The organism is Streptomyces sp. NPDC001381 (genome assembly GCF_042895685.1).
Taxonomy (GTDB): domain Bacteria; phylum Actinomycetota; class Actinomycetes; order Streptomycetales; family Streptomycetaceae; genus Streptomyces.
Window position 1 is genome coordinate 783,528 of sequence record NZ_JBIAWO010000002.1, and the last position, 55,773, is coordinate 839,300.

55 protein-coding genes and 1 pseudogene (1 of these 56 cut by a window edge) are annotated in these 55,773 nt (G+C 73.0%); 25 read left to right on the forward strand and 31 right to left on the reverse strand.

The genetic code is table 11. The annotated features are described in order from the left end of the window. Positions 1-135: 135 nt before the first annotated feature. Both ACFY2L_RS10580 and ACFY2L_RS10585 read right to left on the reverse strand, forming a co-directional pair. A complete protein-coding gene (locus tag ACFY2L_RS10580; protein ID WP_390656540.1) occupies positions 136-753 on the reverse strand; it encodes a VanZ family protein in 618 nt (205 codons plus the stop codon). Between the two features lie 104 nt (positions 754-857). Next, positions 858-1,520 (reverse strand): DUF4230 domain-containing protein, encoded by a 663-nt coding sequence (locus tag ACFY2L_RS10585; RefSeq protein ID WP_390656541.1) that lies wholly within the window; start codon positions 1,518-1,520, stop codon positions 858-860. 388 nt (positions 1,521-1,908) lie between these two features. On the opposite strand from ACFY2L_RS10585, the gene ACFY2L_RS10590 reads away from it, so the two are divergent. Together ACFY2L_RS10590 and tuf are read left to right on the forward strand one after the other, a co-directional pair. Continuing rightward, positions 1,909-2,862: a ribose-phosphate diphosphokinase gene (locus ACFY2L_RS10590; protein WP_390656542.1), complete on the forward strand. Its 954-nt coding sequence runs from the start codon at positions 1,909-1,911 to the stop codon at positions 2,860-2,862. A gap of 56 nt (positions 2,863-2,918) precedes the next feature. Beyond that, complete coding sequence (gene tuf, locus ACFY2L_RS10595) at positions 2,919-4,112, forward strand: elongation factor Tu (protein ID WP_390656543.1); 1,194 nt, start codon at positions 2,919-2,921, stop codon at positions 4,110-4,112. 26 nt (positions 4,113-4,138) lie between these two features. On the opposite strand, the gene ACFY2L_RS10600 is transcribed toward tuf, so the two are convergent. Continuing rightward, the gene (locus tag ACFY2L_RS10600) at positions 4,139-4,519 is read right to left on the reverse strand and encodes an anti-sigma factor antagonist (RefSeq protein WP_390656544.1); all 381 of its coding nucleotides are present in this window, start codon (positions 4,517-4,519) and stop codon (positions 4,139-4,141) included. A 192-nt stretch (positions 4,520-4,711) separates the two neighbouring features. Next, entirely contained in the window at positions 4,712-5,179 is a 468-nt protein-coding gene (locus ACFY2L_RS10605) for a MarR family winged helix-turn-helix transcriptional regulator (RefSeq protein WP_390656545.1), read from the reverse strand. Between the two features lie 104 nt (positions 5,180-5,283). Between ACFY2L_RS10605 and ACFY2L_RS10610 the strand changes: the two genes are divergently transcribed. Then, complete coding sequence (locus ACFY2L_RS10610) at positions 5,284-6,738, forward strand: aldehyde dehydrogenase family protein (RefSeq protein WP_390822050.1); 1,455 nt, start codon at positions 5,284-5,286, stop codon at positions 6,736-6,738. 54 nt (positions 6,739-6,792) lie between these two features. Then, positions 6,793-7,899, forward strand: a complete 1,107-nt coding sequence (locus ACFY2L_RS10615) for an NAD(P)-dependent alcohol dehydrogenase (protein WP_390656547.1) — start codon at positions 6,793-6,795, stop codon at positions 7,897-7,899. Between the two features lie 49 nt (positions 7,900-7,948). Here the strand turns inward: ACFY2L_RS10615 and ACFY2L_RS10620 are convergent, their stop codons facing one another. Continuing rightward, a complete protein-coding gene (locus ACFY2L_RS10620; protein WP_390656548.1) occupies positions 7,949-8,899 on the reverse strand; it encodes an NADP-dependent oxidoreductase in 951 nt (316 codons plus the stop codon). A gap of 71 nt (positions 8,900-8,970) precedes the next feature. Here ACFY2L_RS10620 and ACFY2L_RS10625 point away from each other — a divergent pair, with 71 nt between their 5' ends. Both ACFY2L_RS10625 and ACFY2L_RS10630 read left to right on the forward strand, forming a co-directional pair. Then, entirely contained in the window at positions 8,971-9,924 is a 954-nt protein-coding gene (locus tag ACFY2L_RS10625) for a GlxA family transcriptional regulator (RefSeq protein WP_390656549.1), read from the forward strand. A 70-nt stretch (positions 9,925-9,994) separates the two neighbouring features. Continuing rightward, a complete protein-coding gene (locus ACFY2L_RS10630; protein ID WP_390822051.1) occupies positions 9,995-10,846 on the forward strand; it encodes a hypothetical protein in 852 nt (283 codons plus the stop codon). Between the two features lie 10 nt (positions 10,847-10,856). On the opposite strand, the gene ACFY2L_RS10635 is transcribed toward ACFY2L_RS10630, so the two are convergent. Both ACFY2L_RS10635 and ACFY2L_RS10640 read right to left on the reverse strand, forming a co-directional pair. Next, positions 10,857-11,420, reverse strand: coding sequence for a TetR/AcrR family transcriptional regulator (locus tag ACFY2L_RS10635; RefSeq protein ID WP_390656551.1), 564 nt, complete (start codon positions 11,418-11,420; stop codon positions 10,857-10,859). After that, positions 11,417-11,779, reverse strand: coding sequence for a DUF1304 domain-containing protein (locus ACFY2L_RS10640; protein ID WP_390822052.1), 363 nt, complete (start codon positions 11,777-11,779; stop codon positions 11,417-11,419). The genes ACFY2L_RS10635 and ACFY2L_RS10640 overlap by 4 nt, the downstream gene beginning before the upstream one ends. Positions 11,780-11,928: 149 nt before the next feature. On the opposite strand from ACFY2L_RS10640, the gene ACFY2L_RS10645 reads away from it, so the two are divergent. Together ACFY2L_RS10645 and ACFY2L_RS10650 are read left to right on the forward strand one after the other, a co-directional pair. Beyond that, positions 11,929-12,393: a pyridoxamine 5'-phosphate oxidase family protein gene (locus ACFY2L_RS10645; protein WP_390822053.1), complete on the forward strand. Its 465-nt coding sequence runs from the start codon at positions 11,929-11,931 to the stop codon at positions 12,391-12,393. A gap of 64 nt (positions 12,394-12,457) precedes the next feature. Next, complete coding sequence (locus tag ACFY2L_RS10650) at positions 12,458-12,850, forward strand: VOC family protein (RefSeq protein WP_390656554.1); 393 nt, start codon at positions 12,458-12,460, stop codon at positions 12,848-12,850. A gap of 803 nt (positions 12,851-13,653) precedes the next feature. Here ACFY2L_RS10650 and ACFY2L_RS10655 read toward each other — a convergent pair. Then, complete coding sequence (locus ACFY2L_RS10655; RefSeq protein ID WP_390656555.1) at positions 13,654-13,950, reverse strand: DUF4235 domain-containing protein; 297 nt, start codon at positions 13,948-13,950, stop codon at positions 13,654-13,656. 81 nt (positions 13,951-14,031) lie between these two features. Then, the gene (locus ACFY2L_RS10660; RefSeq protein ID WP_390822054.1) at positions 14,032-15,051 is read right to left on the reverse strand and encodes a glutathione S-transferase family protein; all 1,020 of its coding nucleotides are present in this window, start codon (positions 15,049-15,051) and stop codon (positions 14,032-14,034) included. Between the two features lie 139 nt (positions 15,052-15,190). On the opposite strand from ACFY2L_RS10660, the gene ACFY2L_RS10665 reads away from it, so the two are divergent. After that, complete coding sequence (locus ACFY2L_RS10665; RefSeq protein WP_390822055.1) at positions 15,191-16,159, forward strand: cation diffusion facilitator family transporter; 969 nt, start codon at positions 15,191-15,193, stop codon at positions 16,157-16,159. 100 nt (positions 16,160-16,259) lie between these two features. Here the strand turns inward: ACFY2L_RS10665 and ACFY2L_RS10670 are convergent, their stop codons facing one another. Further along, entirely contained in the window at positions 16,260-16,706 is a 447-nt protein-coding gene (locus ACFY2L_RS10670) for a nitroreductase family deazaflavin-dependent oxidoreductase (RefSeq protein ID WP_390656558.1), read from the reverse strand. 168 nt (positions 16,707-16,874) lie between these two features. Here ACFY2L_RS10670 and ACFY2L_RS10675 point away from each other — a divergent pair, with 168 nt between their 5' ends. Further along, positions 16,875-17,339, forward strand: coding sequence for a nuclear transport factor 2 family protein (locus ACFY2L_RS10675; RefSeq protein ID WP_390822056.1), 465 nt, complete (start codon positions 16,875-16,877; stop codon positions 17,337-17,339). Between the two features lie 161 nt (positions 17,340-17,500). On the opposite strand, the gene ACFY2L_RS10680 is transcribed toward ACFY2L_RS10675, so the two are convergent. After that, the gene (locus ACFY2L_RS10680) at positions 17,501-18,124 is read right to left on the reverse strand and encodes a LysE family transporter (RefSeq protein ID WP_390656560.1); all 624 of its coding nucleotides are present in this window, start codon (positions 18,122-18,124) and stop codon (positions 17,501-17,503) included. Between the two features lie 304 nt (positions 18,125-18,428). On the opposite strand from ACFY2L_RS10680, the gene ACFY2L_RS10685 reads away from it, so the two are divergent. Both ACFY2L_RS10685 and ACFY2L_RS10690 read left to right on the forward strand, forming a co-directional pair. Then, on the forward strand, positions 18,429-19,637 hold the full coding sequence (locus ACFY2L_RS10685) for a cytochrome P450 (RefSeq protein WP_390656561.1): 1,209 nt from the start codon (positions 18,429-18,431) through the stop codon (positions 19,635-19,637). 12 nt (positions 19,638-19,649) lie between these two features. Then, positions 19,650-19,886, forward strand: a complete 237-nt coding sequence (locus tag ACFY2L_RS10690) for a ferredoxin (RefSeq protein WP_390822057.1) — start codon at positions 19,650-19,652, stop codon at positions 19,884-19,886. A 242-nt stretch (positions 19,887-20,128) separates the two neighbouring features. On the opposite strand, the gene ACFY2L_RS10695 is transcribed toward ACFY2L_RS10690, so the two are convergent. Continuing rightward, positions 20,129-20,674 (reverse strand): TetR/AcrR family transcriptional regulator, encoded by a 546-nt coding sequence (locus ACFY2L_RS10695; protein ID WP_390657113.1) that lies wholly within the window; start codon positions 20,672-20,674, stop codon positions 20,129-20,131. 138 nt (positions 20,675-20,812) lie between these two features. Here ACFY2L_RS10695 and ACFY2L_RS10700 point away from each other — a divergent pair, with 138 nt between their 5' ends. From ACFY2L_RS10700 to ACFY2L_RS10710, 3 genes are all read left to right on the forward strand, one after another. After that, positions 20,813-21,274, forward strand: a complete 462-nt coding sequence (locus tag ACFY2L_RS10700; RefSeq protein ID WP_390822058.1) for a nuclear transport factor 2 family protein — start codon at positions 20,813-20,815, stop codon at positions 21,272-21,274. Positions 21,275-21,283: 9 nt separating this feature from the next. Next, positions 21,284-21,823 (forward strand): flavoprotein, encoded by a 540-nt coding sequence (locus tag ACFY2L_RS10705; RefSeq protein WP_390656564.1) that lies wholly within the window; start codon positions 21,284-21,286, stop codon positions 21,821-21,823. 77 nt (positions 21,824-21,900) lie between these two features. Beyond that, positions 21,901-22,869: an aldo/keto reductase gene (locus ACFY2L_RS10710; RefSeq protein WP_390656565.1), complete on the forward strand. Its 969-nt coding sequence runs from the start codon at positions 21,901-21,903 to the stop codon at positions 22,867-22,869. A 6-nt stretch (positions 22,870-22,875) separates the two neighbouring features. Here the strand turns inward: ACFY2L_RS10710 and ACFY2L_RS10715 are convergent, their stop codons facing one another. Continuing rightward, the gene (locus tag ACFY2L_RS10715) at positions 22,876-23,649 is read right to left on the reverse strand and encodes a phytanoyl-CoA dioxygenase family protein (protein WP_390822059.1); all 774 of its coding nucleotides are present in this window, start codon (positions 23,647-23,649) and stop codon (positions 22,876-22,878) included. 61 nt (positions 23,650-23,710) lie between these two features. Here ACFY2L_RS10715 and ACFY2L_RS10720 point away from each other — a divergent pair, with 61 nt between their 5' ends. Together ACFY2L_RS10720 and ACFY2L_RS10725 are read left to right on the forward strand one after the other, a co-directional pair. Then, positions 23,711-24,634 carry a helix-turn-helix domain-containing protein gene (locus ACFY2L_RS10720; protein ID WP_390656567.1) on the forward strand — a complete coding sequence of 308 codons (924 nt, stop codon included), beginning with the start codon at positions 23,711-23,713 and terminating at the stop codon, positions 24,632-24,634. Between the two features lie 287 nt (positions 24,635-24,921). Then, entirely contained in the window at positions 24,922-26,934 is a 2,013-nt protein-coding gene (locus tag ACFY2L_RS10725; protein WP_390822060.1) for a ricin-type beta-trefoil lectin domain protein, read from the forward strand. A gap of 12 nt (positions 26,935-26,946) precedes the next feature. On the opposite strand, the gene ACFY2L_RS10730 is transcribed toward ACFY2L_RS10725, so the two are convergent. Then, positions 26,947-28,296, reverse strand: coding sequence for an SLC13 family permease (locus tag ACFY2L_RS10730; protein ID WP_390822061.1), 1,350 nt, complete (start codon positions 28,294-28,296; stop codon positions 26,947-26,949). Between the two features lie 45 nt (positions 28,297-28,341). Then, positions 28,342-30,708 (reverse strand): SpoIIE family protein phosphatase, encoded by a 2,367-nt coding sequence (locus ACFY2L_RS10735; RefSeq protein ID WP_390822062.1) that lies wholly within the window; start codon positions 30,706-30,708, stop codon positions 28,342-28,344. A 504-nt stretch (positions 30,709-31,212) separates the two neighbouring features. Here ACFY2L_RS10735 and ACFY2L_RS10740 point away from each other — a divergent pair. The 4 genes from ACFY2L_RS10740 to ACFY2L_RS10755 all read left to right on the forward strand — a co-directional run bounded on the left by ACFY2L_RS10740 (position 31,213) and on the right by ACFY2L_RS10755 (position 36,197). Then, positions 31,213-33,453, forward strand: coding sequence for a glycoside hydrolase family 9 protein (locus ACFY2L_RS10740; RefSeq protein WP_390822063.1), 2,241 nt, complete (start codon positions 31,213-31,215; stop codon positions 33,451-33,453). A 79-nt stretch (positions 33,454-33,532) separates the two neighbouring features. After that, positions 33,533-33,778, forward strand: a complete 246-nt coding sequence (locus ACFY2L_RS10745) for a hypothetical protein (RefSeq protein WP_390656572.1) — start codon at positions 33,533-33,535, stop codon at positions 33,776-33,778. Between the two features lie 3 nt (positions 33,779-33,781). Continuing rightward, positions 33,782-34,159: a hypothetical protein gene (locus tag ACFY2L_RS10750; protein ID WP_055631619.1), complete on the forward strand. Its 378-nt coding sequence runs from the start codon at positions 33,782-33,784 to the stop codon at positions 34,157-34,159. Between the two features lie 409 nt (positions 34,160-34,568). Continuing rightward, positions 34,569-36,197 carry a ricin-type beta-trefoil lectin domain protein gene (locus ACFY2L_RS10755; protein WP_390822064.1) on the forward strand — a complete coding sequence of 543 codons (1,629 nt, stop codon included), beginning with the start codon at positions 34,569-34,571 and terminating at the stop codon, positions 36,195-36,197. 25 nt (positions 36,198-36,222) lie between these two features. Here the strand turns inward: ACFY2L_RS10755 and ACFY2L_RS10760 are convergent, their stop codons facing one another. The 3 genes from ACFY2L_RS10760 to ACFY2L_RS10770 form a co-directional block, all read right to left on the reverse strand. Beyond that, positions 36,223-37,392: a lactate 2-monooxygenase gene (locus tag ACFY2L_RS10760; RefSeq protein ID WP_390656574.1), complete on the reverse strand. Its 1,170-nt coding sequence runs from the start codon at positions 37,390-37,392 to the stop codon at positions 36,223-36,225. A 66-nt stretch (positions 37,393-37,458) separates the two neighbouring features. Then, entirely contained in the window at positions 37,459-38,097 is a 639-nt protein-coding gene (locus ACFY2L_RS10765) for an alpha/beta fold hydrolase (protein ID WP_390822065.1), read from the reverse strand. A 135-nt stretch (positions 38,098-38,232) separates the two neighbouring features. Next, complete coding sequence (locus tag ACFY2L_RS10770; protein ID WP_390822066.1) at positions 38,233-38,817, reverse strand: hypothetical protein; 585 nt, start codon at positions 38,815-38,817, stop codon at positions 38,233-38,235. Positions 38,818-39,152: 335 nt separating this feature from the next. Here ACFY2L_RS10770 and ACFY2L_RS10775 point away from each other — a divergent pair, with 335 nt between their 5' ends. Then, complete coding sequence (locus tag ACFY2L_RS10775; protein WP_390656577.1) at positions 39,153-39,587, forward strand: protease inhibitor; 435 nt, start codon at positions 39,153-39,155, stop codon at positions 39,585-39,587. A gap of 139 nt (positions 39,588-39,726) precedes the next feature. On the opposite strand, the gene ACFY2L_RS10780 is transcribed toward ACFY2L_RS10775, so the two are convergent. From ACFY2L_RS10780 to ACFY2L_RS10810, 7 genes are all read right to left on the reverse strand, one after another. Then, positions 39,727-40,083 (reverse strand): STAS domain-containing protein, encoded by a 357-nt coding sequence (locus tag ACFY2L_RS10780; protein WP_390656578.1) that lies wholly within the window; start codon positions 40,081-40,083, stop codon positions 39,727-39,729. 112 nt (positions 40,084-40,195) lie between these two features. Then, complete coding sequence (locus ACFY2L_RS10785; RefSeq protein ID WP_390656579.1) at positions 40,196-40,438, reverse strand: CDGSH iron-sulfur domain-containing protein; 243 nt, start codon at positions 40,436-40,438, stop codon at positions 40,196-40,198. Next, entirely contained in the window at positions 40,419-41,093 is a 675-nt protein-coding gene (locus ACFY2L_RS10790) for a HemK2/MTQ2 family protein methyltransferase (RefSeq protein WP_390822067.1), read from the reverse strand. The genes ACFY2L_RS10785 and ACFY2L_RS10790 overlap by 20 nt, the downstream gene beginning before the upstream one ends. Beyond that, complete coding sequence (locus ACFY2L_RS10795; RefSeq protein ID WP_390656581.1) at positions 41,094-42,113, reverse strand: iron-containing redox enzyme family protein; 1,020 nt, start codon at positions 42,111-42,113, stop codon at positions 41,094-41,096. A gap of 39 nt (positions 42,114-42,152) precedes the next feature. Next, positions 42,153-42,326: a hypothetical protein gene (locus tag ACFY2L_RS10800; protein WP_390656582.1), complete on the reverse strand. Its 174-nt coding sequence runs from the start codon at positions 42,324-42,326 to the stop codon at positions 42,153-42,155. A gap of 28 nt (positions 42,327-42,354) precedes the next feature. Beyond that, complete coding sequence (locus ACFY2L_RS10805; RefSeq protein ID WP_390656583.1) at positions 42,355-43,359, reverse strand: Ppx/GppA family phosphatase; 1,005 nt, start codon at positions 43,357-43,359, stop codon at positions 42,355-42,357. A gap of 129 nt (positions 43,360-43,488) precedes the next feature. Then, entirely contained in the window at positions 43,489-44,991 is a 1,503-nt protein-coding gene (locus ACFY2L_RS10810) for an MFS transporter (RefSeq protein WP_390656584.1), read from the reverse strand. A gap of 158 nt (positions 44,992-45,149) precedes the next feature. Between ACFY2L_RS10810 and ACFY2L_RS10815 the strand changes: the two are divergent. After that, a pseudogene (locus ACFY2L_RS10815) lies at positions 45,150-45,506 on the forward strand (VOC family protein); the annotation flags it as partial. Positions 45,507-45,602: 96 nt separating this feature from the next. Further along, complete coding sequence (locus ACFY2L_RS10820; protein ID WP_390822405.1) at positions 45,603-46,103, forward strand: SRPBCC domain-containing protein; 501 nt, start codon at positions 45,603-45,605, stop codon at positions 46,101-46,103. A 17-nt stretch (positions 46,104-46,120) separates the two neighbouring features. Here ACFY2L_RS10820 and ACFY2L_RS10825 read toward each other — a convergent pair whose 3' ends face one another. The 5 genes from ACFY2L_RS10825 to ACFY2L_RS10845 form a co-directional block, all read right to left on the reverse strand. Further along, complete coding sequence (locus ACFY2L_RS10825; RefSeq protein WP_390822068.1) at positions 46,121-48,937, reverse strand: NHLP bacteriocin export ABC transporter permease/ATPase subunit; 2,817 nt, start codon at positions 48,935-48,937, stop codon at positions 46,121-46,123. 1 nt (position 48,938) lies between these two features. Then, positions 48,939-51,161 carry an NHLP family bacteriocin export ABC transporter peptidase/permease/ATPase subunit gene (locus ACFY2L_RS10830; protein ID WP_390656587.1) on the reverse strand — a complete coding sequence of 741 codons (2,223 nt, stop codon included), beginning with the start codon at positions 51,159-51,161 and terminating at the stop codon, positions 48,939-48,941. Further along, complete coding sequence (locus tag ACFY2L_RS10835) at positions 51,158-51,964, reverse strand: HlyD family efflux transporter periplasmic adaptor subunit (RefSeq protein WP_390656588.1); 807 nt, start codon at positions 51,962-51,964, stop codon at positions 51,158-51,160. Before ACFY2L_RS10835 ends, ACFY2L_RS10830 begins: the two co-directional genes overlap by 4 nt. A gap of 84 nt (positions 51,965-52,048) precedes the next feature. Next, complete coding sequence (locus ACFY2L_RS10840; RefSeq protein WP_390656589.1) at positions 52,049-52,264, reverse strand: type A2 lantipeptide; 216 nt, start codon at positions 52,262-52,264, stop codon at positions 52,049-52,051. A gap of 475 nt (positions 52,265-52,739) precedes the next feature. Next, positions 52,740-53,153 carry a PaaI family thioesterase gene (locus ACFY2L_RS10845; protein WP_390822069.1) on the reverse strand — a complete coding sequence of 138 codons (414 nt, stop codon included), beginning with the start codon at positions 53,151-53,153 and terminating at the stop codon, positions 52,740-52,742. 189 nt (positions 53,154-53,342) lie between these two features. On the opposite strand from ACFY2L_RS10845, the gene ACFY2L_RS10850 reads away from it, so the two are divergent. Then, on the forward strand, positions 53,343-54,782 hold the full coding sequence (locus tag ACFY2L_RS10850; RefSeq protein WP_390656591.1) for a S1 family peptidase: 1,440 nt from the start codon (positions 53,343-53,345) through the stop codon (positions 54,780-54,782). 86 nt (positions 54,783-54,868) lie between these two features. Here the strand turns inward: ACFY2L_RS10850 and ACFY2L_RS10855 are convergent, their stop codons facing one another. Further along, positions 54,869-55,773: the 3' portion of a SpoIIE family protein phosphatase gene (locus ACFY2L_RS10855; RefSeq protein ID WP_390657114.1), read on the reverse strand. The gene runs 1,252 nt beyond the window's last position; only the last 905 of its 2,157 coding nucleotides appear in the window; the start codon falls outside the window, past its right edge; the stop codon is at positions 54,869-54,871.

Genomic DNA, 55,773 nt, shown 5'->3' on the forward strand with positions numbered 1-55,773 from the left:
CGCGTTACCCCTGGTCGCGCGGAGGGCCCGTGTCTAAAATTCCCGGGGGGCGGCCCCCCCCCCCCCACGCCGAGAGCACGCACCGGACGCCGCACGGCCGCCCTGCGGGCGACGACGGGAATGTGACGACAGGGCCTAGCGGCGCCGGGGAGCGTGCACCGCGCGGCTCACCCGGCGTCCGAGCAGCAGGTAACCGATCAGCGCCCCTGTCGTGTTGAGGATGACGTCGTCGATGTCGAAGGCGCGTCCGGTCACCAGCGCCCCCTGCGCGAACTCCACCAGCAGCATCACGGACGCGGTCAGCAGCACCACTCGCAGCACCCCGCGCGCCTGCGGCGCGAGCACCGGCACCAGCAGGCCGAACGGCACCCCGAGCAGCAGGTTCCCGCCGATCTGCTTGACCGCGTCACGCAGCTCCGGCTGGTCCAGATAGGCCCGCAGCGAGCGGCCCGGACGCAGGTTCGAGTGCACGAGCGCCGCGGAGGCGGGCGACGGCTCCAGCGTCAGCCGCGCCAGCACCACGGCGAACCCCACCATGAAGGCGAACGCGCACAGCATCGCCAGGAAGCGCAGGACGAAAGGCAGCGGCCCACGGCCGGGCGACGCCGGTTCGTCCTTCCCGCTCCTCTTCCCAGGTGCCCTCCCCGGCTTCTTCGCGGGCTTCTTCTCCGCTGCGGCCGGACCGGGTGGCTCCTCGCCCTTCGTGAAGCGCAGGCGGAACCCGGTGAGCGGACGTGAGGCTGAGCGGGCCACGCGGTCCTCCAGTCTTCAACTTACCTTCGATGTAAGCCGGTTACCCGCGTACGGCGGGAGGATGCGGCCGAGAGCGCACCCTGCCGGGCGCGCTCGGCGGCTGATCAGGCTCCGTAGGTGACGGTGACCTCCTTGAAGCCGAGGGAGTGCAGCAGTCCCTCCAGCATGTCGGTGGTGTTGGTCTCGGCGCGCGCGGTCAGCTCGCTGTCCTTCGCGGCCTCGCCGATGTGCTTCACGGCGAGCTTCTGCACGGCCTGCTCGCCGTTGGGGTTGTCCGAGAAGAGGTCGCCGAGGCGGTCGAGGAGACCGCGCTGCTTGGAGACCGCGTAGGAGCGGTCGGGGTCGAGCGCCGGCGTGCCGAGCCGTGCGTGCGGCAGCCGGAGCGTGGCGGACGTACGGTCCTCGTCGACCGTCACGTCCTTGTCGTCGACCTTGCCGAGGTCGACATAGGCGTCCACGGTGCCGGCGCCCACGTACAGGGTGCGGGTGCCGCGGATCGCGTCCGGGAGGTACCTGGCGTCCTTCTCCAGATCCACGACGACCTGGAAGTTGCCGGAGGCGGCGTCGTAACGGCTCATGTCCTGGATGGACTTGAGCAGGGCGGGACCCGAACGGTCCTTGGTCTCGGTGCCGAAGAAGTCACGCAGTCCCGGCAGCAGACTGAGCCGGATCCCGGCGAACATCACGACGAGCACGACCACGACCGAGATGAGCACCTTGGCCCAGCCCGGTACCCGCTTCGGCAGGCTCTTGACGGGAGTCGTCATGGCGACGGCCCTCCTTCCTACCTGACCGGATTCCCGCCAATGCCCCTGCCAGACCGCGCTGTTGACGTCTTGTGACAGTCCGGCGCGGCATGCGGGCGCCCCCGGACCGGCAGGAGCGGCCCGGCCGGCCGGCCCGGCCACGCCGGACGCGGCCCCGCCGGGGCGCGACGCGGGGGCCGCCGGGCCCGGGCTCACCCATGCGCAGCAATGCCGGACCGGCGAACCGGAGGCCGGTCCCGGGACGGCCTCCGGGGCGCTGCCACCGGCGGGCGGTGACCGGTTTCACGCCGTCCCGGGGCCGCCGAGGCCGGATTGCCGCGGGTGGGCGGGAGAGGCGTGGTCCGTAGCATGAGAACCCCGCCCGGACATGGTCAGCGAGGAGCCGATCGTGCGAGACATCTCCGTGTTCAGCGGCAGTGCCCACCCCGAGCTGGCCGCCGAGGTCTGCGCCCACCTCGGGGTCCCTCTGAGTCCCACCCGAGTCAGCAGGTTCGCCAACGACTGCCTGGAGGTGCAGTTGCAGGCCAACTGCCGGGAACGGGACGTCTTCCTGGTCCAGCCGTTGGTCCGGCCCGTGCAGGAGCACCTGGTCGAGCTGCTGATGATGTGCGACGCGGCCCGCGGGGCGTCCGCCGGCCGCATCACCGTCGTCATGCCGCACTATTCCTACGCCCGCTCCGACAAGAAGGACGCGCCCCGCATCTCCCTGGGCGGGCGCCTGGTCGCCGACCTGATGGCGGCGGCCGGCGTCCACCGCGTCCTCGCCATGACCCTGCACTCACCGCAGGTCCACGGCTTCTTCTCGATGCCCGTCGACCACCTGCACGCCCTGCGTGAGCTGGCCGCCCACTTCCGCCGCTACGACCTCACCTCCACCACCGTCGTCTCGCCCGACCTCGGCAACGCCAAGGAGGCCGCCGCCTTCGCCCGCATGATCGGCGCCCAGGTGGCGGCCGGCGCCAAACAGCGCTTCGCCGACGACCGGGTGAGCATCAGCTCGGTCATCGGCGAGGTCACCGGGCGGGACGTCATCGTCCTCGACGACGAGATCGCCAAGGGCAGTACCGTCCTCGAACTCCTCGACCGGCTGCGGGAGCTGGAGCCGCGCTCGATACGGGTGGCGTGCACGCACGGGCTGTTCGCGGCGGGCGCCCTGAAGAGGCTCAGCGAGCAGCCCGACGTCCTGGAGATCGTCTGCACCAACACCGTGCCGGTGCCCGCCGAGGAGCACACCCACAAGCTGCGGATCCTGTCCATCGCGCCCGCCCTGGCGGAGGCCGTGCGCCGGATTCACAACGGTGAGTCCGTCAGCGCCCTGTTCGACGCGGCCCGCAGCGAATAGACAGGAAGGAGTGGAAACGCGCATGTCGTCACCCATGTGACCAGGGAGGGCCCGCAGTGGCGAAGGCGAAGTTCGAGCGGACGAAACCACACGTCAACATCGGCACCATCGGGCACATCGACCACGGTAAGACGACCCTCACGGCAGCCATCACCAAGGTGCTGCACGACAGGTTCCCCCAGCTGAATCCCTTCACCCCGTTCGACCAGATCGACAAGGCGCCCGAGGAGCGGCAGCGCGGCATCACGATCTCCATCGCCCATGTGGAGTACCAGACGGAGCGCCGGCACTACGCCCACGTGGACTGCCCCGGCCACGCCGACTACATCAAGAACATGATCACCGGCGCGGCCCAGATGGACGGCGCGATCCTGGTCGTCGCCGCCACCGACGGCCCGATGCCGCAGACCAAGGAGCATGTGCTGCTGGCCCGGCAGGTGGGGGTCCCGTACATCGTCGTGGCCCTCAACAAGACGGACATGGTCGACGACGAGGAGATCCTGGAGCTGGTCGAGCTGGAGGTCCGTGAACTGCTCAGCGAGTACGAGTTCCCCGGCGACGAGGTGCCGGTGGTACGGGTCTCCGCGCTCCGGGCGCTGGAGGGCGACCCGCGGTGGACGCGGTCGGTGCTGGACCTGCTGGACGCGGTCGACGAGGCGGTGCCGGAGCCTCAGCGGGACGTGGACCGGCCGTTCCTGATGCCGATCGAGGACGTCTTCACCATCACCGGGCGCGGAACCGTCGTCACCGGCCGGATCGAACGCGGCACGCTCCGGGTCAACAGCGAGGTGGAGATCGTCGGCATCCACCGGCAGAAGACGAAGACGACGGTCACGGGCGTGGAGATGTTCCGCAAGCTCCTCGACGAGGGCCGGGCCGGGGAGAACGTGGGCCTGCTGCTGCGCGGGATCAAGCGGGAGGAGGTGGAGCGCGGCCAGGTGGTGATCAAGCCGGGCTCGGTCACCCCGCACACGCGGTTCGAGGCGAGGGCGTACATCCTGTCCAAGGACGAGGGCGGCCGGCACACGCCGTTCTTCCAGAACTACCGCCCCCAGTTCTACTTCCGCACCACGGACGTGACGGGCGTGGTGACCCTGCCGGAGGGCACCGAGATGGTCATGCCGGGCGACAACACCACCATGCTCGTGGAGCTGATCCAGCCGATCGCGATGGAGGAGGGGCTGAAGTTCGCCATCCGCGAGGGCGGGCGGACGGTCGGTGCCGGGCAGGTCACGAAGATCGTCGAGTAGCGCCGCTGCGGAGGGGAGCGGCGCGGTCATAACGAGCCGGACGTGGCCTCGGGCTGTCCCAGGGCCGCGTCCAGCGTCGTCGAGGGCGGCAGCAGCTTGTGCAGTCCGGTGGCCCGCAGGATGCGCAGGGTCAGCGGGTGCGTGCAGACCAGGTGGAGGTGGCCGCCCTGGCCGAGCACCCGGCCCCGGGCCCGGTACAGCAGGCGCAGACCGGAGCAGTCGAAGAACTCGATCCGCGACAGGTCGAGGACGACCCGTGGTGCGGGTCCGGTGGTCGCCTCGTCGAGCCGTGGGCCGATCTCCGTCGCCGCGACGATGTCGATCTCGCCGCGGAACTCCAGCACCGTGTATCCCCGCTCCTGCCGGACACGCAGATGCGGGGTGTCCGCGGCGGGTTCCTGCTGCACGACGACATCGCCTCCAACCCGCTCCACCGGTCGGGAGCCTCCAACGGCGGGGGAGCGCGCAGCAGTTCCCCGCCCCAGCAAGGTACCCCCGTTGGAGTGAATTTCAGCATGTTCGATTGACATATGTCTTCGAATTGCGGGCGTGTCTCGATCGAGTTTTTTCGCGTCGTGAGCGAAGGGGTGCGAGACAGGTTACGACAGGGCGTGCCACGCCTTGGAGAGGGCGGCGCGGAACTGCTCCGTCTGGTGCGCCGTGAGCTCCCGCACCATCCGCTCCTCCAGCTCCCGCACCGGCCCCGCGCACTGCTCCAGCAGTGTGCGCCCCTCCTCGGTGAGCAGGATCAGCAGTTCGCGCCGGTTGCGCGGATTGCGCTCCCGGCGGATCAGCCCGCGGTTCTCCAGGGAGCGCACCAGATCGGCGATGGACTGGGCGGTCACGAAGGAGTCCCGGGCCAGCTGGGCGGCGGACAGCCCGTCGTGCCGCTCCAGGACGGTGAGCGCCGTGTACTGCAGGGCGGTGATTCCGGACGGCTTGACGAGTTCGTCCAGCCGGGATCGCACGACGAGCTCCACCTGCTTCACCATGTAGAGCAGGGACGGGGGTGCCTTGTGCGGCGGACGCGCGGGTGCCGCTGCCTGGGTCGTCTGGGTGCCGGCCATGAGTCCGAGCGTAGACCATTGACAGGAAACCTGTCCGTAAAGAGACTGCGGACCAACAGGAATCCTGTTGGTTGAAATCTTGGCGACGATGCTGAGGAGTGGCGATGACCACCTTCGAGACCGACCCCGGTCGGCTGTTCATCGGGGGACAGTGGCGCGAGGCCGCGGACGGAGCGCGGACCGAGGTGGTCGACCCCTCCCGGGGCGCGGTCGTCACCACCGTCGCGGAGGCGGGTGCCGCCGACGTGGACGCCGCGGTGCGGGCCGCCCGCGAGGCCTTCGACTCCGGCAGGTGGTCCGGGCTCAGCGGCCGCGAGCGCGGCCGCATCCTGCTGCGCGTGGCGCAGCTGATCCGCGAGGAGGCCGACGAGATCGCCCGACTGGAGAGCCTGGACGTCGGCAAGCCGATCACCCTGGCCCACGCGGTCGACGTCACCAACGCCGCCAACGACTACGAGTACTACGCCACGCTCGCCTTCTCCCTGGAGGGCGGCAACCGCGACACCCCCCTGAACGCCCTCGCCTACACCCGGCGCGGGCCGATCGGTGTCGTCGCCGCCATCACCCCGTTCAACTTCCCGCTGATCCTGGCCGGTTCGAAGATCGCCCCGGCCCTCGCCACCGGCAACACGGTCGTGCACAAGCCGGCCGACGAGACCCCGCTGAGCGCTCTGTACATGGCGGGCCTGCTCCAGCGGGCCGGCGTCCCCGACGGTGTCGTCAACGTCGTCACCGGCAGCGGCCCGGTCGCCGGGGAGGCCCTGCTGCGCCACCCCGGCGTCGACAAGATCGCCTTCACCGGCTCCACCGCGATCGGCCGGCACGCCGCGAGCGTCGCCGGCGAGAACCTCAAGCCGGTCACCATGGAGCTCGGCGGCAACGCGGCCCACATCGTCTTCGAGGACGCCGACCTGGAGAAGGCCGTGGGCGCGGTCATCAAGGGCTTCGTCTTCAACACCGGCCAGTTCTGCATGGGCGGCCCCCGCCTGCTGGTCGCCCGGCCGGTCTACAGCACCCTGCTGAACATCCTCGGCGAGGCGGTCCCCGGCGTCCCCGTCGGCGACCCCCGGGCGGTGGAGACCGTCGTCGGCCCGATGGCGGGGGAGAAGCACCTGCGCAAGGTCGAGGAGTACGTCGACCTCGCCCGCAAGGAGGGCGGCCGCGTCGTCTGCGGCGGTGAGCGGCTCGACCTCGACGGCGGCTACTACTACAAGCCCACCGTCATCGCCGACCTGCCCAACGACTCCCGGGTCGTCCAGGAGGAGATCTTCGGCCCGGTCCTCACCGTGCAGCCCTTCGACTCCGAGGACGAGGCCGTCGCCCTCGCCAACTCCACGCCGTACGGCCTGGCCTCGGGCGTCCAGACCGGCAACCTCGCGCGCGCCCACCGCGTCGCCGACCGCCTCCAGGCCGGCATCGTCTGGGTCAACGACTGGGCGATGCTCGACCCGGCCGTCCCCTTCGGCGGGGTGAAGGACTCCGGATTCGGCCGCGAGTACGGCCCCGAGGCGCTCGCCTCCTACACCAAGGTCAAGTCCGTCGTCGTCTCGCTCGACTGAACGCGCCCGCACCACTCTGCAGAACGCGCCCGCGGAACCCAGGGAGTCCAACCGATGTCCATCACCACACGCGCCGCCGTCGTCGAGTCCGCCGGAGCGCCCTTCACCCTCTCCGAGGTCGTCCTCGACGAGCCCGGCCCGCACGAGGCGGTCGTCCGGCTGGTGGCGGCCGGTCTGTGCCACACCGACCTCGGCGTGGCGAGCGGCGGACTGCCCTTCCCGCTGCCCGGCGTCCTCGGCCACGAGGGCGCGGGCGTCGTGGAGGCGGTCGGCCCGGCCGTCACCGGCGTGGCCCCCGGCGACCATGTCGTGCTGTCCTTCACCTCCTGCGGCGAGTGCCGCAACTGCCACGGCGGCCACCCCGCCTACTGCGCCACCTGGCTGCCGCTGAACCTCCTCGGCGGCCGCCGCGCCGACGGCACCAGCACCCTCAGCCGCGACGGCGAACCCCTCGGCGGCCACTTCTTCGGGCAGTCCTCCTTCGCCGAGCGCGCCCTGGTCGACGAGCGCAGCCTGGTCAAGGTCGACCCCGACGTGCCGCTGGCGTCGATCGCCCCGCTGGGCTGCGGTGTGCAGACGGGTGTCGGCGCCGTCTGGAACGTGCTGAAGCCCACGACCGGCGGCACGGTCGTCGTCCTGGGCGCCGGAGCCGTCGGCCTGTCGGCGGTCATGGCCGCCGCCCTCACCCCGGCCACCACGATCATCGCCGTCGACCGGGTAACCGAACGCCTCGCACTGGCTGCGGAGTTGGGCGCCACCCACACCGTCGACGCCGGACAGTCCGCGCTCGGTGAGGCCATCGCCGAGATCACCGGCGGCCGGGGCGCCGACGGCATCGTGGAGACCACGGGCAGCACGGCCGTCCTGCGTCAGGGCGTGGACGCGCTCGCCGCCCGCGGCACGCTGGTCGTGGTGGGCGCCCCGCCGTTCGGCAGCGAAGTCGCCCTGGACGTCAACGGGTTGCTCGGCGGCAAGCGGGTCGTCGGTCTCACCCTCGGCGACAGCGAGACGCAGACCTTCATCCCGGCCCTGGTCGAGCTGGTCAAGGAAGGGCGGCTCCCGCTGGACCGCCTGATCGGCACCTATGCCTTCGAGGACATCGGCCAGGCGGTCCAGGACATGACCTCGGGCAAGACCATCAAGCCGGTCCTGACCTTCTGACGGCCGGTCAGTATCAGCTGACGGACGGTCGGTACGGTCCGGTGGAAGGTCAGTCCACCGTCAGGACCAGCTTGCCGGTGGTCCGGCCGGTGTCGCCGAGCCTGTGCGCCTCGGCGGCATCGGCCAGCGGGAACGTCCCCGCGATCGTGGCGCGCAGCCTGCCCGCCTCGGCCAGCCCGGCGATCGCCCGCATCCCGGCCCGGTCGGCGTCCACCAGCATCCGCACCGCCCGCACCCCGAGCCGCTCGGCCTCCTCGTGGAACTCCCGTGTCCCCACCGGCAGGATCGACACCACGATCCCGCCCGGCCGCACCACGCTCAGCGAGCGCACCGAGGTCTCCCCGCCCAGGGTGTCCAGGACGACGTCGACGTCCTTCACGGCCTCGGTGAAGTCGGTCTCCCGGTAGTCGATCACCTCGTCGGCGCCCAGTGCGCGCAGGAAGTCGTGCTTGCCCGCGCTGGCCGTCCCGATCACGTACGCGCCGCGCTCCTTGGCGAGCTGCACGGCCACGTGCCCCACGCCCCCGGCGGCCGCGTGGATCAGCACCCGTTGGCCCGCCTCGAGCGCGGCGGTCTCCACCAGCGCCTGCCAGGCGGTCAGTGAGACCAGGGGCAGCGCGCCCGCCTGGACGTGGTCGAGGGCGGCGGGCTTGTGCCACAGGGCACGGACCGGGGCGACGACGTACTCGGCGTGGGAGCCGTGGCCGAACGGGTACGGCAGCATGCCGAAGACCTCGTCGCCGGGCACGAAGGCGGCGACGCCGATCCCGACGGCCTCGACGACGCCGGAGACGTCCCAGCCCAGCACGAAGGGCGGCTCGCCCAGGAACCCGCCGGTCGCGCGGTGCTTCCAGTCGGTCGGGTTGACGCCGGCGGCGCGCACCCGGACCAGCACCTCGTTCGGACGCGGCGCGGGCCGCTCCACCTCCACTTCCTTCAGTACCTCGGGGCCGCCGAGGACGTCCTGGCGGATGACGCGCATCGTGTTCACAGTGCTCATGGTGAACCAGCGTGCCGGGCACGGCCCCGCCGGGAAATGGCATGATTGCCAACCTTCGATAGAATCGTGCCATGCCCCTGGGACACCAGCACCGCGTCGTCGTCCTCGCCCTCGACGGCGTCTACCCCTTCGAACTCGGCATCCCGAGCCGCATCCTCGGTGCCGCCGACGGCCACTACGAGGTGCTCACCTGCACGCTCGACGGCGCCCCGGTGCGGACGAACGCCGACTTCACGATCGGCGTCGAGCACGGCCCCGAGGTGCTGGAGACGGCCGACACGGTCGTGATCGCGCCCGTGGCGCCCGAGCGGGTGACGGACCATCTGCCCGAGGGGGTGGCCGAGGCCCTGGCCCGGATCCGCCCCGACGCCCGGATCGTCTCCATCTGCACGGCGGCCTTCGTCCTCGCCGCCGCCGGACTGCTCGACGGCCGCCGGGCCACCACCCACTGGCACGTCGCGGAGAGGTTCCGCCGGATGTACCCCCGGGTCGAGCTCGACCCGGACGTCCTCTTCGTGGACGACGACCGGGTGCTGACCTCGGCCGGCGCCGCCTCCGGCGTCGACGTCTGCCTGCACCTCGTCCGCAAGGACCACGGCAGCGAACTCGCCAACAAGGTGGCCCGCCGCTGTGTGGTCCCCCCGTTCCGCGACGGCGGCCAGGCGCAGTACATCGAACAGCCGGTGCCCGAGGCCGGCGCGGCCGGCACGGCGGCCACCCGGGCCTGGGCCCTGGAGCGCCTGGGTGAACCCCTCACCCTCGCCGACCTCGCCGCGCACGCCCGGATGAGCCTGCGCACCTTCGCCCGCCGCTTCCACGACGAGGTCGGCCTCAGCCCCGGCCGCTGGCTGATCCAGCAGCGGGTGGTGCACGCCCGGCATCTGCTGGAGGCCAGTGACCTGTCCGTGGACCAGATCGCCGGCCGCGTCGGCTTCGCCACCGGCGCCTCGCTGCGCCAGCATCTGCGCGCGGCGATCGGGGTCTCCCCGCAGACGTACCGCAGGACGTTCCAGGAGACCCGCTGACGGTACGCCGAACGTTTCGGGCCGCCGCGGCGTCGAAGTGGCGCGGGAACGATCGTGAATGGGGGCGGACATGCGCGGAGGGCTCGTCGCGGTGACGGCCGCACTGGCGGCTGTCGTGGGATGCGGCGCCGGCGACGACGGGGACCTGATCATCGACTACGGGCCCGCGGCGACGCCGTACAGCGGTCCGCTCCACCTCGCGACCGAGGAGGTGGACGAGGACACCCCGGAGGCCATGCTGCTCGCCTCGGGCGCCGCGGGCCGGGCGCTGGAGTGCGACGGCGAGATCTCCTGGGGCGGCGGGCCCGACGGCTGGGGGAGGGGCGACGGCGGCGCGACACCGGAAGACGGGCTGAGGCTCTACTTCCACATGTTCGAGCCGGGAGGCCCCCGCTCGGAGTTCCGCGTGGAGCGCGAGGAGACCGACCGCGTCCTGTACTCGTACGACGTCGACGGCCGGACCAAGGTGGCGGTCGTGGTCGCCAAGGACCAGAAGGACAGGCCGGGTTGGGGCCCGGAGACCTACGCCTCCTGCGATCCCGCCGAACTCCCGGCGAGCGTCACCGACTCCGGCGACGAGGAGATCTGGACCGACCGCAACGGACAGCGGGTCCCGACCACGACACTGAGCAGCTACGCCGGCGCGGAGCACTGCGACTGGCAGACGGCGCACTTCCTGGGGATGGGCCGGGGCGAGGGCCACCGGCAGTACGTCCGCGACCCCGACGGCGTGCTCCCGGGCGAGCTCCTCACCGCCCCGTACGACGGCGACGTCCGCATGCCCGACGGTGCGCACGACACCGGATACCGCTACCGGGACTGGCAGTTGTGGCTGACCGGCGAGCGCACGACGGCCTACGTCCGCACGCCCGACGGCGTGGAGGCCTGGCCGCTGGCGAAGGACATGGTGGCCTGCGCGTGAGGGCCGCCGGTCAGCGGCTGGCGTGCAGCGCGACCAGCAACTGCCAGACCTGGTCGGCGATCTCGGAGGGCGTGCCGGCCAGGTCGCCGTGCAGCCAGTCGGCCAGCACGCCCGCGAAGGTCGCGGCGACGGCGGAGGCGACCAGGGGGGCGTCCGCCGCGCCGGCCCGCTCGCGTTCGCGCAGGCTGTACGCCCGCAGGTCCCGGTGCAGCACCCGGCCGAGCGGGCCGCCGCCGCCCGGGGCCAGCAGGGTGCGGTAGAGCCGGGCGTGCGGGGTCAGCGAGGCGAAGAACCCCGCGAGCGCGGCGGGCGCCCGCACCGGGTCCGGCCGCCCCTGCCAGGCGTGCAGCGCCTCCACCGCCTCGCGCACGACGTCGGCGCAGGCGTCGACGGCGAGGGCCTCCAGGTCGGGATAGTGCACGTAGAAGGTGGCCCGCCCGACACCGGCCCGCCGCACCAGCGCCGCCACGCCGACCTCCTCCAGCGGCCGCTCGGCACACTCCGCCAGCAGCGCGGCCCGCAGCCGCGCCCGGGTGCGGGCCGCCCGCGGATCCCCGGGCTCGGCGCGGCTCACTGCGCGATCAGGACGGCGGCCAGGGCGAGCGCGCCCGGGAGGGCCTGCGCCACCAGGATCCGCCGGTTGGCGGTGACGGCGCCGTACACCCCCGCGACGATCACACACGACAGGAAGAACACCTGCGCCCGGAACCCGGTCGGATCATCCGCCACCAGCCCCCACACCAGCCCCGCCGCCAGAAACCCGTTGTAGAGCCCCTGGTTGGCGGCCATCGGGGCGGTCCGCTTCGCCAGTTCCGCGTCGAAGCCGTGGAAGCCCATCCCCGGTTTCTTCTGCCACAGGAACATCTCCATCACCAGGATGTACCCGTGCAACGCGGCCACCAGCCCGACCAGTACGTTCGCCACTATCTCCATGATCTCCCTCAACTTCCTGGACAGGTGTCCACTATAGCGGGACACCTGTCCAGGAAGTCCAGTCCCGCGCCGCGGCGGACTCCGGCGGACGCTCGCCTCCCTCGCCGGCACCGGGGTGCGGGCGGGGCGGTGGTGGCGACACTGGAGGCATGACCCGAGCAGCGGCACGCACCGCCAAGCAGTGCAAGCACGACACGCTTCACCGGCTGGAGCACGACGTCGACGTATGGGTCGCCACGGCCGGCGGGGACGGCGAGGTGCCCCTCCTGGCCCCGCTCTCCTTCGTCTGGGACGGCGCCGTCCTGCTGACCGCCACCGCGACCACCACCCCCACCGGCCGCGGCCTGCGGGACCACGGCGTCGCACGCCTCGCCGTCGGCCCGGCCGACGACGTGGTCATGATCGAGGGCGCCGCCGTGGCCGTCCCGCCGGCCGACCTGCCCGAGGAGGACGCCGAGATCTTCGCGGGCAAGACCGGCTTCGACCCCCGTGAACTCGCCGCGCCCCACCTGTACTTCCGCATCCACCCGCAGCGGATCCAGGCCTGGCGGGCGCGCGATGAGGCCGAGGCGATCGACGTGATGCGGGACGGGGAGTGGCTGCTGGCCGACTGAAACCGGGGTATCCGCAAGGTCCGGGGCGGGAGCGGCCCGCCACGGACCTCGTGGAGGAGAAGACATGGCACTGGTGAAAGCGGGCGTCGTGGTGCTCGACTGCGCCGAGCCCGAGAAGCTCGCCGAGTTCTACAAGGGGCTCCTGGAGGCCGAGGAGACCGACGTGACCGCCAACCGTGTCGAGATCAGGAGCGGCGACGGCACCCGTCTGGCCTTCCGGCGCGACGCCAACGCCACCCCGCCGAGCTGGCCCCGCCCCGAGAACTCCCTCCAGGCCCACCTCGACTTCCTCGTCGACGACCTCGACGAGGCGGAACGCAGGGTCGTGGGCCTGGGCGGCCGGCCCGTGGACACGAAGGGCGCCGCGGGCCCCCACGAGGAACGCGGCTACGCCGACCCCGCGGGCCACTCCTTCACCCTCCGCCGCACCCCGTCCACCGCACCGAAGCAGGGGTGACGAACGGGGGTTCCACGGGGCGTGCCGCCACCGGAGGGCTCACCCAAACGCCTTCCGGGGAGGGTCCCCGTGACGGGGGGCCCAGGTATCGGCGCCGGAGAAGGAGCTTTCCGCCGGGCTTCCGGAGACTTCCTTCCCGGCCCCAGCGGACCTCCCGGAGAGAACGTCGCGTGAACGCGGACCTCAAGACCGGGAGGCCCCCGGAAGCAGACCCCTTCCAAGCGGCCGTTGGGCACCCGCCCGGGGAGGCCCTTCGGCGGGTGCCCGGCAATTGCGCCCGGGCGGCCTCCCCGGGAGGTGCCCTGGGGAGCCCTCAAGGATGCGCCCCGGCGGAGCTCCCGAGAGAGGCACGCGGGCAGCGCCCTGGGGGCCTCGAGGACCTGCCTGAGGGGGCCCCAGGAAGTGTCCCGGGAGGGCCCGGGAGAGGACCCCAGGAAGTGTCCCCGGGAGGACCGTGCCTCGGCGGGCGGCCTGGGCGAGGGCTCCGTGGGAGTGTTCCCGGGAGGCCTCGAGTGCCTGGCTGAGGAGGGCCCAAGAGAGGCCCGTCCCCGAGAGGCGCCGAGGGCGTGCCTCAGTGAGTCGCTCAAGCGGGGCCCCAGGGGGTGTGCCCGGGAGGCGTCGGGGGTGTGCCTCGGCGGGCGGCCTGGGCGAGGGCCCGAGGGAGTGCCCCCGGATGCCTCAAGGACCTTCCAGAGGAGGCCCAAGGGAGGCCCCAGGGGGTGTCCCGGTTGGCGTCGGGGCGAGGTGAATGGCTGCGGGGCCCCGGGAGGCCCCGAGGAAGGGTCTCCCGGGACCCGGGGGGCTCAGTCGCGGCCCCCCTTCTCCTTTGCCGGCCACACCCCCGTGGACCGTTCGATGGCTTTCGCGCCCGTGCGGTCGGCGGCGCTGCGGGCCGCGGCGAAGATCGCGCCCTGGAGCGCCGCGGCCAGTACGACCTCGGTCCAGCCGCGCTCGCGGTCCAGGGCGTCGGGCGCGTTGTCCTCGTGCCGGATCGCCTTCCACGCCTTGCGGAAGGCGAGCCCGGCCAGCGCGCCGCTCGCCCAGCCGAAGATGAAGCCGACGGGCTGGTAGACGAGAGGGAGCTTCCTTTTCTTGGCCACGGGGTTCTCCTTGAGATGTGTCCATCCGGCCGCCGAGGGATGTCCAGGGGGCCGCACCGAATGATCAGGACCGGGGTGGGATCAGGGCCGCCCCTGCGGCGGGACCTCCTCGCCCGCGGGCACCGGTCCCGGCGGCGTGCCGTCCCCGAACGGGCGGCCGCCCAGCCGCTCGCGGTCGTGCGGGGTGAGCCAGCCGGCCAGGTCAGGTCCCACGGGGACGATCCTCGTCGGATTGATGCCGTCGTGCACCTGGTAGTAGTGCCGTTTGATGTGGTCGAAGTCGACGGTGTCACCGAAACCGGGCGTCTGGTAGAGATCGCGGGCGTACGCCCACAGCACCTGGTTCTCCGTCAGCTTCCAGCGGTTGCACTTGAAGTGGCCGTGGTAGACGGCGTCGAAACGGACCAGCGTGGTGAACAGCCGGATGTCGGCCTCGGTGATCGTGTCGCCGACCAGATAGCGCTGCCGCGCGAGCCGCGGCGTCAGCAGTTCCAGCCGCCGGAAGACGGCCGCGCAGGCCTCCTCGTACTCCTCCTGCTCACTGGCGAACCCGGCCCGGTACACCCCGTTGTTCACGTCCGTGTACACCTCGGCCATCACCGTGTCGATCTCGTCGCGCAACTCCTCCGGGTAGAGGTCGGGCGCCCCGGGACGGTGCAGGGCCCGCCACTCGGTGGCCAGGTCGAGGGTGATCCGCTGGTAGTCGTTCGTCACCAGCTCGCCGCTGGGCACGTCCACGATCGCCGGCACGCTGACCCCGCCCGGGTAGCCGGTCTCCCGCCTGTCGTAGGCCTCGCTGAGGTGGCGGATGCCGAGGACCGGGTCGCGGTCGTCCGGGTCGAGGGTGAAACGCCAGCTGCGGTCGTCCTGGATCGGATCGGCGATCGCCATCGACAGCGCGTCCTCGAGGCCGAGCAGCCGCCGGGAGATCACCGCCCGGCTCGCCCAGGGGCAGGCACGGCTGACCACCAGACGGTAACGGCCCGCCTCCACCGGCCAGCCGTCCCGGCCGTCCGCGGTGACGCGGTCCGCGAAGTGGCTCTTGGACCGCTGGAACCGCCGGTGCCCGTAGGCGCTGTTGCCGTCGCCCCCGCCGCTCATGGATCCTCCTGGTTCTCGCGGGTTCCTGCCGGAACGGGGCCCGTGCGCGCCGGCGCTCGCGCCCCGTTCTGCTGAACGCGTTCCCCGTTTTCGGCCGACGGCACGGTGTGATCCCGACCTGCCCGGGCATTCGGCCCGGATGAGCGGGACATCATCGAACACGCATGCCGACCAGAGGACACGCCTCACTGTTCTGGTGGCACTGGCCGCCAATCTCGTCATCGCCGCCGCCAAGGCGGTCGGCGGACTGCTCGCGGGCTCTCCCGCGCTGCTGTCGGAGGCCGCGCACTCCGTGGCCGACAGCCTCAACGAGGTCTTCCTGCTGGCCGCGCTGCGCCGCAGCCGCCGCCCCGCCGACCGCCGCCATCCCTTCGGTTACGGCAAGGAACGCTTCTTCTGGTCGCTGCTCGCCGCCGTCGGGATCTTCGTCATGGGCGGCTGCTTCTCCTTCTTCCAGGGCGTCGAAGCGCTCAGGGCCGGCGCCGAAGAGAAGCTCAGCGGCTATGTGGCGGGCCTGATCGTCCTCGGCGTCGCCTTCCTCGCCGAGGGCGCCTCCCTCCTGCGCGCCCTGCACCAGGTGCGCGGGCAGGGCGGCACCGCGCGGCTGCGCGACCCGGCCCTGCGCACCGTCGTCGCCGAGGACGGCACGGCCGTGCTCGGGGTCACCCTGGCCGCGGCCGGCATGGTGCTGCACATGGTGACGGGGGACGTCGTGTGGGAGGCGTCCGCCTCACTCGCGATCGGCGCGCTGCTCGTCTACGTCGCCTACCGCCTCGGCCGGGAGGCCCGTGACCAGCTCATCGGCGAGGCCGCCGACCCCGAGACCTCGGACCGGATCCGGGAACTGCTGGCGACCCAACCGGAGATCGACAGCGTGGAGGCGGTCTTCACGATGAAGATGGGCCTGGACACGGTGCTGGTCGCGGGCCGCGTGGACCTGGTGCCCGGCATGGACAGCGAGCGGGTCGAAGAGGTCGCCGTCCGGATCAAGCGTGCGGTCGCCCACGCGATCCCGGAGGCGGGCGAGATCTTCATCGATGTCACCGACCGCCTCGCGCGTGAGGCACGGGAAAGCCCCGCCGCGACGGGGGAGCGCGGCGGGGCCTGACGTTCGATTGCCCGGTGCGGGCTCGTTCATGCGCTCCCCCCGCAGATTTTTCTACGGGCCCTGCCGAGAGGGGGCTGCCGGGAAGCCGGTTCCGGGCGGCTCAGCCCGCGGCCGGCTCCGCGACGAACAGCGGAATCTCCCGGTCGGTCTTCTTCTGGTAGTCGGCGTACGGCGCGAACGCGGCGACGGCACGCTCCCACCATTCGGCCTTCTCAGCACCGGTCACCTCACGGACCGTCATGTCCTGCTTGCGTGGGCCGTCCTGGAGCTCCACGTGCGGGTCGGCCTTGAGGTTGTGGTACCAGACGGGGTGCCGAGGCGCGCCGCCCTGGGAGGCGACCAGGGCGTACCGCCCCTGGTGCTCGACCCGCATGAGGGGCGTCTTGCGGAGCTTCCCGCTCTTCGCCCCCCGCGTGGTCAGCAGGATCACCGGCAGCCCCGTCTCCCTCAGCGTGGTGCCCTCGGTGCCGCCGGAGCTCTCGTACAACTCCACCTGCTCGCGCACCCAGTCGGTCGGGCTGGGCTCGTACTCGCCTTCGAGAGGCATGGCATCCGTTCCCTTCGTCACGTCGTCGGTCGTCACGTCGTCGGTCGGCCGGCTGGGTCCTTCAACACCGGTGTCCCGGTGTTTCATCCGTACCGGGCCACCCTCTCGGGTACGCCCTTACCTCGCGCGTAATCGTGCCGCGTGCCTCCCTTCGGCAGACTCGGCCCCATGACGAGGACGACTGAATCCGGCACGCACCCCGCCCCCGGCACCGACACCGGCACCCGCGCCGTCGTCGAGGAGCTGCTGCGCCGTATCGCCGAGGGCGACCCCGAGCGGATCGCCGAGCTGTACGCCGACGGCGCCGACTGGCGGCTGTCCTGGCCCGAGGACGAACACGGCCGCGCCGGGACGCCCTGGATCCGGCACCGCGCCACCCGGGCCGACGCGGCCGACCATTACCGGGCCCTGGCAGCCCACCACACGCTCGCAGAGGGGGACACCCGGGTCGAGCGCGTCCTCGTCGACGGCGCCGACGCCGTGGTGCTGGGCGAGATCCGCCAGACCGCCGCACCCACCGGGCGCCCCTACCGGGCCGCATTCGCCCTGCACCTCACCGTCGCCGGCGGGCTCGTCGTCCGTCACCACGTCTACGAGGACAGCCTGGCCGTGGCCCGCGCCTTCGCGGAGTGACCGGGGCGCCGTGAGGACCGGCGACCGGCGGGTCACGCCCGGCGCGCCAGCTCGCAGGGCCTGACGACCCACCGTCCGGCCCGGCCACCCACCGTCCGGCCCACCCCCACCCCAGCCCCTCGGCCCACCCCCACCCCCGGCCTGCACCCCCTCCCCTCGGCCTACACCACCATCCCCACAGCCAGCACGGTCATCACCCCGCTCGACCCGAGCGCCGTCGCCAGTCGGCCCCGGCGCCCGGTCAGCGCCCGGCCCAGCAGTGCCCCGCCGCCGGCCAGCAGCAGCTGCCAGCTCGCGGACGCGGCGAAGGCCGCCAGCACGAACACGCCCTGGTCCAGGGGGCGTGCGGATGCCGTGGTGTCGTTGCCCAGCACCAGCGCGGCGAAGTAGACGACGGTGGCCGGGTTGAGCAGCGTGATGCCGAGCAGACTCAGCCAGGCCCGGGCGGGGGTCGGCGGCACGGGCGCGGAGCGGGTGGCGAGCCGGTGGGCCCGGTACGCGCGCAGGGCCGTCCGGGCACCGCGGACCGCGAGGACCAGCAGCACCAGCGCCGAGACCCAGCGCAGCGGAACCAGCACCGGCCGCAGGGCGGCGGCGACGGCGGAACCGCCGACGGTGGCCACGAGGGCGTAGAGCCCGTCGGCCGTGGCGACGCCGAGCGCGGCGCACGCGCCGGTGCGCAGGGAGGTGCGGGCGGTGAGCGAGACGAGGTGGGTCGCGACGGCCCCGACGGGCACGGCGATGCCGTAGCCCGCGATCAGGCCCGCGACGAGCGCGCCGGTCACGGGTGCGCGGGACCGGGCCTCCGGGGACGGCCGGGCTGCTGCTGGACCCGCGCCGGAAGGACGGCGTCGGACATCAGCGGCAGGCGGGCTTCGAAGGTGTGCATGGCCGGATCCTGCGGTCCGCGGCTGCCGAGGGCAAGTGAATTCGCCGGGCCGCGTCCCGGGCGTCCGGGACGCGGAGCGGTCGGTTCCGGCCATCTCGCCCCATTCGCCGATCTGGCTGAACTCCGTGTCGCCACATAGGTGCCCGGGGCATCTAATGAAGATCGGCACGAAGACGCACCCTTCGTCTGCGAGGTCTCCCATGACGGAACTCACGGAACGCGCGGAACCCGTCGCCTTCCCCCAGGACCGCACCTGCCCCTACCACCCGCCCCAGGCCTACGACCCCTTGCGCGCCGCCCGCCCCCTGTCCCGCGTCACCCTCTACGACGGCCGTACCGCCTGGCTGGTCACCGGCCACGACACCGCCCGCGCCCTGCTCGCGGACCCCCGTCTGTCCACCGACCGCACCCGCCCCGGCTACCCGGCCACCTCACCGCGCTTCAAGGCGCTGCTCGACCGCCGGGCCGCCCTGCTGAACGTCGACGATCCCGACCATCACGCCCAGCGCCGGATGCTGGTGCCGAGCTTCACCCTGAAACGCGCCACCGCGCTTCGGCCGTCCATCCAGCGGATCGTCGACGAGCGGATCGACGCGATGCTGGCCCAGGGCCCGCCCGCCGAGCTGGTCTCCGCCTTCGCGCTGCCGGTGCCGTCGATGGTGATCTGCGAACTGCTCGGCGTCCCCTACGCCGACCACGAGTTCTTCGAGGAGCAGTCCCGGCGGCTGCTGCGCGGCAGGCTGCCGGAGGAGGTCCGGGACGCCCGCGACCGGCTCGACGACTATCTCGGCGCGCTGATCGACCGCAAGCTGGACGGCCCGCGCGGCGACGGAGTCCTCGACGCCCTGGTCCACGAGCAGCTGCGCGACGGCACCGTGGACCGGGAGGGCGCCATCGCCCTGGCCACGATCCTGCTGGTGGCCGGCCACGAGACCACCGCCAACATGATCTCCCTCGGCACGTACACCCTGCTCCAGCACCCCGAGCGGCTGGCCGAGCTGCGTGCCGATCCCGCGCTGCTGCCGGGCGCCGTGGAGGAGCTGATGCGGATGCTGTCCATCGCCGACGGGCTGCTGCGGCTGGCCACCGAGGACATCGAGGTGGCCGGGACCACCATCCGGGCCGGGGACGGGATCGTCTTCTCGACCTCGGTCATCAACCGCGACGCGAGCGCCTACCCCGAACCCGACACGCTCGACTGGCACCGTCCCGCCCGCCATCACGTGGCGTTCGGCTTCGGCATCCATCAGTGCCTCGGCCAGAACCTGGCCCGCGCCGAGCTGGAGATCGCCCTGCGCACCCTCTTCGAGCGGCTGCCCGGGCTGAGGCTCGCGATCCCGGCCGAGGAGGTCCGCCACAAGCCCGGCGACACCATCCAGGGGATGCTGGACCTCCCCGTGACCTGGTGAGAGGCACCCGCCATGCACCCCGACACCCCCACCCGCGGGCACAGCGGCCCACGCATCGAGATCGACACGGAGATCTGCATCGGCGCCGGCCAGTGCGCTCTGGCCGCGCCCGGCGTCTTCACCCAGGACGACGACGGCTTCAGCGCCCTGCTGCCCGGCCGGCCGGAGGGCGCCGGCAGCCCGATGGTCCGCGAGGCGGCCCGCGCCTGCCCGGTCGGCGCGATCCGGATCTCCGGCCCGCCCGGCTGATCCCTGCCTCAGCGCCCACCGGCACCGGCGCACGACGGGCGCGGGCGCCGGTGGGCACGCCGGATGCCGGCGCACGACGGGCGCGGGCGCCGGTGGGCACGCCGGATGCCGGCGCATGACGTGCGGGCGCGGGCGAGCACGCCCGAACCCGCCCTACGGCGGCCGCGGGCGCCGGCGGGCACTCCGGCGCCCGCACGCGTCGAGCGCCGGACGCGCCGTCCACCCGTGGCACCGGGCGACCCTCACCCCAGCAGCCGGCGGGCCGCCTCCCGTGCCTCCGCGGCCGGGGCGGCGGACCCGCCGATGCCGGCCGTCACCATCGCGCCCTCGGCCAGCAGGAACAGCGGGCCGGTCAGGTCGCCCGGCAGGCCGGCGTCGGCGACCAGCGCGCCGAGGTACTCCCGGAACGCCCGCTTGTGCGCCCGTACCTGACCGGCCACCCGCTCCGAGGTCGCGCCCAGCTCGCCGTACGCGTTGATCCAGGCGCAGCCCCGGAAGTCCGGCTCGCCGAACCACTCCTCCAGCCAGTCGAAGACGGCCAGGATCCGCTCCCGGGGGTCCTCCCGCCGCGCGACGAACTCCGCGAGCCGCCCGCGCCAGCGCACGTCCCGCCGCGCCAGGTACGCCTCCACCAGCAGCTCCTTCGCCGGGAACAGCTGATACAGCCGTTTGAGCGAGACACCCGAGGCGCCCCGGACGTCGTCCATGCCCACGGACTGCACACCGCGTCCGTAGAACAGCCGCTCCGCGGCGTCCAGTGCCTGCTCGCGGGCCGTCGCGCTGTCCATGGGCGTCACCACCGTGTCCTGGTTCTCCTCGGCAGGGTTCACCTTGACGGGAGAACGACCGTTCTCTACGTTGTGAGCGTACCGGAGAACGCTCGTTCTCCACTCATCTGCCCGCCCTCCACCAAGCCGGGAGACCCCATGTCCGACCCCCGCCCGCCCCTGCCGCCCTTCACCCGGGAGACGGCCGCGCAGAAGGTCCAGGCCGCCGAGGACGCCTGGAACACCCGCGATCCGCACCGCGTCGCGACGGCCTACTCCGAGGACTCCGTCTGGCGCAACCGGGACACCTTCCTCACCGGCCGCGCCGCCATCGTCGACTTCCTCACCGCCAAATGGGCCCGCGAGCGCGCGTACGCGCTGCGCAAGGACCTGTGGGCCTTCGACGGCAACCGCATCGCCGTGCGCTTCCAGTACGAGTCGCAGGACGCCGGCGGCCGGTGGTGGCGCTCGTACGGCGTCGAGCTCTGGGAGTTCGACGAGCGCGGGCTGATGACCCGGCGCGAGGCCGGCATCAACGACGTGCCGATCGAGGAGAAGGACCGCCGTATCCAGGGCCCCCGGTCCGCCGCCGAACGCGGACTCACCCTGCCCGTTCAGTAGGGTTCCCGGGTGACCGCACAGGACGAGAAACCGGACGAGAAACCGGACGAGAAGCCGCCCTTCCTCTACGTCGTCGTCTGCGCCGCCGGCATCGCGGCCGGCGTCGGCAAGCTGATCACCGCCGCACAGGAGCGGCAGTGGCAGGTCGGCGTCATCGCCACGCCCCTCGCCATGAACGGCTTCTTCGACACCGCCGCCGTGGAGGCGCAGACGGGCCGGCCGATCCGCTCGGCCTGGCGCCGCCCCGGCGATCCACGCCCCTTCCCGGACCCCGACGCGGTCGTCGTCGCCCCGGCCACCTTCAACACCGTCAACAAGTGGGCGGCCGGGATCGCCGACACCCTGGCCCTGGGCACCCTGTGCGAGGTGTCCGGCCAGGGGGTCCCCGTCGGCGTCCTGCCCTGCGTCTCCGGCGCGCTCGCCGCCCACCCCGCCTACCGGGAGAGCCTGATCCGCCTGCGCGGGATGGGCGTCCGCTTCGGAGCTCCCTACGACGGCGGGGACGGCCGGGAGTTCGGCTGGGAGCGGGCGCTGGACCTGCTGGGGTGAGTCGCCGGGAGGAGCGGCGCGGGGCGACGTACGCTCCCCTGTGACTCCCTCCCGCACCGACGTCAGGAGCAGCGACGATGCAGTACGTGAAGCTCGGTTCGACCGGTCTGGACGTGTCGCGGATCTGTCTGGGCTGTATGACCTACGGCCTCCCCGACCGGGGCGTGCACGAGTGGACCCTCGACGAGGAGGCCTCGCGTCCGCTGATCCGTCAGGCGCTGGACGCCGGCATCAACTTCTTCGACACCGCGAACGTCTACTCCGACGGCACCAGCGAGGAGATCGTCGGCCGGGCGCTGCGCGACTTCGCCCGCCGCGACGAGATCGTCCTCGCCACGAAGGTGCACGGCCGGATGCGCCCCGGCCCCAACGGCGGCGGGCTGTCCCGCAAGGCAGTCCTGTCCGAGCTGGACCACAGTCTGCGCCGCCTCGGCACCGACCACGTCGACCTCTACCAGATCCACCGCTTCGACCCGCACACCCCGGTCGAGGAGACGATGGAGGCGCTCCACGACGTGGTCAAGGCCGGCAAGGTCCGCTACATCGGGGCGAGTTCGATGTACGCCTGGCAGTTCTCCAAGATGCAGTACACCGCCGAACGGCACGGCTGGACGAAGTTCGTCTCCCTGCAGAACCACTACAACCTCCTCTACCGCGAGGAGGAGCGCGAGATGCTGCCGCTCTGCGCCGACCAGGGCATCGGCGTGCTGCCCTGGAGCCCGCTGGCCCGCGGCCGCCTCACCCGCGACTGGGGGACCCGCACCGAGCGCAGCGCCACCGACAACTTCGGCAACACCCTCTACCTGGAAGGCGACCACACCATCGTCGAGGCCGTCTCCCGCATCGCCGGAGACCGAGGCGTCCCCCGCGCCCAGGTGGCCCTGGCCTGGCTCCTCCACCAGCCCACGGTGACGTCCCCGATCATCGGCGCGTCGAAGCCCCGGCATCTCGAGGACGCCGTCGCGGCGGTGGAACTGGAGCTGACCGAGAAGGAGTCGGCGGAGCTGGAACGGCCCTACACCCCCCACCCCGTCGCCGGTCACTGACCGCGGTCAGTGCGGACCCGCCGGTGAGACGAACTCCGTACCGCACGGCCCCGCACCTTTGCTCTCCGGCAGCGAGACCCGCGCCCCGCTCATGGACAGGGTCCGGTAGTACCCGCCGATCCGCTCCGCGGACCGCCCCACGTAGTGCCCGATGAACGACCGCCGGAACCGGTCGGAAGACCGGTTCGGCTGCGACCCGTGGACCAGGCTCCCGTTGAAGAACAGGACGTCGCCCGGCTCCATGTCGACCGGGACGGGCGTGAGTCCGGCCGGCGGCGGCACGTACTCCCGGGCGAAGGACAGCTCCGCGTCCGCCTCCTCCGGACAGAACAGCCCCGTCCGGTGCGTACCGGGGACGACTTCGAGCCCCCCGTTCTCCCGGTCGATCACGTCACACGCCAGCCACGCCGCCACACACGTGCCCGGCTCGACCCGCAGATAGAAGTTGTCCTGGTGCAGCGCCTGCCCCCGGGCCCCCGGCGGCTTGAAGTAGAACATGCTCTGCGCGGCCAGCACCTCCTCGCCCAGCAACTCCTCCAGCACCTCCCGCAGTCGCGCGTCCAGCAGCGTCCGCCGGGCGAGCGCGCTGATCTCGTGCGGGTGCATCACCCTCGGGAACCGGTCCAGCGGATCGTCACCGGGCCGCGGCAGGAAGTGCCCCGGCACCGGCCGGCCCGCCGCCTGCAGCGCCGCGAACTCCGCACGCAACCGGTCCACTTCGTCGTACCCGAACAGCCCCCGGACGACGGTGAAGCCGTCCTCCTCGTACTGTCGCAGCATCCAAGTCCTCCTTCGCCGACCCGCCCATGGTGAGGCGGACGCGGCCCACCGGAGGATGCCCATGCGTGCTGACGACCTGCCCGTCCCTGCCGGCGCCGGGGACCCGTCCCCGCCGCCCGGCCTGGTGGTGGTCGGGCACTTCGACGAGGGAGCCGGATACCGCGTCAACCGGCCTCGCGGATCCGACAGTTGGCTGTTCACCTGGACGACGGGCGGACAGGGACGCCTGAGGCAGGGCGGCGGCGAGGTCCGGGCCCGCGCCGGCGATCTGGTCGCCCTCGCGCCGGGCGTCCCGCACACCTACGGCGTCGAACCCGGCGCCGCGCACTGGCGGTTCTGGTGGGTCCACTGCCAGGCCCGCCCGTCCTGGACCCCCTGGCTGCGTCCCTACGGCACCGACGACGGCCTGTACGCGGTCACCCCCGTCCCCGAAGCCCTGCACCCACGGGTCGGGGCGGCCTTCCGGCGCATGTACGCCGACGCCCGGTGGCCCCGAGAGGAGCCGCCGGACCCCTCCGCCATCGTCCTGGCGCACGGCACCGCCGCCCGCGAACTCGCCCTGTGCGCACTGGAGGAGGCCGTCCTGGTCAGCACCGCCGCCGCGCGCCCGACCGTGCCGCCGCCGGGTCTCGACGACCGCGTCCGGCGCGCCCAGGCCATCGTGGCCGCCGACCCCGGCGCCCCGCACACGGTCGGCTCCCTCGCCGCACAGGTGGCCCTGTCCCCCTCGCGCTTCGCCCACCTCTTCACGGAGCAGACCGGCCAGTCCCCGATGCGGGCGCTGCGCGAGGCGCGGCTGCGGCACGCCGCCCGACTGCTGGAAGGCACCGACCTGTCCGTGGAACGCGTCGCGGCCGCCTCCGGTTTCGTCAGCCCCTTCCACTTCACGCGCGTCTTCCGCGCCCGGTACGGGAGACCTCCGGGCGCGTACCGGGACGGAATGCGCGCCGCAATTACCCTCTCGAAAGGGACACCAATACCGTGACCCCCCGAAAAGGCGGGACGGTATTGACGAAACGTCAAATGCTTTTCTCCCCGCACCCTGCACGAAACCGCGGGATCTCTTGTTCCTCCTGGTCCGGCTGTGCAAAGGTGTGCCGTGTCGGCGCGCAGACAACGTTTTCTCCCCTGCGCGCACGAGGCCCCTGTGCTCCGTAGCACCCCCCCCATGCTTCACAAGAGCCGCTCCCCGCTGACCTCGCACAGGTGCCGAACCCTGCCTATTGCCGCATGTCCGTCTCCCCGGGACGTGCCTCCAGGAGGAATGCAGCCGTGAATGACGCAGGCCTGTCGAATTCCCCTTCGGCTCGCCGCCTCGACGCGACCGACGAACAGCTGAGCGTCGAACTGACGCAGTGGACGGGGGAGGCGCCCGCGCTCCATCCCGTCGGCGAGCTGCTGGACCGGCACTGGGGGGCGGTCTTCGCCTACGCGCGGCTGTGCACCGACGGCGAACGCGCGGCCGGCATGCTCACCACGGCGGCCTTCACCCGGCTGTTCGGCGCGAGCCAGCACCAGGACGGGCCGACCGCCGCATGGCGCCCCCACCTGCTGGCCACCGTCCGCCGGATCGCCGCCGAATGGGACTCCGACGGCCCCCGTGACCTGCTCCACCCCGATCTGCGCGTCCAGGACGACGACAGCATCCCCGTGGCGGCCCGGCTGCTCCCGCCGGCCAACCGGCGCATGCTCGCCCGCGCGTTCCAGCGGCTGCCCCAGTCGGCCCGCTGCCTGCTGTGGCACACGGAGGCCGAGGCCGAACCCCTCGCGATCCCGGCCGGTCTGCTCGGCCTCGACGAGGAGGGTGCCCGGATCGAGCTGCGCCGCTCCCGCGAACGGCTGCGCGAGGAGGTTCTCCAGGTCCACCGCGAACAGGCCACCGACGACGAGTGCCACCGCTACCACCGGCTGCTGGACGTCACCTGCCGGCGCGGCGGCGTGGACGTCGACCCCGATCTGCGCGCCCACACGGACCAGTGCCGGCACTGCGCGCACACCGCCGACCAGCTGCTGCAGTTCGAGGGCCTGCTGGGCGTCGCCCTGGCCGAGGGCATCCTCGGCTGGGCGGCCGGCGCCTACCTGGAGGGCCGGGCCACCGCGGACGGACGCGAGCGCGCCGCGGCGGCGGAGCGCCTGCGGGGCGCGGCCGTCGCCGGCGAGGCCTTCCACGACGAGCCGGCCGGACCGCCCGCGCCCCGGGACACCGCCGCGCCGGGCGGGGCGGCCGACGCGGCGCACCCCCTGGCCGCCACGCCCACCGCACCCGGCCCGCTCCCCGAGTCCGCCACCCCCGTCGCTCCCGGCCGTCACGCCGAGGCCGCCCCCCGTCCCACGTCCAGCCGCTCCGACCGGAAGGCGGCCCGCCGCGCCCGCCGGCGCAACCTCACCGCCGCCGTCCTCACCGTCAGCGGCATGGTCGTCCTCCCGCTCGTGGTGTGGGCCGCCCTCGGTTCCGACGGCGGCACGGGCCGGACCACCGGCGGCGAGGCGGCGAGGACCCCGGCCGCCGACCCGGACACCGCCGCCGACGGCCCGTCCCGGGTGGACTCCGACCAGGCGACCCAGGGCACCCTGCGCGGCCGGCTGCACAACGTCGCCTCCGGGCTGTGCATCGGCATCGCCGGCGACAAGGCCGTCAAGGGCGCCGAGACCCTGCTCGCCACCTGCTCGTCCGCCGCCGGCCAGCAGTGGACGTACGAGACCGACGGGCTGCTGCGCAGCACCGCCGACCCCGACCTGTGCCTCGACTCCCACCTCGGCTACTCGGTGCGGCTGGGCCCGTGCACGGACTCCTCCGCGGCGACCGCCGAGAACGTCCGCTACGACTTCACCCTCCAGGGCACGCTCGTCCCGCGCTCCGGCCAGAACCTGGCCCTCGCCCCCGCCGCCACCGACGGTTCGGGCGCCCTGGTCCTGAAGAACCGCGCCAACGGCACCGCCCAGCGCTGGGTGATCGACACCTCCCAGCCCGACCCGCAGATGGAGTTCGTCAACTGGGGCGCCGACAGCGGCCCGTCCGGCACCCCGGCGCCGGCCCCGACCCCCGGGGCGACCAGGACGCCGGCCGCCGATCCGGCGCCGTCGAGCACCCCGACGACCCCGACGGATTCCTCCGCCGACCCGTCCGGCGCCTCCTGCTCGTACTACTCCTGGTACTCCTGCACATGGGGCGGCCCCTCCAGCGGCTCCGGGTACGGCTACGGCGGCCCGGACCACGGCTCCTCCGGCAGCGGGGACGGCGGCTACGGGACGGGAACCGGCTCCTCGGGCGGCTGGCGCCACTGACCGGCCGCCGGGTCACACCACCTGGAGGGACACCCACAGCGCCACGACCGCGCCGCCCAGCGTGGCCGGCACCGTGAGCAGGCCGAGCCGGGTGAACTCCCCGACCCCCACGTGCTTCTCGTGCCCCTGCACCACCCGCCGCCACAGCAGCGTCGCCAGCGAGCCGGCGTACGTCAGGTTCGGGCCGATGTTCACCCCGAGCAGCACCGCGAGGACGGCCCCGGCCCCGGCCGGGGCGGCCAGCGGGACCAGGACCAGGACCGCCGGCAGGTTGTTGATCAGGTTGGCGAGGACGGCGGCCAGCGCGGCGACGCCGAGCAGCGCGAACAGTCCCGAGCCGTGCGGCAGGACGTGCCGCAGCGCGCCCGCGAGTCCGTTGTCCACGACCGCCCGGACGACGACCCCGAGCGCGAGCACGAACGCCAGGAACCCGGGCGCCGCCGACCGCACCACCGCCCGTGGCGTCACCCGCCGGCGCGCCAGGGCCCGCACCGCCATCACCAGCGCGCCCGCGAACGCCGCCCACGCCGGTTCGACGCCGAGCGCCGAGGCCAGCACGAACCCGGCGAGCGTGCACGCCACCGTGACCAGGGCGAACATCGGCACCCCGGGCGCGGGACCGGCGTCGGGAGCGGCCTCGGCGGCGGGCGGACCGGCGGGCAGGCCGGCGGCGAAGAAGCGCCGGAAGACCGCGTACTCCAGACCCACCGCGACCAGCCACGGCAGCGTCATCAGCGCCGCGAACCGGGTGAAGCTCAGCCCGCTCGCCGTGAACGCCAGCAGGTTGGTGAGGTTGGAGACCGGCAGCAGCAGCGAGGCCGTGTTCGACAGATGGGCGCAGGCGTAGACGTGCGGTTTCGAGCGCACCCCCATCCGCGCGGCCGTGGCGAACACCACAGGCGTGAGCAGCACCACCGTCGCGTCCAGGCTGAGCACGGCCGTGACGACCGAGGCCAGCACGAACACCGCGGTGAGCAGCCGCCGGGGCCGGCCCGCCGCCCGGCGGGCCATCCACGCCCCGCACGCCGTGAACAGGCCTTCGACATCGCACAGGTGCGCCAGGACCAGTACCGCCGCGAGGAACCCGACGACCGGTCCGAGGCGCTCGGCCTCGGCGAGCGCGTGCTCCGGCGAGATGGCCCCCAGCCCGACCGCCACGGCGGCGGCGGGGACGGCGACGGCGGCCTCCGACCGCCCGGCGGGGCGCAGGACGGCCCACGCCAGGGAGGCGATCAGCAGGCAGACGGACAGCGTTTCGGCGAGCGGGGCGTTCAGGGTGGTACTCCGGGAGCGGGTTCGGGTGGTGCCCGCCCATCGAACTGCTCGGGATGCCGATCCAGCTGGCCGGGGTATGTGCCCCATGAAAACACGTCCGGGTAAAACACCCGCCAAGTGCCCGGGGCGGCCTCACTCCTCGTCGAACAGCGCCAGCTCCGCCCAGATCGTCTTGCCGTCGGCGGTGTGCCGGCTGCCCCAGCGCTGGGTGAGCTGGGCCACCAGCAGGAGCCCGCGGCCGCCCTCGTCCCAGGTCTTCGCCCGGCGCAGGTGCGGCGCGGTGTGGCTGCTGTCGGACACCTCGCAGATCAGGGTCGCGGCGTCGTGGATCAGGCGGAGCCGGATGGGGTGGGAGCCGTACCGGATGGCGTTGGTGACCAGTTCGCTCACCACCAGCTCGGTCGTGAACGACGCCTCGCTCAGCTCCCACCGGTCGAGCTGGTCGACGACCTGCTTGCGGATCGGCGCGACGAGCGCGGGGTCGGCGGGGATGTCCCAGGTCGCGACCTGCGAGGCCGGCAGCCCCCGGGTGCGCGCCAGCAGCAGCGCCACGTCGTCGGCGACGCCACCGGCCGGCAGCAGCGCGTGCAGCACCCGGTCGCACGTCTCGTCCAGGGAGTCCGAGTCCGCGGCGAGGGCCTCGCTGAGCAGCCGGAGCCCCGCGTCCTGGTCCCGCTCGGGGAAATCGATCAGCCCGTCCGTGTAGAACGCGAGGACGCTGCCCTCGGCCAGCTCCAGCTCGGTGGACTCGAACGGCAGCCCGCCCACGCCGAGCGGGGGACCCGGGGGCAGCTCGACCGCGCGCGGAGCGTCGTTCGGCCGCAGCAGCAGGGGCGGGGGATGGTCGGCTCCGGCCATGGTGCAGCGCCGGGACACCGGGTCGTACACCGCGTAGAGGCAGCTCGCGCCGACCTCGCCGGGGCTGCCCTCGCCGCCGGCCTCCTCCGACAGCCGCACGACGAGGTCGTCGAGATGGGTGAGCAGCTCGTCGGGGGCCAGGTCGATGTCGGCGAGGGTGCGGACGGCGGTGCGCAGCCGGCCCATGGTGGCCGAGGCCTGGACGCCCTGCCCGACCACGTCCCCGACGACCATGGCGACCCGCATCCCCGACAGCGGGATCACGTCGAACCAGTCGCCGCCCACTCCGGCACGGGCGGCGGGCAGATAGCGGGAGGCGGCGTCGACCGCGGCGGTGTCCGGCAGGGTGCGCGGGAGCAGGCTGCGTTGCAGGGCGAGGGCGGTGTCGCGCTCGCGGGAGTAACGGCGGGCGTTGTCGACGCAGACGGCGGCCCGGGCGGTGATCTCCTCGGCGAGCAGCACGTCGTCCGCGGTGAACGGGTCCGGCCGCCGGTACCGGGTGAGGACCGCGACCCCGAGGGTCATGCCCCGGGCGCGGACCGGCACGGACATCGTGGAATGGATGCCGAACTCGCGCACCCGCTCACCGCGCAGGGTGTCCCAAGCCAGCCAGGCGTCGAGGTCCTCCACGGAGGCGACGATGGTGCGGCCCGCCACCAGCGAGTCGGCCTGCGGCGATCCCGCCGGATAGGTCTGGACCTCGCCGGGCTTGACCACGGCCATCGGGTTGCCGGGATGGACCGAGTGGTGCGCGGCGCGGCGCAGGCTCAGCGGGGCGGCGAAGCGCGTCGGGGGGTCCCCGCCCTCCTGCGGGTCCAGCAGGTCGACGCTGACGAAGTCGGCGAGCGCCGGCACACAGACCTCGGCCAGCTCTTGCGCCGTGCGCGTGACGTCGAGCGTGCTGCCGATCCGCACACTGGCCTCGTTGACCAGTTGCAGCCGCTCACGGGCTAGATAGTTGTCGGTGAAGTCGTGCGCGGCCAGGCACACGCCCCGCACCCGGCCCTCGGCGTCCGTGACCGGCGCGAACCGTGCCAGCCAGGCGTGCGCGTGGTCCTCGCCGCCGGTCCGGGTGTAGGTCTGGACGTCCTCGGCCCGCCCGCTGGCGAGCACCCGGACCATGTGCCCCTCCAGCTCGTCGCTCTGCGGCCGGCCGCCGATCTCGGAGAGTCTGAGCCCCCGGGCGCGTTCCTCGGTCAGCCCGGTCACCTCGGCCATCGCGGCGTTCATCCGGGCCAGCCGCAGTCGCTCGTCGTAGACCGCGACCGCACACGGGGACTGCATCAGCGCAGCCGTGGCCAGCGGGTCGTCGGGGGAGAGGGGGCCGTCGCCGCTGAGCGGCGTCACGACGAGCCAGGTGGCCGGGGCGCCGTCCCGGGGCGGCCGGTGGTGGGCGAGCAGCCAGACCCGTACCGACCGGCCGTCCCGGTGGCGCAGGGCGAGCGTTCCGTCCCAGCGGGGGCCGGGGGGCAGCGGTGGGGCCGGCTCGGCGAGGAGCTCGGCGGCGGGCCGGCCCACGACCTCGGCCGGGGCCCAGCCCAGCAGGGACCGGGCGCCCTCGTTCCACCCGACGACCGTGCCGGTGTCGTCGACGACCACCCGGGCCGTCGCGGCTTCGTCGAAGGGATACTCCGGGCTCATCCTCGCCACTCCATCGCGGACACTCACAGTGAACAGGCGCGCCACATCCGTTCCAGCCTAGTCCGTCCCGCTCACCGGCGGACGGGAACCCCCTGAGAGGGCCGGTCAGATGGGCCCCGGCCGAGGTCAAGGGGCAGTTCCGGCCGAAACGTCCCGCCGGATGCGTCCGTCACCCGAGGGGGTCGGGTCTGCCCGTCCCCTTGACGGGGCGGGAGGGGGCCGTCGTCACATTCTGTTCGGGAACGATCAGTCGTGAGATCAGTTGTGAGTACTTCTGGGCCCTTGCCGGCCGCGCGCCGGGCGAGGGGCGGGGAGCGGTGCGGATCAGCAGGCGGGAGGGGCGGCCGGGGCCGGGGGGGCGGAACGGAAGGCCGTACCGTCCGGACTCCGACGGGGTGTTGACGGGGTGTCATCCGTGGCACAAGCATGTCCTCCGATCCCTCCCTGGGAGCGCTCCCATTGCGCCGACGGCGAGCGTCCCGCAACTCCCCGAGGAGCCTGGACGTGAAACGACGCAGAACCGCCCTGTTGTCCCTCGCGGCCCTGCTGGGCGCGGCGCTCATCGCGCTGCCCGCCCCGCAGGCCGGGGCCGAGGAGGTCGAGCAGGTCAGGAACGGCAGCTTCGACACCACCGCCGACCCCTGGTGGACCAGCAACGTCACCGCCGGCCTGGCCGACGGACGGCTGTGCGCGGACGTGCCGGGCGGCACCGCCAACCGCTGGGACTCCGCGATCGGCCAGAACGCGGTCACCCTGGTCAAGGGGTCCTCGTACCAGTTCTCCTTCTCCGCCTCCGGGGTGCCCGAGGGGCATGTGGTGCGGGCGATCGTGGGGCTCGGGGTCTCGCCGTACGACACCTGGTACGAGGCCACCCCGGTGCTCACCGAGTCGGGTGACGCCTACTCCTACACCTTCACCTCGCCGGTCGACTCCACCCAGGCGCAGGTCGCCTTCCAGGTCGGGGGCAGCGCGCAGCCGTGGCGGTTCTGCCTGGACGACGTGTCCCTGCTGGGCGGGGTGCCCCCGGAGGTGTACCAGCCGGACACCGGGCCCCGCGTGCGCGTCAACCAGGTCGCCTACCTGCCCGCCGGACCGAAGAACGCCACGCTCGTCACCGACGCGACCTCGAAGCTGCCCTGGCAGCTGAAGAACGCCGCCGGGGCGACGGTCGCCCACGGCTGGACCGTGCCGCGCGGTCTCGACGTCTCCTCCGGGCAGAACGTCCACTCCCTCGACTTCGGCCGCTACCGCACCCGCGGCACCGGCTTCACGCTGGTCGCCGACGGCGAGACCAGCCGCCCGTTCGACATCGGCACGGCCGCCTACGAGCAGCTGCGGCTGGACGCGGTGAAGTACTACTACACACAGCGCAGCGGCATCGCGATCCGGGACGACCTGCGCCCCGGCTACGGCAGGGCGGCCGGGCACGTGGGCGTCGCGCCCAACCAGGGCGACACGGACGTCCCCTGCCAGCCGGGTGTCTGCGACTACCGTCTCGACGTCAGCGGCGGCTGGTACGACGCCGGTGACCACGGCAAGTACGTCGTCAACGGCGGCATAGCCACCTGGGAGACGCTCAGCACCTACGAACGCTCCCTCCACGCCCGCACCGGCCACCCCTCGAAGCTCGGCGACGGCACCCTCGCCCTCCCCGAGAGCGGCAACGGCGTGCCGGACGTCCTCGACGAGGCCCGCTGGGAGCTTGACTTCCTGCTGAGGATGCAGGTGCCCGACGGGCAGCCCCTCGCCGGCATGGCCCACCACAAGATCCATGACGAGCAGTGGACCGGACTGCCGCTGCTCCCGGGCGACGACCCGCAGAAGCGCGAACTGCACCCGCCCACCACCACCGCCACCCTCAACCTGGCCGCCACGGCGGCCCAGGCGGCCCGCCTCTACCGGCCCTACGACAAGGCGTTCGCGGCGAAGGCCCTGAAGGCCGCCCGCAAGGCATGGGCGGCGGCGCTCGCGCACCCCGAGGTGTACGCGGACCCCGCGGACGGCACCGGCGGCGGCGCCTACAACGACGACAACGCGACCGACGAGTTCTACTGGGCGGCCGCCGAGCTGTATCTCACCACGGGTGAGAAGGAGTTCGCCGACCACGTGCTCCACTCTCCGGTCCACACCGCCGACGTCTTCGTCCCCACCGGCTTCGACTGGTCCCGCACGGCCGCCGCGGGCCGGCTCGACCTCGCGCTCGTCCCCAGCCGGCTGCCCGGCCGCGACAAGGTGCGCGCGTCGGTGGTGAAGGGCGCCGACACCTACCTGGCCACCCTCGCGTCCCAGCCGTACGGCATGCCCTACGCCCCCGAGGGCAACCGCTACGACTGGGGCTCAAGCCACCAGGTCCTCAACAACGCGGTCGTCATCGCCACCGCCTACGACCTCACCGGCGCCTCGAAGTACCGGGACGCGGCCGTCCAGAGCATGGACTACGTGCTCGGCCGCAACGCGCTCAACGTCTCGTACGTCACCGGCTACGGCGAGGTCGCCGCCCACCACCAGCACAGCCGCTGGTACGCCCACCAGCTCGACCCGAACCTCCCGGACCCGCCGCCGGGCACCCTGGCGGGCGGCCCGAACTCCGCCATCCAGGACCCCTACGCACAGACCAAGCTCCAGGGGTGCGTCGGTCAGTTCTGCTACATCGACGACATCCAGTCCTGGTCCACGAACGAGACCGCGATCAACTGGAACGCCGCGCTGACCCGGTTGGCCTCCTTCGTGGCGGACCAGGGGTAGCCGCCCGTTCGGTACCGCCCGGACACTCGCTTGACCTGGGGATATTTACGAGTCAGTACCCGGGCGGTACCGTGAGGGCATGCCAGCCCTCAATGTGGAGTTCAGCGATCGCGAGCTGGAGGACCTGCGGCAGATCGCCAAGGAGCGCGGTACGTCGATGAAGGCACTCGTGCGGGAGGCGGCCGCCGCCGACATAGCGCGGCACCGGGCGCTGCAGGAGGGCGCGGAGGCCTTCCGGACCTTCTTCGCCTCCCATGCCGACGAGTTCGCCGCCGCCTTCCCCGACGACGAACCGTCCGCCAAGGGCGAGGGGCGGGTCGCCTGACCGATGACACCCGTCATCCACATCGACGTGCCCTGGCTGCTCCAGCGCCACGAAGAGGTCCTGCCGGACCAGCCCACCGTCAACGACTTCTCCGCGCTGGTCGCGGCCGTCGCCCGGCACCGGGTCGACCCGCCCCGGCTCGGCGTCGACTCCGACCCGGCCTGGCGGGCCGCCGCCCTGCTGCACACCCTCGCCCTGCTCAAGCCCCTGCCCTCGGCCAACGCCCGTTTCGCCTGTGCGACGGCGGTGGCGTACATGTTCGTCAGCGGCGTCGGTATCGACCCGCCCTACGGCGCGCTAGTCGACCTGGCCCGGGACCTGATCGACGGCAAGACCGACGTCTACGGCGCGGCGGACCGGCTGCGGTCCTGGCAGATATAGCCGTCTCGGGAGCTCGTGGGCCGCCGGCCGAGGGCGGGAGGAACAAGGCCGGCGGCCGTGTCGCGCAGGAGAGCCGCCGTCCTGCACGGGGCCTCCGAGGAAGTGGCCGGTTCCAGTCCACTACGCGCCGCACCCGCCGGGAAGGTGCGCGACGCCCGTACACGTGCGCGTGTTTCACACGGGGCGCAGGAAACGGACCAAAGGAATGCCGTGGGGCATTCGGCCTGCCGTGTTGTCGACATTCTTTCAACAAGGGGCAGCTTGTCCGCGCGCCTTGTTGCGCGCGACTCACTTGTGCAAAGGTGAACCCTCCGAGCGGGGGGTGACGGCCGGGTCCCTGTGTGCGCCGCGGAGGCGGACACGCGCTCCCCGTCGCGCCGAACCAGGTACGTACCAAAGGAACCACTCAGTGCCCACCCCCCAGCCCCGTCGTCCCCCCTACCCACCGCCCGGAGGTGGCCCCGGGGAATCCGACGAGTCCCTCGCCGCCGGGATTCGCGGAGGCACGGACAACGAAGTCGCCGAGTCCACCGCGCTGTTGATCGCCCGGCACTGGCGGCCGGTGCACGAGTACGCGGTGATCTGCCTCGCTTCCTCCTCGAGCGCCGCGAACATGCTCACCGCGGCCGCCGTGCACCAGGTCTTCGACCGGCTGAAGCTGGGGGAGCCGGGCACGGCGCTGCGCCCCCGACTGCTGGTGACCGTACGGGACATGGCCCGGCTGTGGGCCGCCGACGAGAACATATCCGGGGTCCTGCCGGTGCTGAAGAAGCCCGCCGGGGCCCGGGGGATGCGGGCCGCGAAGTCCCTGATCCCGGAGAACCGGGTGCTGGCCGAGCGCTCCTTCCAGAGCCTGCCCGCCGTCGCCCGCTGCGTGCTGTGGCACGTGGAGGTCGAGGCCGAGTCGGTCACCGAGGCCGCCGGGCTGCTCGGCATGGACACCGACACTGTCGCCGGCGTCCACGAACAGGCCCGGGACAAGCTCCGCGAGGGCCTGGTCCGCGCGCACCGGGACCTCGCCCCGAGCAAGGAGTGCCGCTTCCACAACCGTCTCCTCGACGTGCCCATCCGCCGCGGCGGCGAGCTGCTGCCGGACGTGCGCAAGCACCTGGACGAGTGCCGCTACTGCCGCGCCGCCGCCGAGCAGCTCGGCCACTTCGAGGGCGGGCTCGGCGTCCTGCTCGCCGAGGCGGTGCTGGGCTGGGGCGCCCGCCGCTACCACGACTCGCGCCCCGGGCGGGCCAAGCAGCAGACCGCCCGGATCAGGGGCTCCGCCCGGCACCGGGGCGGACGTCCGCGCGGTGGCAGGCTGCTCTCGCGCATCCCCTCGCCGCGCCGTCGCGCCGACGGGGAAACGCGGTCCCCACGCGCCCTGTTCACCGGTGTGGGCCTCGCCTCGGCCGGTCTGCTGACCACCTTTCTCGCCGCCGGCATGTGGGTGGACGACGGCGGCGCCGACCCGGCCGCCTCCACCAGCGGCGTCGTCCCCGGCCCCGACGCGCCGAGCGCCAGCGCCTCCCCGACGGCCCCCGGCACCGTCCATCTGCCCACCGCACCCCAGCGGACCAGGCTGCGCAACGCCGAGGCCGACCTCTGCCTGGACATCCGGGGCGAGGCGAAGGCCGGCGCGGCCCTCGAACTCGCCGACTGCGGCACCGACGTCACCCAGCAGTGGTCGTACGCCGAGGACGGCCAGCTGCGCAGCGCCGCCCAGCCCGATCTGTGCGTGGACTCCCACGCCGACGCCGGCGTGGTCATCCTCGGGGACTGCGTGGACGCGGGGGAGGCCCGCGCCGACGACGTCCGTTACGACTTCACCGCCCAGGGCGAACTGCTGCCCGGCTGGGACGACGCCCTCGCCATGGCCTCCGCGGGCACGGAGCCGGGCGCCGACGTCGTGGTGAAGGTCCGTGACCGCTCCGCCGGCCAGCGCTGGCTGCCCGACACGGCCTCGGCCACCCCCGGTTCCCTGGCCGTCACCGGCACGGACGCACCCGCGCAGGCCCAGCCGGTCGACCTGTCGGAGGGCACCGCCTGAAGTCCGCCCCGTCCCGGGGCGTCCGTCACTCCGCTTCCCCGGCCAGGTCCTCGGGGCCGACGGTCGTCGGAGTGGCGTGGCCGGACAGGGCCAGGGTGAGGTCGAGTTCGGCCAGCAGGCAGCGGATGACGTGTTCGACGCCGGGCTGTCCGTCCAGGCCGAGGCCGTAGACGTAGGGGCGGCCCAGGAGGACCGCCTCGGCGCCCAGGGCGAGGGCCTTGAAGACGTCGTCGCCGGTGCGCACACCGCTGTCGAACAGGACGGTGAGACGGTCGCCGACCGCCCGCGCGACCCGGGGCAGGGCGTCGGCCGCGGCGACGGAACCGGCCACCTGCCGGCCGCCGTGGTTGGATACGACCACGCCGTCCATCCCCGCCTCGGCGGCGAGCCGGGCGTCGTCCGGGTGCAGGACGCCCTTGAGGACGATCGGGCCGTCCCAGTTCTCGCGCAGGAACGCCAGGTCCGGCCAGGTCTTGCCGGGGTCCGCGAACAGGCTGACGAAGTGCAGCACGGCCGCGTTCAGATCCTCGTGCACGGGCTTGGCCAGGCCCGCCAGGAAGGCCGGGTCCGAGAAGTAGTTGGCCGTGCCCACCCCGTGCAGGAACGGCAGGTACGCCTGGTCGAGGTCGCGCGGGCGCCAGGCCAGGAGCGGGGTGTCGAGGGTGACGACGAGCACCGTGAAGCCGCTCGCCCTCGCCCGGTTCAGGAAACTCCGGGTCACCTCCCGGTCCTTGGACCAGTACAGCTGGAACCAGCGCTCGGCGTCCCCCATCGCCTCGGCCACCTGCTCGATCGGCGTGCTGGACGCGGAGGACAGGATGTACGGCACTCCCTGCGCGGCCGCCGCCCGGGCCGCCGCGGACTCGGCCTCCGGGTGCATGATCGACAGCACCCCGACCGGCGCCAGGGCCAGCGGCGCGGGCAGGGCTCGGCCGAGCACCTCCACCGACAGATCCCGCTCGTGCACGTCGCGCAGCATGCGCGGCACGATCCGGCGGCGCTCCAGGGCCGCCCGGTTCGCCCGCGCCGTGCTGCCGTCACCCGCGCTGCCCGCCACGTAGCCGACCGGTCCCGGCCCGAGCCGCTGCTCGGTCAGCGTCTCCAGCCGGGTCAGATCGGTGGGCAGCCGGGGGACCTTGCCGGTCATCCCGCTCAGGTAGATCTCGTACTGGAAGTCCGCCCAGTGCTTCGCCATCCGTACGTTCCGCCTCTCGTCGTCGAGCCCGCGTGCACGGTGACGATACCGGCGCCGGTACGCAGGTCAGCGGCTCGCGGCCGACTCCCTGAGGATCCGGGCCAGTTCGCCCGGCCGCGAGAACATCGGCCAGTGGCCGGTGTCCAGTTCGACCAGCTCCCACCGGTCGCCCTTCAGCAGCTCGGCCACGGCGGGCGGCGGCGCGTCCCCGTCGAGCAGGCACTTGACGTACGTCGAGGGCAGGTCGCCGGGCGAGCCCTTCAGCACGGCGGGTTCGGTGAGCGTGGCGCCGGGGTGCGCGGTGCCCTCGGACCGGATGCGGGCGATCTGCTCGGCGGTCAGCTCCTGGCCCTCGGCGCCGTCCCCGTCGAGCGGCGGCCAGAAGCCGCCGTGGGCGTCGATCGAGGCGCGGACGTGATCGCTGGGCCATCCCGACAGGAAGGACTCCCCGTCGAAGGGGACGCTCGCGTCGACGTACACCACCCTTCTCAGCCGCTCACCGATCCGCTCCGCCGCCTGCCCGACCGGGACACCGGAGTAGCTGTGCCCGACCAGGACCACGTCCCGCAGGTCCAGCCGCTCGACCTCGTCGACGATGTCCTGCACGTGCCTCTGCCCTCCCGCGGGGACACCCTGCTTCTCGGCGAGTCCCGTCAGGGTGAGCGGGTGGGCGTCGTCGCCGGCGGCGCGCAGTGCGGCCGCCACCTCGTCCCACGCCCACGCACCCAGCCACCAACACGAAATCGGTCATGCCCGCACCGTAGCGGAGGGGTCTGACAACGGCCCCTCGTCAACTCCCGTCTCCCCAGCCGCGATCGACGGGGGTGCAGGGACGGGGGTCTACGCGTCGGGGGAGTCCTGCGCGTCCTCGGCGTCATGCGCGTCCCCCGCCTCCTGCGCCTCCTGCGCGTCCGGTCCCTGGGCCCGCACCCGCTGGACATGCTCCAGGGACTCCCGCAGTTCGGCGAGCCAGTCGTCGGTGTGCCGCTGGACCAGCCGGACGCACCAGGCGAGCGCGTCGCTGCGGCTGCGTGCCACCCCGCCGGCGATCAGGGTGTCCAGGACCTGGCGCTCGGGCTGCCGCAGCCGGGTCATGACCGGCGCCGCCACATGCGTGAACAGGGCGCGCTCCCCGCCGCACACCACGCCCCAGGACACCTTCCGGCGGAACCGGTGCTCGGCGTCCCGGGCCACCGCCATCCGGGCCTCCCGGGTGCGCTCCCGGAACTCCTGGATCCGGGCGGACACGGCCGCCTCGCGTTCGGCGGCGGAGGCGTCCCCGGCCAGCCGGGGCGCGGGCACGCGGCCGATCACCGTGATCTCCTCGCGGTCCACGGCCACCTCGACGAGTTCCTCGAACAGGTCGTCGGGCAGCCGCCCGGCGAACCAGCCCCTCAGCTTCTCTCTCTGCTCCGAAGTAATCATGTAATGACGATTACTCCGCTGGTCCATGAACACAAGGGATCGCGAAGGAGTCCGCCGAAGGCGAAAAGAGGGCAGGAGCGGAATGTTTCAGGCCGATTAACGAACCGGTGGGAACCGGCCATCCGGCCGAGAGGGGGGATCATGAAGCGCTTGCTTCCGGCGTTGGAACGTTCGAAGCCCGTGACTTCGCGCCACTGATTCAACACGCAAGGTTACTGAAACCTGTGGGGTCGATGTGAGTTTCGGCTGCGGACTCGGCAGACTCGCGCTCGCCGCTCCGGCACCGATCGCGCCGGCTGCGGCACACCCCCGAATCGAGCGGAAGGATGCACACAATGCGGAACACCGCGCGCTGGGCAGCGACCCTCGGCCTCACGGCCGCCACCGTCTGCGCACCCCTCACCGGGGCCGCGCTCGCCGCCCCGGCCGCAGCCCCGGCCTCGCTCTACGCCCCGTCCGCCCTGGTACTCACCCTGGGCCACGGCGAGAGCGCCGCCACCGTGGGCGCCGCCAGGGCCGTGACCCTGAGCTGCGCCCCCGGGCCCTCCGGCACCCATCCGGCGGCGGCCCTGGCCTGCGCGGAAATGCGCGCCGCCGGCGGCGACATCGACGCCCTGGCGGGCCCGGGCAGCGCCATGTGCACCAAGCAGTACGACCCCGTCGTCATCACCGTCGACGGCGTGTGGCAGGGCAAGCGCCTCTCCTACGAGCGCACCTTCGCCAACGAATGCGTGAAGAACGCTGCCGGGAGCAGCCTCTTCACCTTCTGAGACCGGGGTCGCGTGGCTTCCGTGGACGCCGCGACAGGCTCGTGACGTGGGGAGTGCGAGCCATTGGACACGGGACGACCGCGATCTCGTAACCCAGGGGCCGGACGGGCGGAGTGGGGCCGCCCGCCGGCCCCTGGGGTCATTCGGTACGGTTCCGGACGCCCCCGGGGACCGAGGTGAGCGGCGGGAAGCGGCCCAGCAGGCCCGTCGCACCGAGCAGCCGGTGCAGGTACGGCTGGTCGCAGACCACCCGCAGCCTGCCCCCGGCCCGCACCGCCCGCTCCTGGGCCCGGCACAGCACCCGCAGCCCCGAACAGTCCAGGAACTCCACATCGCGCAGATCGACCAGGACGTCCGGGGCCGGCGCGGCCGTCGCCGCGTCCAGATGGTCCGCGACGAGGCCCGCCGTGGCCAGGTCTATCTCGCCCGCCACCTCCACCAGGGTGTACGGGCCGCTGACACGAGTACGCGCGTGCGGATTGGCCGGTGGCGTCATGTCCGTTCCACCTCGGCAGGGGGTGCTGTCGGAGCCGGTAGCTACCCCGGCGGGACGCACGGCATCCCTGCGCGGCGGGACGCAAGATCTAGTTCACTCGTCCCGGTGAATTTCAGGCCGATGGCTTGTCTTCCGGGTCCTCGGTCTTTCGGGCTCTGCGGAGGGAGTCCCGATGGCTGGTGTCGCACCAGGGGTAGCGGCGGCTGCGCCGGCAGGTGCACAGGGCGACCTGGAAGCGGTCGGAGGAGACCGTCGTCCCGTCCTCGAGTTCCACTTCCACGGGGCCCTCGACGAGCAGCGGCCCCCGGCGCTGGACACTGATCCGGCGCGGCCTGTCAGCAGGGGAGTTCGGCACGGACGACCACCAGCTCCTCGTTCTCCTCGTCGGCGGACAGCAGCCCCCGGGCCCGCAGCCAGTCCTCGCGAGCGCGCAGCACCGGCCCGAAGGGAACGCGGCGCCGCCGGGTCACCGAGGCCTTCAGACCCGAGGCGCGCAGGAAGCCGACCGTGCTTCCGGGGTCGCTGAGCGCGGAGTGCACCATCAGCAGCACCCCGCCGGGCCGCAGCAGCCCGGGTGCCTCACGGCAGATCCGGTCCAGCAGCAGCCGGCCGTCGCCGCCCGCGTCCCAGGCCCGGGCCGTGCCCTGCGGAACCCGGTCACCGGCCGGCGCCGGAACGTACGGCGGGTTGCTCAGGATCAGGTCGAAGGACAGCCCGCGCACGGGGTCGAAGAGGTTTCCGCGCCGCACCCGCACCGGCAGCCGCTCCCGCCAGGCGTTCAGCCGGGCCGCGTACACCGCCCGGCGCGACACGTCCACCGCGGTCACCCGCGTGCCGCGCCGCGCCGCCGCCAGGGCCAGCGCGCCGGAACCGGTGCCCACGTCCAGGACGCGGGCACCCGGTGACAGCGGTTCTTCGGACAGCGCCCCGGCCAGCAGGGCGGTGTCCTCCTGTGGGGCGTACACGCCCGGGAGCACCAGTGGTTGCACGCGGATCAAGTACCCCGGCATTCAGGAAATATGGGCTTTTTCGGAAGTTGCGGCGGCGGGGAGGGCCGTGCGCAGGGACGAGCGCCCCGCTCGCCAGGAGGTGAGCAGATGGTCGCCGAGACGGTCCTCCAGCAGACCGGTGGCGTCGACGCCGAACGCGACGTCCGGGGCGAGATGCGGCTCCTCGGCGAGCAGACCGCCGATGACGTCGTGCCGTACGACCTGCTCGTGCACCGCGTCGGCCTCCACGTGCTCGTCGTAGAAGTGGACGGCGGCGGGCCCGGCGTCCGCGCGGCGCATCGCCTCGGCGAGCCGGCGGGACCCGGGGGAGGAGGTGATCTCGACGGAGGCGAAGTGGCCCACCAGGGCGCCCCGCAGGGAGCGGTGCAGGCCGAACAGGGACATCAGGTTGACGGTGGCGAGCGTCTGCGCGCACGCGGCGTCGAGATAGCGGCCGTAGGCGGTGTCCAGGCCGAGGTCCGTCATCAGGTGCGCGAACAGGAGAGCGTGGACCCGGTCGGGCCGGCCGCCGCCGAACTCGTCGAACTCCACCGCCGCCATCGCCGCCTTGGCCCGTCCCCACAGCCGGGGCAGCACCCACGCGTGCGGGTCCGCCTCCTTGAGGTGGTACAGCGAGCGCTGGGCCGCGTACTCACGCAGGTGCCACAGCTCGCCCTCGGCGGCCAGGAAGTGGCTCACGCCCGTCCCGTCGACGGGCTCGACGAGAAGCTCCGCGAGTGCCTCGTCGACGGTGTCGTGGACGGGTGTGTCCTCCCGCAGGGCGGTCAGGAAGCGGTGCTCCAGCGCGGCGCGGACCCGGAGCAGGTCGGGGTCCCACTCGCGGTCCGCGGCCACGCCCGCGAGCCCCCGGTAGTGCAGCTCGTAGCAGAGGTAGAGGGCCAGCTGGAGATCGTCGCCGTAGGGGTCGGCGGACGCGACCGCCGCGGCGGGCGGGAGCGGACCCCTGTCCAGCAGGTATGCGGCCACGGCCGCCGAGACCGGGCCCCGGGCGGCCGGCAGCCGCGGACCTTCGTCTGTCATGCGCGCCGGGTACCCCGGTGGCGCCGGATCACCCCCGCGTCAGTCCCGCCGGGACTCCTCCCGCCCCCGCTGGTCGGGGGTGATGGCCTCGGCCGCCTCGCGCCGTCGGCGCCGCCGCTCGTCCTCGGGGTCGTCGGCGCGGGTCTCGGCGTCCTCTATCTCCCGCAGGACCTCTTCGAGCGCGCTCTTCGGGGGCTCGCGATCGTCGGACACGGCCGGCTCCTCACGTCGTCGGGTGCTCTCAGTGTCGCGCGACGCGCAGCGGCACCGGCTCCGGGGTGCCGGCCGCCTCGTCGGCGAGACGGGTGACCTCCGCCCACCAGGCCGCGCCGTCCTCGATGTGCCGCAGCATGACGCCCTCGCGGATCGCCCACGGGCAGACGGTGACCGTCCGCAGCCCGGTCAGCTTCATCGCCGTGTGTCCCACCACCGCCCCGGCGAGGCTCTGTGCGGCGCGCGGCGCGGAGATGCCGGGCAGCAGGGCGCGTTCCGCGGCGGGCAGCGAGGCCAGCCGTCCGACCGCGGCGCCCAGGTCGCGGCGGTGCATGACGCGGTCGACGAACGGGCCGTGCCGTCCGGGCGAGGCGCCGCACAGCCGGCCCAGCTGCTGGAAGGTGCGGGAGGTGGCCACCGCGGTACGCGGGCCCTCCCAGCGGATCCGGGCGGCCACGTCCCGGAGCTGATGGCGGACCCTGCGGCGCATCGCCCGGACGAGATCGGGGGACGGCGGGTCCTGACCGGCGAAGAAGTCGTGGGTCAGCCGGGCGGCTCCGAGCGGCAGCGAGGCCACGAAGTCCGGCAGCCGGCCCCGGCCGAAGGCCACCTCGAACGAGCCGCCGCCGATGTCCAGCAGCGCGAGCGGTCCGGACCGCCAGCCCATCCAGCGGCGGGCGCCGAGAAAGGTGAGTTCGGCCTCCACCTCGCCCGGCAGGGTGCACAGCGCGACACCGGTCCTGGTCCGCACCGCGCGCAGCACGTCCATCCGGTTCGGGGCGGCGCGCACCACGGCGGTCGCGAAGGCCAGGGGGCCCGTCGCACCCCACCGGTCGGCGGTCCTGGCCGCCGCGGCGACCGCGGCCACCAGCCGTTCCACGGCCTCCTCGGGAATCGGCGCCCCCGGTCTGACCTGCTCGGACAGCCGCAACCGCCATTTGGCCGTGTGCACCGGAAGCGGCACCCCGTCCTCCGCGTCCGCCACCACCAGCCGCACGGTGTTCGATCCCACGTCCAGCACACTGATTCTCATGGCCCGGCGCGTACCCAAAGCGACCCCTCCCTACGCTGAGCGACGCGCAGGAAGGGCCGCCGTCCCTCACGGACGGCGGCCCCTCGCTCCCCGGTGCGGCTCCCCGGACGGTCACACGGGCGGGGTCGCTCACATGTGGACGACCGGTGCGGCGTCCGCGTCCTGCCGCGGCACCCCGCGGCGGAAGAGCGCGAACGCGATCACCGCGCCCGCCGCGAACAGGCCCGCCGACCACCAGAACGCGGTCGTGTAGCTCTCGATGGTCGCCTGCGCCTGGACCAGCTTGCTGGTGGCGTCCCGGCCGGCCAGGTAGTCGGTCGCGGCGCTCGCGGCGAGGGTGTTCAGCAGAGCCGTACCGATCGAACCGCCCACCTGCTGCATGGCGTTGACCGTCGCGGACGCCACACCCGCGTCCTCGGCGGCGACCCCGCCGGTGGCCATCTGCATGGCGGGCGGCATGACCAGGCCGAGGCCGACGCCGATGACGATCAGCTGCGGCAGCACTGCGCTCGTGTAGCTGGAGCCCACGCCGATCCCGGTCAGCCAGGCCATGCCCGCCGCGGCGATCGCGAAGCCCAGCGGGATGACCGCCTTCGGTCCGACCCGGGGCACCAGGACCGTGGTGCCGACCTGCGCCGTCACCATCAGCGCGCCGACCATCGGCAGGAACGCCACGCCGGTCCTCGTCGGGCTGAAGCCCAGGTTGAGCTGCAGGTAGTAGGTGAGGAAGAGGAACACGCCGAACATGCCCGCGCCGGAGATCAGCACGGCGAGGAAGGAGGCCGCGCGGTTGCGGTCGAGCAGGATGCGCAGGGGCAGCAGCGGGTGCGCTGCGCGCGTCTGCCACCAGGCGAACGCCACCAGCAGCACGCCGCCCGCGATCAGGAAGCCCCAGGTCAGCGGTGAGCCCCAGTCGTGGGTCTCGGCGTTGGAGAAGCCGTACACCAGGGAGAACAGACCGGCGGCGACCAGCACGGTGCCGGGGACGTCCAGCTTGGAGCCGGCGGCGTCGCGGTGGTTGGCCAGCAGGACCCAGCCGCCCGCGAACGCGAGGACGGCGATGACCACGTTGACGTAGAGCGTCCAGCGCCAGTCGAGCGCGTCGGTCAGGACGCCGCCGAGCAGCAGCCCCACCGCGCCGCCCGCGCCGGCGATGGCGCCGTAGACGCTGAACGCCTTGGCCCGTTCCTTGGCGTCGGTGAACGTGGTGTTGAGCAGGGAGAGCGCGGCCGGTGCGAGCAGCGCGCCGAAGGCGCCCTGGAGCGCGCGGGCGGTGACCAGCATCTCGAAGTTGGTGGCGGCGCCGCCCAGCGCGGAGACGGCGGCGAAGCCGACGACCCCGACGAGGAAGGCGGTCTTGCGGCCGAAGAGGTCGGCTGTGCGGCCGCCGAGCAGCAGCAGCGAGGCGAAGGCCAGCGCGTACGCGGTGACGATCCACTGCCGGTTGCCGTCGGAGAACCCGAGGTCGGCCTGGGCCGAGGGCAGGGCGATGTTCACGATGGTGGCGTCCAGCACCACCATCAGCTGGGCCAGGGCGACGACCGCGAGGATCCACCACTTCCTGGTGGAGGCGTCGGGCGGCGCCTGTCCGGTGCCCGTGCGGGCGCCGTCCGTCAGGGTCTTCGAGGACATGGGGAAACCCCTCCAGGGAGGTGAGTGCAAGCGGGGAACGGCGAAGAGGCAAAGAACACGTAAACGAAACCGTTTCGTACACATCGAGGCTAGAACACTTTCAGCGAAACGGCAAAGTTTCGTTGGGAAGGGGGCGGGAGGGGCCTTAGCGTGGATCCATGCCGGAACTCGCCGGAATCCATCACGTGAAGATCCCCGTCACCGACCTCGACCGGGCCCGCGCGTGGTACGGCCGGGTGTTCGGCCTGAAGATCACGCACGAGTTCCCCGACGCGGACGGCGTCCTGCAAGGCGTGGGCGGCCCGGTCCCCGGGCTCGGGGACACCCTGCTCGCCCTGCGCGTGAACCCGGAGGCGGCGCACGGCTGCCGGAACTTCGACCCGGTCAGCTTCGGGGTCCGCGACCGCGCCGCCGTCGAGGCCTGGGCCGCCCACCTCGACACGCTCGGCGTCCCGCACTCCCCGCTCATCGAGGCCACCTTCGGCCGGCTGCTCGTCTTCGACGACCCCGACGGGATCCAACTGCACCTGTACGGTCCGGCGGAGCACGCCGCGGACCGCTCCGACCGCCCGGAAGACGGCAGGCCGGCCGCCTCCCCCGACCTCACCGGCATCCGCCTGACCCTGGACGACGGCCGCCCCGCCGTCCGCTTCACCCGCACCTACGCCCACCCGGTCGCCAGGATCTGGCACCTGGTCACCGACCCCGCGGAACTCGCCGGCTGGTTCCCGTCCCGGGTCGAGACGGAGCTGCGGCCCGGCGCCGCGATCAGGTTCAGCGGCGACCCCCGGACGCCGGAGTCGACCGGCCGCGTCCTCGCCGTGGACGCCCCCCGCCATCTGTCCTTCGCCTGGGGCGGCGACGAACTCCGCCTCGACCTGGAGACCGACGACGACGGCACCCGCCTCACCCTCACGAACGTCCTGGCGGCCGCCGACGCCTCGGCCCGCAACGCCGCAGGCTGGGAGGTGTGCCTGGCCGCCCTGGACGCCCTGGCGGCGAGCGGCGCGCCGGCCGCGTCCGACGGGGGCACCCGGTCGTGGGAGGCGTACTACCGTGCCTACGTCGAGGCGGGATTCCCGTCCGGCGCACCGGTGCCCGGCCACGGCTGACCGCGCCCGCACCCGGCCTACGCCAGCTGCCGCCGTACCAGCTCGTGCAGCCGCCCGCCCGTCTCCGCGAGCAGCCGCGCGGGCGGACCCTGCTGGGTCACCTTGCCGTTCTCCATGACGACGACCCGGTCGGCGTCCATCACCGTCGACAGCCGGTGGGCGATCACCACACGGGTGGCGTTCAGCTTCCGGGTGCTTTCGATGACCGTGCGCTGCGTCTCGTTGTCCAGGGCGCTGGTCGCCTCGTCGAAGAAGAGGATCCGCGGCCGGCGGATCAGCGCCTGGGCGATCATCAGGCGCTGGCGCTGGCCGCCGGAGACCGAGCCGCTGCCGGAGACGATGGTGTGCAGTCCCATCGGCATCCGCCGGATGTCCTCCGCGAGCCCCGCCAGCTCGGCGGCCGCCATCGCCTCCTCCGGCGTGTACGCCTCGGTGCCGCAGATGACGTCCAGGATCGACCCGGTGAACGGCTGCGCGTGCTGGAGCACGACACCGCACTGCCGGCGCACCGCCGACTGGTCGAGCGCGGCCAGGTCCTGGCCGTCGTACAGGACACTGCCCGAGAGCGGCCTGTCGAAGCCGATCAGCAGGCGCAGCAGGGTCGACTTGCCGCAGCCGCTGGGGCCCACGACGGCCACGAACTCGCCCGGCCGGACCTCGAAGGAGACGTCGTCGAGGACGAGGGGGCCGTCGTCGGAGTAGCGGAAGGACAGCCGGCGGGCCTCCAGGGCACCGGAGAGCGGGCCCGGACGGGTGCTCGCGGTGCGGACCTCGGGGCTCGCCTCCAGCACCGGGCGGATCTCCTCGAAGAGCGGCAGCGCGGCCACCGCCGACACGAACGCGCCGGTCAGCGAGGTGACCGAGGTGAGCAGCATCGTCATCGACGTGTGGAAGGTGAGGAAGTCCGCGGCCGACAGCGCGCCCCGCGCCGGACCCGCCAGCAGCATGAACATCAGCAGGGAGCACAGCGGCAGGTACACCGCGCCCAGCACCGCGCTGAGGTTCTTGATCCGGCCGAGCCGCTGCTGGAGCTCACGGCTGCGGGCGAACCGGTCCGCCCAGGCCGCGTACGCGTAGTTCTCGGCGGCCGCCACCCGCAGCTTCGGCAGCCCCCGCAGCGTCTGGAACGCCTGGTTGTTCAGCTTGTTGGAGAGCACCACCAGCCGCCGCTGCCAGCGCACCTGCCACAGTCCGAGGCCCAGGAAGACGGCCGCGACGACCACCAGCATCCCGATCGCGGCCAGCGCCATCGGGACGCTGTACCAGAGCAGCAGCCCCAGGTTCATCGCGCCGATCGTCACCGACTGCGCCACCGAGGGCCCCAGCCCCGCCAGCAGCCGGCGGATCGCGCTGATGCCCATGGCCGCACTGGCCAGTTCGCCGGTGGACCGCTCGGCGAAGAACCTCGTCGGCAGCCTCAGCAGCCGGTCCCAGACCGCCGGCTGGAGCGTCGCCTCGATCCGGCCCTCCAGGCGCAGGACGGTGAGGTTCTGCAGCAGCATGAACGCCGCCGCGACCACACTGCTGACCATCACGGCCAGACACACCCGCACGATCAGGTCCTGCTCGGCCCTCGGCACGTACTCACCGAGCACCTTGCCCGTGGCGATCGGCACCAGCGCCCCGACCGCCACCGTCACCAGGCCGCTCAGCAGCAGGTTCGCCAGGTCACCGCCCGTGCCCCGCATGCTGAACCGCAGCAGCCCGAGCGGGCTCGGAGCGCGTTCCGGCAGCGGCCGGTAGAACATGACCGCACGGGGCTCGAACTCCTCCGCGTTCGCCTTCTCCACGGGCGTCTCCCGCCCGGTCGTGGGATGGACGGCGACATAGCCGCCGCGCCGCCACAACAGCGCGACCGGCGCCCCCGACAGTGCCCGGTGGCCGACCAGCGGGCCCACGTCGTCCCGCCACCAGCGCCCGTCCAGCCGTACGGCGCGGGTGCGCACCCGGGAGGCCAGGGCGATCTGCTCGACCGGGTCCAGCCGGTCGTTGCCGGCGCCCATGTGCGCGGGTTCGGCGAGGACGATCCCGGCCGCCTCGGCGACCAGCGCGCACGCGGCGAAGGTGGCGTCCGCGTCGGCGGACGTCGCGCGCTGCCCCGGCCCCCGGCCGATCGAGGCCAGCAGTGTGCGGTCGGCCCGGTCGCGGACCGCCTCACCCGCCTTGATCCCGGCGGCGGTACGCGATGCGTGGGTGCGCTCCAGCTGCTCGATCCAGCGGTCCAGCGCGGTCAGCAGGCGGTACTGCTGGTCGACCATGGACTGCCACACCTGCGGGTCCATCAGCAGATCGGCGGCGGCCTCCGCGCCGTACAGGGCGCCGTACTGGACGCTGCCGGGCGGGACCTGCATCCAGAAGACGTCCTCGTCGGTGACCTCCGCGGCCTTCTCGCCGGCCATCGGCGCCTGGAAGAGGACGGACAGGCCCCGTCCGACGCCGAGTGCCAGGGCGTACTCCAGGGGGCTCGAAGCCGGCGGCACGTACTGGGGGTTGCCGTACTCGTCGTAGGACCAGGTCTGCGTCCCGGCGCTCTGGTACAGCTCGCGCAGACCGATGCGGTGGACCACACAGTCCCGCAACGGCCGTGCGAGCAGGGTGTGCTGGGCTCCCGCGACCGGGCCGAGCAGCAGCGAGCCCGCCTCCAGGCGGCCCAGGTGGTGCCAGTGGCCCTGCTCTTCGGCGTCCACCGCGAACAGGTCCAGGGCGCCGGACGCGACCAGCCACAGCACCTGAGGCCCTTCGAGGTCCAGACGGCCGAACCCGGCGCAGTCGACGCGAGCCCCCATGTGTCCCAGCGCGGCGAGCACGTAGTCGCCGTCCTGTACGGCCGTCATCTCAGCGCTCCCTGACCAGTGCCGCGTACGCCCCGCCGCGCGCGAGGAGTTCCTCGTGCCGCCCGCGCTCGACGACCGTGCCGTGCCGGAGGACCACGATCTCGTCGCTGTCGCGGACCGTGCTGAGCCGGTGGGCGATCACCACGCAGGCGCAGCCGCGCCGGCGCAGGTTGTCCATGACCTCCTGCTCGGTCTCCGCGTCCAGCGCGCTGGTCACCTCGTCCAGCACGAGGATGCTCGGCCGGCGCACCAACGCCCGTGCGATCTCCAGGCGCTGGCGCTGGCCGCCGGAGAAGTTGCGGCCGTCCTGCTCGACCCGGCTGTGGATGCCGCCGGGCCGGCGCAGCACGACGTCGTACAGCGCCGCGTCCCGCAGCGCCTCGATCACGGCGTCGTCCGGGATGGACGGGTCCCACAGCGCCACGTTGTCGCGGACCGTCCCCTCGAAGAGGAACACCTCCTGGTCGACGAAGGAGACGGACGCGGCGAGCGCCCCGCGCGGGATGTCCTCCAGCCGCTGCCCGTCGATGCGGATCACGCCCTCCCAGGGCGTGTACAGGCCCGAGATGAGCCGGGAGACGGTCGACTTGCCGCTGCCCGAGCCGCCGACCAGCGCCACCTGCCGGCCCGGCCCGACCGTCAGGTCGAACCCGGACAGCAGCGGCTGGTCCAGGGGGCTGTAGCCGAAGGTGATGTTCTCCAGCTCCACATGGCCCCGCAGCCGGCGGGTGGAGTCCGCGCCGGCACGGCGGTCGTAGAGCGGATCGGCGCGGAAGTTCTCCACGTCCTTGAGCCGTGCCACGTCCGCCGCGAAGTCCTGGATGCGGCCCGCCACGCCGTTCAGCCGGGTCAGCGGGGCCGTGAACCGGGTGACCAGCGCCTGGAAGGCGACCAGCAGGCCCACCGAGACATGGCCCTCGATCGCCCGCATCCCCCCGATCCACAGGATCAGCGCGCTGTTGAGGGTGGCGAGCGTCGGCGCGACCACGCCCAGCCAGGCGCTCGGCACCCCGAGCCGCTGCTGCTCCTCCAGCGTGGTCGCGTGCTGCCCGGCCCACTTGCGGAAGTAGCCGTCCTCACCGCCGGTCGCCTTCATCGTCTCGATCAGCTGCAGACCGGTGTACGCCGTGTTGGTGAGCCGCGCGTTGTCCGCGCGCAGCTTCGCCGTACGGGTCGCGCGCAGCCGGATCACGATCCGCATGGCGACGATGTTCAGCAGCGCCACGCCGACGCCGACGACCGTCAGCTGCGGATCGTAGGTGTAGAGCAGGACCGCGTACAGGACGACGACGATCGCGTCCACGCCCGCCGACGCCAGGTCGCGGGCCAGGGTCTCGGCGACGGCGTCGTTGGACTGGAGGCGCTGCACCAGGTCGGCCGGGCTGCGCTGGGAGAAGAAGGTCACCGGCAGCCGCAGCAGATGGCGCAGGAACCGGGCGCTGGAGAGGGTGGAGGAGATGATCCGGCCGTGGTGGAGGTTGGCCTGCTGGAGCCAGGTCAGCGCGACGGTCAGCAGGACGCAGGTGCCCATGGAGGCGAACAGCACCTCCAGCAGCGAGGTCTGACCGCCGATCAGGAACATGTCGATGTAGGTCCGGCTCAGCGCCGGCACGGCGGCACCGACCAGCACCAGCAGCAGGCTCGCCAGCACGGCGGCGGGCAGGGTGCCCGCGGTGCCGCGCAGCCGGGCCGGCATCGCGCCCAGCACGCCCGGCCGGCGCCCGCCCCGCTCGAAGCCGTCCCCCGGTTCCAGCACCAGCACGACACCGGTGAAGCTGCCGTCGAAGTCCTCCATCGGCACGAAACGGCGGCCCTTGCCGGGGTCGTTGACGAACACGCCCCGGCGGCCGAAGCGGCGGCCCATGCCGTCGTAGACGACGTAGTGGTTGAACTCCCAGAAGAGGATCGCGGGTGTCCTCACCTCGGCGAGGGCGGCCAGGTCCATCTGCATGCCCTTGGCGGTCAGACCGTAACCGCGCGCGGCCTTCAGCAAGTTGCTCGCCCGGGAGCCGTCGCGCGAGACCCCGCACGCGATGCGCAGCTCCTCCAGCGGGACGTGCCGGCCGTAGTGGCCGAGGACCATCGCGAGGGAGGCGGCGCCGCACTCCACCGCCTCCATCTGGAGGACCGTGGGCGTACGGACGGTCTTCACCCGGCTGCCGGGTACGGTGCGCCGCGGCGGTGCGGCCCGGCGCCGGCCGCGGGTCTCCTGGGTGGCGGTCACGGAAGCAGCCAATCGACGGGACGCTGGTCGGCCAGCCGGATCGAACCCGTGGCCATGGTCATGGAGGTGAGCCGGTACGGCGGTCCGTCCGCGGACGACCAGCGGTACCCGCTCTTCGTGGACGCCGACCTGTCGAGGCGCACCAGCACGGCCACCGGGCGCCCGTCCTCGGTGAACTGCTCGCCCAGCCGGCTGTCGCCCAGGAACGCGGCGATCTGCTGCGCCGACTGCGCCGTGCGGTCCACCGACTTCACATGACCGCGCAGGACGCCGTACTCCTGGGACGGCACGGTCTGCACGGTCAGGTCGACGGCCGCGTCCTCGGGGATCGACCCGGCGCTCTCCGCGGGGACGTACACGGTCGCGTACAGCGGGTCGCCGGCGTCGGCGACCTTCTCGACGGCGGCCACGTCCGCTCCGGTGGAGATGATCTGTCCGATGGTGGCGGCGAGCGCGGTGATCCGGCCCGCGGCGACCGTCCGCACCTCGGCGTCACCCTCGGCCGTACGCACCTTCAGCACGGGGGAACCGGCGGGCAGCCGGTCGCCCTCCTTCGCGAGGACGGCGGTGACCTGGCCGGCCGCCGGACTCTGCAGGATGTAGCTGCCCTCGCCGTGCGTGAGCACGGCGGGCGCGCTCACCGTGGACGCGACCGAACCGGTCACCGCCCACACGGACGCGGCCGCCATGACGACCACGGTCACGGACAGCACCAGCCATCCCTGGGGGCGCGCGAAACGCACCGGCAGGTCGAGTTCCTCCGGTGACTGGAGCTTGGTGAGGGCCTGTTGGCGGAACTGCACGGGCTTCTCTCGGGGGTCGGGGACGCCGACGAGTCCCGGAGCCGGGTGAGGGCTCCGGGACTCGGAAGGTCACACAGGGTGCGATCAGAGACCGGCGACCAGGTTGGTGACCGGGGCGGTGTTCAGACCGGTGACACCCTCGACGGTGCCCACGACCGTGTCGACCAGGCCGGAGACCGGGGCGACGCCGTCCACCAGGCCGGTGGCGGTGCCGAGGGCGTTCACCGACAGACCACCGGAGACGTTGTCGAGGTCGGCGTCGGAGATCTCGACGGTCTCAACCTGGGGGGTGGAGTTCATGATGGAACTTCCCTTCACATGGATATCTCATAAGGGGGAGCGGCCCCCTCTGGGGACAGATGACGGCCGCGACCGCGGGCCCGGGCCCCCGTTTCCGGGAGCCGCCGGACTCCTGCGGTGCGATGGATCAAAGCAGGTCTGCGGGTGGCGCATCCACTCAACCACCGCTCTCACCTGGGCACTTGCGTCACAGACGCGTCAAACGGTGCAGGTGCGCGCACGACTTGTCGCCCACTCCTTCACAGCTCGGACCGGATTCGCTCGGATGAGCGGCGGGGGCCGTCGCGGCGAATCCGACACTCCTGCCCCAATGACGTGGGCGCCGCCGGAGAGTTGTGCAGAATCCCCGCTCGCCGTGACCCGCTTGGGCAATCGATGTGCAGATTCCCTGAAGCGGGGATTCCGCTCGCCGTGGGGGACGGACCGTCAGGACCCGGTCACCGTCGGTGTTCGACGGTGTGCCGGGTCGCGGGGTTCAGCCGAGCAGCGCGTAGACCGTGCTCGCCCGCGCCGCCAGCTCACCCGTCCGCTCGGCCGTCATCGCGATGTCGGCGAACGCCATCCGGCGGCCCAGCTTGGTCAGGACCGCTTGGATCAGGACATCCGAATCGGCCACCGCCCGCTGGAACGAGGTGGACTGCTGCACCGTCGTCATGGGGACGAAGGCCCCCCGGGCGGCCGACACGGCGATCACCGTGGCCGTGTCCGCGGCCGCCATCAGCGCCTGCCCCGACAGGCCTCCGCCTTCCCGGGCCAGCGTCGGTGACCAGGGCAGACGCAACAGCGCGCGGTCCTCGCCGAGGCTCTCGACGGACAGGCCGAGGGCGCGCACCCAGGGCGCGAAGCAGTCGGAAAGGATCTTGTCGGCTTCGGTGGTCGTCATCGTCATATGGGCGATTGTTCCCCGCCCGGTTCCGTCAGGCGCCGGTCATGGCCGATTCCGTGTTTCGCAAAGGAAGTTGGCAAACGCGATTGAACGCATCACGCGCCCCCTGCGTACCCAAGGCCAACCAGGCGCCGCTGTACGGAGCTGCCGATCGCCGGCAGCCAGACCCCGTCCCCCAGGAGGTCGAGTTTTTTGAGTCACAAGCGAGTTACGAAGCGCAAGGCCATCATCGCGGTCGGTGGTGTGGCGGCGCTCGGAGCGGCGGCCATCCTGCTTCCCCAGGCCAACGCCTCCCAGGACGGCGGCTCCCGCGACGCCGGCTCGGTGAAGGCCCTGAAGGCGGGCGACGCCTCGGACCTCGCCGCGCAGCTCGAGAAGCTGCTCGGCGACGCCTTCGCCGGCTCGTACTACGACTCCGACGGCCAGCAGCTCGTGGTGAACGTCGTGGACGTCTCCGGTGACGACAACAACGTCATCGTCCAGGCGAAGAAGGCCGGAGCCAAGGTCCGCCAGGTCGAGAACAGTGCGGCCGAGCTCAAGTCCGCCGCGCAGACCCTGAAGGCCAAGGCGACCATCCCGGGCACCGCCTGGGCCGTCAACCCCAGGACGAACCAGATCCTGGTCACCGCCGACTCCACGGTCACCGGCAGCAAGTGGGACCAGCTGGAGTCCACCGTCCAGGGCCTCGGCTCGGGCATGGCGACCATCCAGAAGTCGGCCGGCACCTTCAAGACCTTCGTCTCCGGCGGCGACGCCATCTTCGGCGGCGGGGCGCGCTGCTCCCTCGGCTTCAACGTGACCGCGAGCGACGGCTCGCCCGCCTTCCTGACGGCGGGTCACTGCGGGGTCGCCGCCGAACAGTGGTCCGACTCCCAGGACGGCCAGCCGATCGCCACCGTCGACCAGGCGGTCTTCCCCGGCGAGGGCGACTTCGCACTCGTGAAGTACGACGACCCCAACACCGAGGCGCCGAGCGAGGTCAACGTCGGTCAGCAGACCGTCGCGATCAGCCAGGCCGCCGAGGCGACGGTCGGCACCCAGGTCTTCCGGATGGGCAGCACCACCGGACTCAACGACGGCACGGTGCTCGGCCTCGACGCCACGGTCAACTACCCCGAGGGCACCGTCACCGGCCTCATCCAGACCGACGTCTGCGCCGAGCCCGGCGACAGCGGCGGCTCCCTGTTCACCCAGGACGGTCAGGCGATCGGCCTGACCTCGGGCGGCAGCGGCGACTGCACCGCCGGCGGCGAGACCTTCTTCCAGCCGGTGACCACCGCCCTGGAGGCGACCGGCGCGACCCTCGGCGACGGCGGCGGCATCGGTGCCGACGACCAGGTCGGCGGCGAGGGAGCGGGTGCCGGTGCCGGTGCGGGCGGCGGTGCCGTGGACGAGAACGGTGACGGCATCGACGACCAGACCGGCGAGGCCATCGAGGGCGGCGGCGAAGCCGGTGCGGGCGGCGGTGCCGTGGACGAGAACGGTGACGGCATCGACGACCAGACCGGCGAGGCCGTCCAGGGCGGCGGCGAGGAGGCGGCCGACGGCGGTGCCGGCCAGGACGCCGAAGGCGGCGCGGCCGACAACGGCGACGGCCGGCAGGACGGCTCGGGTGTGACCGAGTCGCACTGACACAGGATCATGTGAACGGTCCGGCCCTCCGGCGGGGGCCGGACCGTTCGCGTCCCCCCACCGTTCGCGCCCCGCCGGACGCCCCCTCAGCCCTCCGCCCCGAGCGCCCGCAGCAACAGCAGCGCCACGTCGTCGATCCGCTCCTCGGCCGACGCGTAGGGCCCCACCAGCTCGTCGGCCAGCTCCTCCAGCGGCCGGTCACCTCTCTCGCCCAGCCGCCGCCCGAGGCCCGCGACCGCCTCCTCGATGTCCACCCCCGGCGTCTCGATGAGACCGTCGGTGTACAGGGCGAGGACGCAGCCCGGGCCGAGCTCGAACTCCGTCGTCGGATAGGTCGCCGAGCCGTCGATGCCCAGCAGCGGACCGCCCGCGAGGTCGAGGACCCGCACCTGGCCGTCCGCCCGGCGCAGCAGCGGCGGGGGATGCCCGGCCCGCGCCATCACCGCGCGCCCGCGCGCCGGGTCCAGCCGCAGGTACAGACAGCTGGCGAACAGCTCGGACCCCAGGTCGATCAGCAGCCGGTTGGTGCTGCGCATGACCTCCGCCGGCTCCTGCCCGACGGTCGTGTAGGCCCGTACGGCCGTACGGATCTGCCCCATCAGACCGGCCGCGGTCACGTTGTGGCCCTGGACGTCCCCGATCACCGCGGCCGGCAGCGGCCGGGACGGCACCAGGTCGTAGAAGTCGCCGCCGATGTCCATGCCCCGGGTGGCGGGCAGATAGCGGGCGCTCGCCAGCACACCGGGCAGCCGCGGCAGCGAGTGGGGCAGAAGGGCCGCCTGCAGGCCGTGGGCGAGCTGGTGCTTGACGTCGTAGAGCAGGGCACGGTCCAGGGCCTGCGCCACCATCCCGGCCAGGCTGGTGAGCACCGCGCGCTCGTGCGTGGAGAAGTCGTGCGGTTCGGCGTACGCCAGCACACACGCGCCCACCGGGCGGCCGGAGGCGATCAGCGGCAGGTACGCCCAGGCCGCGAAGCCGTCCGGGGTGGACC

Bases quoted from the DNA above. Each gene is read 5' to 3' on its own strand.
- ACFY2L_RS10640 (WP_390822052.1), bottom strand. From the start codon at position 11,779: ATGGAGATAGTGGCGAACGTACTGGTCGGGCTGGTGGCCGCGTTGCAC.
- ACFY2L_RS10665 (WP_390822055.1), top strand. From the start codon at position 15,191: ATGAGCGGGACATCATCGAACACGCATGCCGACCAGAGGACACGCCTC.
- ACFY2L_RS10675 (WP_390822056.1), top strand. From the start codon at position 16,875: ATGACGAGGACGACTGAATCCGGCACGCACCCCGCCCCCGGCACCGAC.
- ACFY2L_RS10695 (WP_390657113.1), bottom strand. From the start codon at position 20,674: ATGGACAGCGCGACGGCCCGCGAGCAGGCACTGGACGCCGCGGAGCGG.
- ACFY2L_RS10710 (WP_390656565.1), top strand. From the start codon at position 21,901: ATGCAGTACGTGAAGCTCGGTTCGACCGGTCTGGACGTGTCGCGGATC.
- ACFY2L_RS10615 (WP_390656547.1), top strand. From the start codon at position 6,793: ATGTCCATCACCACACGCGCCGCCGTCGTCGAGTCCGCCGGAGCGCCC.
- ACFY2L_RS10810 (WP_390656584.1), bottom strand. From the start codon at position 44,991: ATGTCCTCGAAGACCCTGACGGACGGCGCCCGCACGGGCACCGGACAG.
- ACFY2L_RS10775 (WP_390656577.1), top strand. From the start codon at position 39,153: ATGCGGAACACCGCGCGCTGGGCAGCGACCCTCGGCCTCACGGCCGCC.
- ACFY2L_RS10780 (WP_390656578.1), bottom strand. From the start codon at position 40,083: ATGACGCCACCGGCCAATCCGCACGCGCGTACTCGTGTCAGCGGCCCG.
- ACFY2L_RS10650 (WP_390656554.1), top strand. From the start codon at position 12,458: ATGGCACTGGTGAAAGCGGGCGTCGTGGTGCTCGACTGCGCCGAGCCC.
- ACFY2L_RS10700 (WP_390822058.1), top strand. From the start codon at position 20,813: ATGTCCGACCCCCGCCCGCCCCTGCCGCCCTTCACCCGGGAGACGGCC.
- ACFY2L_RS10660 (WP_390822054.1), bottom strand. From the start codon at position 15,051: ATGAGCGGCGGGGGCGACGGCAACAGCGCCTACGGGCACCGGCGGTTC.
- ACFY2L_RS10630 (WP_390822051.1), top strand. From the start codon at position 9,995: ATGCGCGGAGGGCTCGTCGCGGTGACGGCCGCACTGGCGGCTGTCGTG.
- ACFY2L_RS10845 (WP_390822069.1), bottom strand. From the start codon at position 53,153: ATGACGATGACGACCACCGAAGCCGACAAGATCCTTTCCGACTGCTTC.
- ACFY2L_RS10715 (WP_390822059.1), bottom strand. From the start codon at position 23,649: ATGCTGCGACAGTACGAGGAGGACGGCTTCACCGTCGTCCGGGGGCTG.
- ACFY2L_RS10805 (WP_390656583.1), bottom strand. From the start codon at position 43,359: ATGAGAATCAGTGTGCTGGACGTGGGATCGAACACCGTGCGGCTGGTG.
- ACFY2L_RS10760 (WP_390656574.1), bottom strand. From the start codon at position 37,392: ATGGCGAAGCACTGGGCGGACTTCCAGTACGAGATCTACCTGAGCGGG.
- ACFY2L_RS10790 (WP_390822067.1), bottom strand. From the start codon at position 41,093: ATGCCGGGGTACTTGATCCGCGTGCAACCACTGGTGCTCCCGGGCGTG.
- ACFY2L_RS10730 (WP_390822061.1), bottom strand. From the start codon at position 28,296: ATGGGGCACATACCCCGGCCAGCTGGATCGGCATCCCGAGCAGTTCGA.
- ACFY2L_RS10685 (WP_390656561.1), top strand. From the start codon at position 18,429: ATGACGGAACTCACGGAACGCGCGGAACCCGTCGCCTTCCCCCAGGAC.
- ACFY2L_RS10795 (WP_390656581.1), bottom strand. From the start codon at position 42,113: ATGACAGACGAAGGTCCGCGGCTGCCGGCCGCCCGGGGCCCGGTCTCG.
- ACFY2L_RS10610 (WP_390822050.1), top strand. From the start codon at position 5,284: ATGACCACCTTCGAGACCGACCCCGGTCGGCTGTTCATCGGGGGACAG.
- ACFY2L_RS10670 (WP_390656558.1), bottom strand. From the start codon at position 16,706: ATGCCTCTCGAAGGCGAGTACGAGCCCAGCCCGACCGACTGGGTGCGC.
- ACFY2L_RS10840 (WP_390656589.1), bottom strand. From the start codon at position 52,264: ATGAACTCCACCCCCCAGGTTGAGACCGTCGAGATCTCCGACGCCGAC.
- ACFY2L_RS10750 (WP_055631619.1), top strand. From the start codon at position 33,782: ATGACACCCGTCATCCACATCGACGTGCCCTGGCTGCTCCAGCGCCAC.
- ACFY2L_RS10745 (WP_390656572.1), top strand. From the start codon at position 33,533: ATGCCAGCCCTCAATGTGGAGTTCAGCGATCGCGAGCTGGAGGACCTG.
- ACFY2L_RS10690 (WP_390822057.1), top strand. From the start codon at position 19,650: ATGCACCCCGACACCCCCACCCGCGGGCACAGCGGCCCACGCATCGAG.
- ACFY2L_RS10720 (WP_390656567.1), top strand. From the start codon at position 23,711: ATGCGTGCTGACGACCTGCCCGTCCCTGCCGGCGCCGGGGACCCGTCC.
- ACFY2L_RS10620 (WP_390656548.1), bottom strand. From the start codon at position 8,899: ATGAGCACTGTGAACACGATGCGCGTCATCCGCCAGGACGTCCTCGGC.
- ACFY2L_RS10645 (WP_390822053.1), top strand. From the start codon at position 11,929: ATGACCCGAGCAGCGGCACGCACCGCCAAGCAGTGCAAGCACGACACG.
- ACFY2L_RS10605 (WP_390656545.1), bottom strand. From the start codon at position 5,179: ATGGCCGGCACCCAGACGACCCAGGCAGCGGCACCCGCGCGTCCGCCG.
- ACFY2L_RS10735 (WP_390822062.1), bottom strand. From the start codon at position 30,708: ATGAGCCCGGAGTATCCCTTCGACGAAGCCGCGACGGCCCGGGTGGTC.
- ACFY2L_RS10585 (WP_390656541.1), bottom strand. From the start codon at position 1,520: ATGACGACTCCCGTCAAGAGCCTGCCGAAGCGGGTACCGGGCTGGGCC.
- ACFY2L_RS10825 (WP_390822068.1), bottom strand. From the start codon at position 48,937: ATGACGGCCGTACAGGACGGCGACTACGTGCTCGCCGCGCTGGGACAC.
- ACFY2L_RS10625 (WP_390656549.1), top strand. From the start codon at position 8,971: ATGCCCCTGGGACACCAGCACCGCGTCGTCGTCCTCGCCCTCGACGGC.
- ACFY2L_RS10770 (WP_390822066.1), bottom strand. From the start codon at position 38,817: ATGATTACTTCGGAGCAGAGAGAGAAGCTGAGGGGCTGGTTCGCCGGG.